54 protein-coding genes and 1 tRNA gene (1 of these 55 cut by a window edge) are annotated in these 57,061 nt (G+C 56.6%); 26 read left to right on the top strand and 29 right to left on the bottom strand.

Features of this window, described 5'->3' with window-relative positions:
• Positions 1-159: the final stretch of an argininosuccinate synthase gene (locus ACN0SC_RS13005; RefSeq protein WP_417250112.1), read on the top strand. 1,065 nt of this gene lie to the left of the window's left edge; only the last 159 of its 1,224 coding nucleotides appear in the window; its start codon lies beyond the left edge, outside the window; it ends in the stop codon at positions 157-159.
• Between the two features lie 116 nt (positions 160-275).
• Here the strand turns inward: ACN0SC_RS13005 and ACN0SC_RS13000 are convergent, their stop codons facing one another.
• Both ACN0SC_RS13000 and ACN0SC_RS12995 read right to left on the bottom strand, forming a co-directional pair.
• Positions 276-1,145 carry a ribokinase gene (locus tag ACN0SC_RS13000; protein WP_417250111.1) on the bottom strand — a complete coding sequence of 290 codons (870 nt, stop codon included), beginning with the start codon at positions 1,143-1,145 and terminating at the stop codon, positions 276-278.
• A gap of 16 nt (positions 1,146-1,161) precedes the next feature.
• Positions 1,162-3,423, bottom strand: coding sequence for an NADP-dependent malic enzyme (locus ACN0SC_RS12995; RefSeq protein ID WP_417250110.1), 2,262 nt, complete (start codon positions 3,421-3,423; stop codon positions 1,162-1,164).
• Positions 3,424-3,591: 168 nt separating this feature from the next.
• On the opposite strand from ACN0SC_RS12995, the gene mutS reads away from it, so the two are divergent.
• Positions 3,592-6,219, top strand: a complete 2,628-nt coding sequence (mutS, locus tag ACN0SC_RS12990) for a DNA mismatch repair protein MutS (RefSeq protein ID WP_417250289.1) — start codon at positions 3,592-3,594, stop codon at positions 6,217-6,219.
• Here mutS and ACN0SC_RS12985 read toward each other — a convergent pair.
• Both ACN0SC_RS12985 and hrcA read right to left on the bottom strand, forming a co-directional pair.
• Complete coding sequence (locus ACN0SC_RS12985; RefSeq protein WP_417250109.1) at positions 6,216-6,779, bottom strand: nucleotide exchange factor GrpE; 564 nt, start codon at positions 6,777-6,779, stop codon at positions 6,216-6,218. The two genes, mutS and ACN0SC_RS12985, sit on opposite strands and share 4 nt — an antisense overlap.
• A 10-nt stretch (positions 6,780-6,789) precedes the next feature.
• Positions 6,790-7,854 (bottom strand): heat-inducible transcriptional repressor HrcA, encoded by a 1,065-nt coding sequence (gene hrcA, locus ACN0SC_RS12980; protein ID WP_417250108.1) that lies wholly within the window; start codon positions 7,852-7,854, stop codon positions 6,790-6,792.
• A 118-nt stretch (positions 7,855-7,972) separates the two neighbouring features.
• Between hrcA and rph the strand changes: the two genes are divergently transcribed.
• The 3 genes from rph to hemW are packed head-to-tail and all read left to right on the top strand — an operon-like array spanning position 7,973 to position 10,468.
• Complete coding sequence (gene rph, locus ACN0SC_RS12975; RefSeq protein ID WP_417250107.1) at positions 7,973-8,686, top strand: ribonuclease PH; 714 nt, start codon at positions 7,973-7,975, stop codon at positions 8,684-8,686.
• Complete coding sequence (rdgB, locus tag ACN0SC_RS12970) at positions 8,686-9,309, top strand: RdgB/HAM1 family non-canonical purine NTP pyrophosphatase (RefSeq protein ID WP_417250106.1); 624 nt, start codon at positions 8,686-8,688, stop codon at positions 9,307-9,309. Before rph ends, rdgB begins: the two co-directional genes overlap by 1 nt.
• 4 nt (positions 9,310-9,313) lie before the next feature.
• Positions 9,314-10,468 carry a radical SAM family heme chaperone HemW gene (hemW, locus tag ACN0SC_RS12965; protein ID WP_417250105.1) on the top strand — a complete coding sequence of 385 codons (1,155 nt, stop codon included), beginning with the start codon at positions 9,314-9,316 and terminating at the stop codon, positions 10,466-10,468.
• Here the strand turns inward: hemW and ACN0SC_RS12960 are convergent.
• The 7 genes from ACN0SC_RS12960 to hemJ form a co-directional block, all read right to left on the bottom strand.
• A complete protein-coding gene (locus ACN0SC_RS12960; protein ID WP_417250104.1) occupies positions 10,465-11,382 on the bottom strand; it encodes a ParB/RepB/Spo0J family partition protein in 918 nt (305 codons plus the stop codon). The genes hemW and ACN0SC_RS12960 overlap by 4 nt on opposite strands.
• On the bottom strand, positions 11,375-12,184 hold the full coding sequence (locus tag ACN0SC_RS12955; RefSeq protein ID WP_417250103.1) for a ParA family protein: 810 nt from the start codon (positions 12,182-12,184) through the stop codon (positions 11,375-11,377). The genes ACN0SC_RS12960 and ACN0SC_RS12955 overlap by 8 nt, the downstream gene beginning before the upstream one ends.
• Entirely contained in the window at positions 12,177-12,794 is a 618-nt protein-coding gene (gene rsmG, locus ACN0SC_RS12950; protein ID WP_417250102.1) for a 16S rRNA (guanine(527)-N(7))-methyltransferase RsmG, read from the bottom strand. The genes ACN0SC_RS12955 and rsmG overlap by 8 nt, the downstream gene beginning before the upstream one ends.
• Positions 12,794-14,662, bottom strand: a complete 1,869-nt coding sequence (gene mnmG / locus ACN0SC_RS12945) for a tRNA uridine-5-carboxymethylaminomethyl(34) synthesis enzyme MnmG (RefSeq protein WP_417250101.1) — start codon at positions 14,660-14,662, stop codon at positions 12,794-12,796. Before mnmG ends, rsmG begins: the two co-directional genes overlap by 1 nt.
• A gap of 24 nt (positions 14,663-14,686) precedes the next feature.
• Positions 14,687-15,976, bottom strand: a complete 1,290-nt coding sequence (gene mnmE, locus ACN0SC_RS12940; RefSeq protein WP_417250100.1) for a tRNA uridine-5-carboxymethylaminomethyl(34) synthesis GTPase MnmE — start codon at positions 15,974-15,976, stop codon at positions 14,687-14,689.
• 27 nt (positions 15,977-16,003) lie between these two features.
• Positions 16,004-17,275, bottom strand: coding sequence for a transcription termination factor Rho (gene rho, locus ACN0SC_RS12935; RefSeq protein ID WP_417250099.1), 1,272 nt, complete (start codon positions 17,273-17,275; stop codon positions 16,004-16,006).
• Positions 17,276-17,407: 132 nt separating this feature from the next.
• Entirely contained in the window at positions 17,408-17,860 is a 453-nt protein-coding gene (gene hemJ, locus ACN0SC_RS12930) for a protoporphyrinogen oxidase HemJ (protein WP_417250098.1), read from the bottom strand.
• A gap of 394 nt (positions 17,861-18,254) precedes the next feature.
• Here hemJ and ACN0SC_RS12925 point away from each other — a divergent pair, with 394 nt between their 5' ends.
• From ACN0SC_RS12925 to dnaQ, 4 genes are read left to right on the top strand one after another with little or no spacing between them, the layout of a single operon-like run.
• Entirely contained in the window at positions 18,255-18,863 is a 609-nt protein-coding gene (locus tag ACN0SC_RS12925; protein WP_417250097.1) for a Maf family protein, read from the top strand.
• Positions 18,860-19,690: a shikimate dehydrogenase gene (locus ACN0SC_RS12920; RefSeq protein WP_417250096.1), complete on the top strand. Its 831-nt coding sequence runs from the start codon at positions 18,860-18,862 to the stop codon at positions 19,688-19,690. Before ACN0SC_RS12925 ends, ACN0SC_RS12920 begins: the two co-directional genes overlap by 4 nt.
• Positions 19,687-20,286, top strand: coding sequence for a dephospho-CoA kinase (gene coaE, locus ACN0SC_RS12915; protein ID WP_417250095.1), 600 nt, complete (start codon positions 19,687-19,689; stop codon positions 20,284-20,286). Before ACN0SC_RS12920 ends, coaE begins: the two co-directional genes overlap by 4 nt.
• Positions 20,279-21,016, top strand: coding sequence for a DNA polymerase III subunit epsilon (dnaQ, locus tag ACN0SC_RS12910; protein WP_417250094.1), 738 nt, complete (start codon positions 20,279-20,281; stop codon positions 21,014-21,016). Before coaE ends, dnaQ begins: the two co-directional genes overlap by 8 nt.
• Positions 21,017-21,022: 6 nt before the next feature.
• On the opposite strand, the gene secB is transcribed toward dnaQ, so the two are convergent.
• Together secB and ACN0SC_RS12900 are read right to left on the bottom strand one after the other, a co-directional pair.
• The gene (gene secB / locus ACN0SC_RS12905; protein ID WP_417250093.1) at positions 21,023-21,532 is read right to left on the bottom strand and encodes a protein-export chaperone SecB; all 510 of its coding nucleotides are present in this window, start codon (positions 21,530-21,532) and stop codon (positions 21,023-21,025) included.
• 57 nt (positions 21,533-21,589) lie between these two features.
• On the bottom strand, positions 21,590-22,117 hold the full coding sequence (locus tag ACN0SC_RS12900; RefSeq protein ID WP_417250092.1) for an FxsA family protein: 528 nt from the start codon (positions 22,115-22,117) through the stop codon (positions 21,590-21,592).
• A gap of 107 nt (positions 22,118-22,224) precedes the next feature.
• On the opposite strand from ACN0SC_RS12900, the gene ACN0SC_RS12895 reads away from it, so the two are divergent.
• From ACN0SC_RS12895 to ACN0SC_RS12885, 3 genes are read left to right on the top strand one after another with little or no spacing between them, the layout of a single operon-like run.
• Positions 22,225-22,887, top strand: a complete 663-nt coding sequence (locus ACN0SC_RS12895) for a Tim44/TimA family putative adaptor protein (RefSeq protein ID WP_417250091.1) — start codon at positions 22,225-22,227, stop codon at positions 22,885-22,887.
• Positions 22,884-23,927, top strand: a complete 1,044-nt coding sequence (locus ACN0SC_RS12890; protein WP_417250090.1) for a murein transglycosylase A — start codon at positions 22,884-22,886, stop codon at positions 23,925-23,927. The genes ACN0SC_RS12895 and ACN0SC_RS12890 overlap by 4 nt, the downstream gene beginning before the upstream one ends.
• Positions 23,924-24,538 (top strand): Smr/MutS family protein, encoded by a 615-nt coding sequence (locus ACN0SC_RS12885; RefSeq protein ID WP_417250089.1) that lies wholly within the window; start codon positions 23,924-23,926, stop codon positions 24,536-24,538. The genes ACN0SC_RS12890 and ACN0SC_RS12885 overlap by 4 nt, the downstream gene beginning before the upstream one ends.
• On the opposite strand, the gene ACN0SC_RS12880 is transcribed toward ACN0SC_RS12885, so the two are convergent.
• The 10 genes from ACN0SC_RS12880 to regB all read right to left on the bottom strand — a co-directional run bounded on the left by ACN0SC_RS12880 (position 24,521) and on the right by regB (position 39,389).
• On the bottom strand, positions 24,521-25,744 hold the full coding sequence (locus ACN0SC_RS12880) for an MFS transporter (RefSeq protein WP_417250088.1): 1,224 nt from the start codon (positions 25,742-25,744) through the stop codon (positions 24,521-24,523). The two genes, ACN0SC_RS12885 and ACN0SC_RS12880, sit on opposite strands and share 18 nt — an antisense overlap.
• 65 nt (positions 25,745-25,809) lie before the next feature.
• Positions 25,810-27,114, bottom strand: coding sequence for an ATP-dependent protease ATPase subunit HslU (gene hslU / locus ACN0SC_RS12875; RefSeq protein WP_417250087.1), 1,305 nt, complete (start codon positions 27,112-27,114; stop codon positions 25,810-25,812).
• Entirely contained in the window at positions 27,111-27,668 is a 558-nt protein-coding gene (gene hslV / locus ACN0SC_RS12870; RefSeq protein ID WP_417250086.1) for an ATP-dependent protease subunit HslV, read from the bottom strand. Before hslV ends, hslU begins: the two co-directional genes overlap by 4 nt.
• A gap of 123 nt (positions 27,669-27,791) precedes the next feature.
• On the bottom strand, positions 27,792-28,112 hold the full coding sequence (gene trxA / locus ACN0SC_RS12865) for a thioredoxin (RefSeq protein ID WP_417250085.1): 321 nt from the start codon (positions 28,110-28,112) through the stop codon (positions 27,792-27,794).
• A gap of 56 nt (positions 28,113-28,168) precedes the next feature.
• On the bottom strand, positions 28,169-31,576 hold the full coding sequence (gene addA, locus ACN0SC_RS12860; RefSeq protein ID WP_417250084.1) for a double-strand break repair helicase AddA: 3,408 nt from the start codon (positions 31,574-31,576) through the stop codon (positions 28,169-28,171).
• Positions 31,573-34,557: a double-strand break repair protein AddB gene (gene addB, locus ACN0SC_RS12855; protein WP_417250083.1), complete on the bottom strand. Its 2,985-nt coding sequence runs from the start codon at positions 34,555-34,557 to the stop codon at positions 31,573-31,575. The genes addA and addB overlap by 4 nt, the downstream gene beginning before the upstream one ends.
• Complete coding sequence (locus tag ACN0SC_RS12850) at positions 34,541-35,212, bottom strand: nucleotidyltransferase family protein (RefSeq protein WP_417250288.1); 672 nt, start codon at positions 35,210-35,212, stop codon at positions 34,541-34,543. Before ACN0SC_RS12850 ends, addB begins: the two co-directional genes overlap by 17 nt.
• Positions 35,212-36,234, bottom strand: coding sequence for an aminoglycoside phosphotransferase family protein (locus ACN0SC_RS12845; protein ID WP_417250082.1), 1,023 nt, complete (start codon positions 36,232-36,234; stop codon positions 35,212-35,214). The genes ACN0SC_RS12850 and ACN0SC_RS12845 overlap by 1 nt, the downstream gene beginning before the upstream one ends.
• Before the next feature lie 40 nt (positions 36,235-36,274).
• Positions 36,275-37,846 (bottom strand): PAS-domain containing protein, encoded by a 1,572-nt coding sequence (locus ACN0SC_RS12840; RefSeq protein WP_417250081.1) that lies wholly within the window; start codon positions 37,844-37,846, stop codon positions 36,275-36,277.
• Between the two features lie 145 nt (positions 37,847-37,991).
• The gene (regB, locus tag ACN0SC_RS12835) at positions 37,992-39,389 is read right to left on the bottom strand and encodes a sensor histidine kinase RegB (RefSeq protein ID WP_417250080.1); all 1,398 of its coding nucleotides are present in this window, start codon (positions 39,387-39,389) and stop codon (positions 37,992-37,994) included.
• A 93-nt stretch (positions 39,390-39,482) separates the two neighbouring features.
• Between regB and ACN0SC_RS12830 the strand changes: the two genes are divergently transcribed.
• Positions 39,483-40,109 (top strand): SCO family protein, encoded by a 627-nt coding sequence (locus ACN0SC_RS12830; protein ID WP_417250079.1) that lies wholly within the window; start codon positions 39,483-39,485, stop codon positions 40,107-40,109.
• A gap of 150 nt (positions 40,110-40,259) precedes the next feature.
• Positions 40,260-40,814 (top strand): ActR/PrrA/RegA family redox response regulator transcription factor, encoded by a 555-nt coding sequence (locus ACN0SC_RS12825; protein WP_417250078.1) that lies wholly within the window; start codon positions 40,260-40,262, stop codon positions 40,812-40,814.
• Here ACN0SC_RS12825 and ACN0SC_RS12820 read toward each other — a convergent pair.
• The gene (locus tag ACN0SC_RS12820) at positions 40,811-41,737 is read right to left on the bottom strand and encodes a LysR family transcriptional regulator (protein ID WP_417250077.1); all 927 of its coding nucleotides are present in this window, start codon (positions 41,735-41,737) and stop codon (positions 40,811-40,813) included. The two genes, ACN0SC_RS12825 and ACN0SC_RS12820, sit on opposite strands and share 4 nt — an antisense overlap.
• 111 nt (positions 41,738-41,848) lie before the next feature.
• Between ACN0SC_RS12820 and ACN0SC_RS12815 the strand changes: the two genes are divergently transcribed.
• Complete coding sequence (locus tag ACN0SC_RS12815) at positions 41,849-41,983, top strand: hypothetical protein (protein ID WP_417250076.1); 135 nt, start codon at positions 41,849-41,851, stop codon at positions 41,981-41,983.
• A 69-nt stretch (positions 41,984-42,052) separates the two neighbouring features.
• Here the strand turns inward: ACN0SC_RS12815 and ACN0SC_RS12810 are convergent, their stop codons facing one another.
• On the bottom strand, positions 42,053-42,643 hold the full coding sequence (locus ACN0SC_RS12810) for an HD domain-containing protein (protein WP_417250075.1): 591 nt from the start codon (positions 42,641-42,643) through the stop codon (positions 42,053-42,055).
• A gap of 135 nt (positions 42,644-42,778) precedes the next feature.
• Here ACN0SC_RS12810 and ahcY point away from each other — a divergent pair, with 135 nt between their 5' ends.
• Positions 42,779-44,167, top strand: a complete 1,389-nt coding sequence (gene ahcY, locus ACN0SC_RS12805; RefSeq protein WP_417250074.1) for an adenosylhomocysteinase — start codon at positions 42,779-42,781, stop codon at positions 44,165-44,167.
• A 171-nt stretch (positions 44,168-44,338) separates the two neighbouring features.
• Positions 44,339-44,680, top strand: a complete 342-nt coding sequence (locus ACN0SC_RS12800) for a DUF2853 family protein (RefSeq protein WP_417250073.1) — start codon at positions 44,339-44,341, stop codon at positions 44,678-44,680.
• 271 nt (positions 44,681-44,951) lie between these two features.
• On the opposite strand, the gene ACN0SC_RS12795 is transcribed toward ACN0SC_RS12800, so the two are convergent.
• From ACN0SC_RS12795 to ACN0SC_RS12780, 4 genes are read right to left on the bottom strand one after another with little or no spacing between them, the layout of a single operon-like run.
• Positions 44,952-45,350, bottom strand: coding sequence for a DUF1761 domain-containing protein (locus ACN0SC_RS12795; protein WP_417250072.1), 399 nt, complete (start codon positions 45,348-45,350; stop codon positions 44,952-44,954).
• Positions 45,351-45,407: 57 nt separating this feature from the next.
• Positions 45,408-45,827 carry an EVE domain-containing protein gene (locus ACN0SC_RS12790; protein WP_417250071.1) on the bottom strand — a complete coding sequence of 140 codons (420 nt, stop codon included), beginning with the start codon at positions 45,825-45,827 and terminating at the stop codon, positions 45,408-45,410.
• On the bottom strand, positions 45,827-46,099 hold the full coding sequence (locus ACN0SC_RS12785) for a YciI family protein (RefSeq protein ID WP_417250070.1): 273 nt from the start codon (positions 46,097-46,099) through the stop codon (positions 45,827-45,829). The genes ACN0SC_RS12790 and ACN0SC_RS12785 overlap by 1 nt, the downstream gene beginning before the upstream one ends.
• A 3-nt stretch (positions 46,100-46,102) precedes the next feature.
• Positions 46,103-47,074: an NAD(P)H-dependent glycerol-3-phosphate dehydrogenase gene (locus ACN0SC_RS12780; RefSeq protein WP_417250069.1), complete on the bottom strand. Its 972-nt coding sequence runs from the start codon at positions 47,072-47,074 to the stop codon at positions 46,103-46,105.
• A gap of 145 nt (positions 47,075-47,219) precedes the next feature.
• Between ACN0SC_RS12780 and ACN0SC_RS12775 the strand changes: the two genes are divergently transcribed.
• From ACN0SC_RS12775 to ACN0SC_RS12735, 9 genes are all read left to right on the top strand, one after another.
• Positions 47,220-47,849, top strand: a complete 630-nt coding sequence (locus ACN0SC_RS12775) for a uroporphyrinogen-III synthase (RefSeq protein WP_417250068.1) — start codon at positions 47,220-47,222, stop codon at positions 47,847-47,849.
• Between the two features lie 83 nt (positions 47,850-47,932).
• Entirely contained in the window at positions 47,933-49,120 is a 1,188-nt protein-coding gene (locus tag ACN0SC_RS12770; RefSeq protein ID WP_417250067.1) for a hypothetical protein, read from the top strand.
• A gap of 13 nt (positions 49,121-49,133) precedes the next feature.
• Positions 49,134-50,633: a heme biosynthesis protein HemY gene (locus ACN0SC_RS12765; protein ID WP_417250066.1), complete on the top strand. Its 1,500-nt coding sequence runs from the start codon at positions 49,134-49,136 to the stop codon at positions 50,631-50,633.
• Positions 50,634-50,711: 78 nt separating this feature from the next.
• Positions 50,712-50,787: transfer RNA gene (locus ACN0SC_RS12760), tRNA-Thr, on the top strand.
• A 132-nt stretch (positions 50,788-50,919) separates the two neighbouring features.
• On the top strand, positions 50,920-51,765 hold the full coding sequence (locus ACN0SC_RS12755; RefSeq protein WP_417250065.1) for a flagellar motor protein MotB: 846 nt from the start codon (positions 50,920-50,922) through the stop codon (positions 51,763-51,765).
• A gap of 86 nt (positions 51,766-51,851) precedes the next feature.
• Entirely contained in the window at positions 51,852-53,144 is a 1,293-nt protein-coding gene (locus tag ACN0SC_RS12750; protein ID WP_417250064.1) for a flagellar hook protein FlgE, read from the top strand.
• Between the two features lie 29 nt (positions 53,145-53,173).
• Entirely contained in the window at positions 53,174-54,634 is a 1,461-nt protein-coding gene (gene flgK / locus ACN0SC_RS12745) for a flagellar hook-associated protein FlgK (protein ID WP_417250063.1), read from the top strand.
• A complete protein-coding gene (locus ACN0SC_RS12740) occupies positions 54,634-55,641 on the top strand; it encodes a flagellin (RefSeq protein ID WP_417250062.1) in 1,008 nt (335 codons plus the stop codon). Before flgK ends, ACN0SC_RS12740 begins: the two co-directional genes overlap by 1 nt.
• Positions 55,641-56,747 (top strand): flagellar basal body P-ring protein FlgI, encoded by a 1,107-nt coding sequence (locus ACN0SC_RS12735; RefSeq protein WP_417250061.1) that lies wholly within the window; start codon positions 55,641-55,643, stop codon positions 56,745-56,747. The genes ACN0SC_RS12740 and ACN0SC_RS12735 overlap by 1 nt, the downstream gene beginning before the upstream one ends.
• Positions 56,748-57,061 lie beyond the last annotated feature (314 nt).

Here is a 57,061-nt window from a genome sequence, read left to right as displayed (position 1 = left end):
ACTGTTGGCCGTTGGTCGGATGCCTCGCTTTATTCGGAAGCGCATGTCACTTTCGAGGATGATGCAGGCGCCTATGATCAAAAGGATGCAGCGGGCTTTATCCAGCTCAACGCCCTGCGCCTCAAGCTACTGGCCGCGCGGAATCGCCGCCTGAAATAGGTGACGGCAAAGCGTCGGACATGTGTCGGACATCCGTCGGGCACATTTCGGGCAACAACCAAAACAAAAGGGCGCCCGTCGAGGCGCCCTTTTCGTTTCAATCTGCCCAGCGCCACTCAGCCAAACGCGGCAACTTCATCGGCGGTCGGGATCGCGTCGGCGGTTCCGTGTCGTGTGACCTTGAGCGCCGCGGCCTGCGCGCCCCACTCCATCGCTTCCTTGATCGACAGCCCCTTGTCGAGACCCGCCGCGACATAGCCGATGAACGTGTCGCCCGCCGCCGTTGTGTCGACAGGTGTCACTTTCGGCGAAGGCACTTCGATCACCTCGCCCGTTTCATTGGAGCGCCACATCGCGCCCTTGCTGCCGAGGGTGACGATGAGTTGCGGCACCTCGATCTTGTCCAAGGTGGTGCCAAGCGCCTCGGTCAGTTGTGCCGCTTCGACGGAATTCATCACCAGAAGCGTGACCTCGGATAGAACGGCGCGAACAGCATCGACGGAAAAAGGCGCAGCGGAGTAGATCACCCGCATTCCCTTCACCAAGGCAAAACGCGCCGCGTGGTCTTGCAGGTTCGTCTCGTTCTGGAGGAGAAGCGTATCGGTTTCGGTCGCGTGATCGATCGCGGAGGCCACCATGTCGGAATCCTGACGATGGTTGGCGGCAGGATCGAGAACGATAGAGTTCTCGCCCTGCGCATCCACATTGATGATCGCGTGCCCCGTGTCCCCGTCGAGCGCAGAGACAAAACGGCAATCGACGCCGTAGCTCTCCATTCGGTCGCGCACCCATCCATCCGCGTTACCGATGGCACCGATGTGGAATACACGCGCACCCGCTTTCGCGGCGGCAACGGATTGGTTCGTGCCCTTGCCGCCCAGACCAACCGAATGCTCCGTGGCGTGGATCGTCTCACCAGGTTCGGGCAAGCGCGGTAGTGCGTAGAAATGGTCGATGTTCACCGACCCCAGATTGTAGATCGCCATACCGCGCCCCCGATTGTTATGCCTGTCCGACCTTACATGCCGCAAGAATCGCCATGTTCAGGATATCGTTCACCGTCGAAACTGTTGAGCAGATCTGGATCGGTTTATCGACTCCTGTCAGGATCGGACCGATAACGGTCGCATCTGCCATTTCCTGCATCAGTTTCACAGAAATCGACGCCGAGTGACGCGCGGGCACAACAAGGATATTGGCGGGCGCGGTGAGGCGGCAGAACGGATAGGACGCCATGGCATCCGGATTCAGCGCCACATCGACGGTCATCTCGCCCTCGTATTCGAAATCCACCCTGCGTTCATCAAGAACTTTCGGCGCAAGATGCATCTTGGTCGCGCGCTCGGAGACAGGATAGCCGAAGGTCGAGAAGGAGGCGAAAGCCACACGCGGCTCGATCCCCAATTCCCGTGCAACTTTCGCGGCGGCTTCGGCAATATCGGCGAGATCGTGTTCGTCGGGCCATTCGTGAACCAGCGTATCGGCAATGAACACGATTCGCCCCTTATGGATCAGCGCGCTCACACCAATAGCGCCATCCTCGGCATTTGCGTCGAATACGGAATTGATACGATCAAGCACGTGGGCGGATTTACGTGTAGCGCCCGTCACCAACCCATCCGCATGACCATGCGCGAGCATCAGCGCGGAAAAGGCGTGACGGTCCCGCGCAGCAAGACGGTGGATGTCTTTCTGGTCATGACCCGAACGTTGCAGGCGCTTGTAGAGAAAACTCTTATACTCATCGAGATGCGAGGTGTTGGCGGCGTTCACGATGGTCAACTCGCCCATCGCGTCAGCGAGACCCGCCTCTTCGAGCTTGGTTCTCACGTCATCGTCACGGCCAACGACAAGCGCCTTTCCGTATCCGCCGCGCTGATAGGCCACGGCCGCACGAAGCACGCGTGGATCGTCACCTTCGGCAAAGAGCATCGTGGCCTGAGCCTGACGCGCACGCTCGTAGAGCCCTTGCAGAATTTGCGCCGTGGGATCCATCCGCGCCTGCAGGTCCTGTGTATAGCGATCCATATCGACGATTGGTCGACGCGCCACACCCGTATCCATGCCTGCTTTCGCAACAGCGGGAGGGATGGTGTAGATCAAGCGCGGGTCGAATGGTGTCGGAATGATGTAGTCCCGCCCGAAGGAAAGCGACCGCCCGTAGGCCAGCGCCACCTCGTCGGGAACATCCTGACGAGCAAGCGCGGCAAGCGCCTCGGCACAGGCGATCTTCATCTCGTCATTGATCGCACGCGCATGAACATCGAGCGCCCCACGGAACAGATAGGGGAAGCCAAGCACGTTGTTGACCTGATTGGGATAGTCCGAACGCCCCGTTGCCACGATCACATCCTCGCGGACGGCATGAGCATCCTCGGGCGTGATCTCGGGATCGGGGTTCGCCATGGCAAAGATCACCGCGTTGGGGGCCATGGAAGCCACCATCTCCTGCGTGACCGCGCCTTTTGCGGAGACACCGAGGAAAACATCGGCATCCTTCATCGCGTCGGACAGGCTGCGTGCCTCGGTCACGACGGCGTGGGCCGATTTCCACTGGTTCATGCCTTCGGTGCGACCCTGATAGATCACGCCTTTGGTGTCGCACATGATGCAGTTGTCATGCTTGGCACCCATGGCCTTGATCAGTTCAAGGCAGGCAATACCTGCAGCACCCGCACCATTGAGGACGATTTTGCAGTCCTCGATTTTCTTTCCTGAAATATGCAGCGCGTTGATCAGGCCAGCGGCACAGATCACCGCCGTGCCGTGCTGGTCATCGTGGAAGACGGGAATGTCCATCTGCTCCTTGAGCGTTTGCTCGATGATGAAACACTCGGGCGCTTTGATGTCTTCGAGGTTGATACCGCCGAAGCTCGGTCCCATCAGACGCACGGCCTGAATGATCTCTTCGGGATCTTCGGTGTCGAGTTCGATGTCGATGGAGTTCACATCGGCAAAGCGTTTGAACAGAACCGCCTTACCCTCCATCACAGGCTTGGACGCCAGCGCGCCAAGATTGCCAAGACCGAGCACAGCCGTGCCGTTCGAGATCACCGCAACAAGGTTGCCCTTATTGGTGTAGTCATAGGCGGTCTCGGGGTTCTCGGCGATGGCTTCGCAGGGCACAGCCACGCCAGGAGAATAGGCGAGCGACAGGTCGCGTTGGGTCGACATCGGAACGCTCGGCGAAATATCGAACTTTCCAGGGCGTGGTTCCATGTGAAAGCTGAGTGCTTCCTCACGGGTTTGATTGACTTTGGGCATTCGGGTGGGCCTCCTCTTTGCCAGTCCTGTCGTTTTAGCCGTGCACCCTCCGCTTCTCAACAAAGAACACGTCGCACCCTCTTTACGCCGCACCCCGCAACGTTAAGTTGGCTCGACAAGAAATCCGTGGGGGAAACCGTGTCCGATACCAAACCCAAAGTAACGCCGATGATGGCCCAGTTTCTGGAAATCAAATCCAGACATCGCGACGCGCTGCTCTTTTATCGGATGGGTGATTTTTACGAATTGTTCTTCGACGACGCGATTGCGGCATCCGAGGCGCTTGATATCGCGCTTACGAAACGCGGCAAGCATGACGGTGACGACATTCCCATGTGCGGCGTTCCTGTGCATTCCGCCGAGGGCTACCTGCTGACGCTGATCCGCAAGGGGTTCCGCGTTGCGGTGTGCGAACAATTGGAAGATCCCGCCGAGGCCAAGAAGCGTGGCGCGAAATCGGTGGTGAAGCGCGATGTTGTGCGCCTTGTGACGCCAGGCACGCTGACGGAAGAAAGCCTGCTCGACGCGCGCCGCCACAATTTCCTCGCCGCCTTCTCGGATGTGCGTGGCGAGGGTGCCTTGGCGTGGGTCGATATCTCGACGGGTGCCTTTCATGTGTTGCCTTGCCCCGCGAGCAAGCTTCTGCCTGAACTGGCGCGATTGAACCCGTCGGAACTGGTGCTGTCTGAGGCATTAGAGCTTGATGAGGGTGGTTTAGGGTCTGATTTCGACGAAATCGTCACGCGGCTTGCACCCGCATCCTTCGACTCCACCTCGGCGGCAGATCGGCTCACCTCGCTTTTCAACGTCGCATCGCTGGATGCATTCGGCAATTTTGAGCGGGCGGAAATTTCCGCGATGGGCGCGATTGTCGATTACCTCGACATCACCCAGAAAGGGAAACTGCCGATCATCAGGCCGCCCGTGAAAGAGGTGCTGCGCGGCACGATGCAGATCGACGCGGCCACGCGGCGCAATCTTGAAATCTCGCAATCCATGTCGGGCGGCAGAAACGGCTCGCTCGTTGCCGTGATGGATCGCACGGTGACTGCGGCTGGTGGTCGTCTGCTGGAGCGCCGCCTGTCCAGCCCCTCTTGCGACGTAGACGTAATCAACGAGCGTCTGGATGCGATTGCCTTCTGTCTCGACGACAGGAATGCGGCCGATGCCGTTCGCGATATTCTGCGCAATGTGCCCGACATGGAACGTGCCATGTCTCGTATCGGCCTAGAACGCGCTGGGCCGCGCGATCTTGCGGCGATCCGCAACGGGCTGGCGCAGGCGCAGGCGTTGTCAGAACTGATTTCGACCCTAACCCTGCCCAAATTGCTCTCGAATGCTGCGAATTTGCTCGAAGGGCATGATGAACTCGTGGACCGCCTTGAGGCGGCTTTGGTGGCCGAACCCCCGCTCCTTGCCCGCGATGGCGGCTACATCGCGCAGGGCTATCACGAGGAACTCGACGAGTGCCGCCAGTTACGTGACGAAGGACGCGGCGTGATTGCGCAGCTTCAGGCGCAATATTCCGAATTGTCAGGCGTGGCCTCGCTGAAGATCAAACACAACAACGTCCTTGGATACTTTATCGAGACCACGGCAACCCATGCCGACAAAATGCTGTCCCCGCCGCTGAACGAGACCTTCATCCATCGCCAGACAACGGCCAATCAGGTGCGTTTCACGACGCTCGAACTCAGTGAGCTTGAGACCAAAATTCACAACGCGGGCGGGCGGGCGCTGGAGATCGAAAAGACGCTGTTTTTGCAACTTTCGGGTCATATTCTGGATCGTCGCGGCGAGATTTCCGAGGCCGCGCGGGCGCTTGCGGAATTTGATCTTTGCACCGCACTCGGGGAGCTTTCACGGTCTGAAGGCTGGTCACGTCCCGTTGTTGATGACAGTCGGGAGTTCGTGATCCAGAAAGGCCGCCATCCCGTTGTCGAACGTGCGCTGCTGCAACAAGGCGGCGAGAACTTCGTTGCGAACGATTGTGACCTGTCGGCCGATGCCGATGCAGCCTCCATCTGGCTTCTGACGGGTCCGAACATGTCGGGTAAATCGACGTTCCTCCGCCAGAACGCCCTAATCGCGATGATTGCGCAGATGGGGTCTTACGTGCCCGCTGATTTCGCGCATATCGGGATCGTGTCCCAACTGTTTTCACGGGTCGGAGCCTCCGATGACCTTGCGCGCGGCCGCTCCACATTCATGGTGGAAATGGTCGAAACCGCCGCAATCCTTAACCAAGCGGAAGATCGGGCGCTGGTGATCCTCGATGAAATCGGGCGTGGCACATCGACCTATGACGGGCTTTCGATTGCATGGGCAACGTTGGAACATCTGCATGAAGTCAACAAATGTCGCGGGCTCTTTGCGACGCATTACCACGAGATGACCGCGCTTTCGGAACGTCTGGCGGGTGCTGAGAATGCAACCGTCACGGTTAAGGAATGGGACGGCGAGGTGATCTTCCTCCACGAAGTCACGAAGGGCAAAGCCGACCGATCCTATGGTGTGCAAGTGGCCAAGCTGGCAGGTCTTCCACCCACGGTAGTGGAACGCGCGCGCATTGTGCTTGAATCGCTTGAGAAAGGGCAATCCGAGGCAGCGACTTCACCCAAGGCCGTAATTGACGACCTGCCCCTGTTCTCGGCGACACCCGCTCCGCGCCCTGCGCCAGCGCCCACACAATCAAGCGAAGTCGAAGAAAAGCTCGCCGGGATACTTCCCGACGAGCTTACGCCACGCGATGCGTTGGATCTGCTTTACGAGCTCAAGAAGCTCGCGGACAGTTAAGCGGGTGTTGAGCTAACGCCTACCTGTGCGGGTCGCAGCAGGCGGTCGTGGATCATGAAGCCGACGTTCATCACCTGAATGATGTCGCCCGCTTTCGTGTTCGGCACGGGTGCTTCGAACATGGCTTCGTGGAATTGCGGGTCGAATGCGTCACCCACTTCAGGTGCAATGACCTCGATCCCGTGCTTGTTAAACACGGAGGTCAATTCACGCATCGTCAATTCGATCCCCTCGATCAGCGCAGCCTGAGCCTCACGCTGTTCGTCGGTGATCGCCTCAATCGCTCGCTTGAGGTTGTCGAAAACGGGCAGCATGTCGCGTGCCAGCTTCGAGCCACCGTAGTTTTCAGCCTCGCGGCGGTCACGTTCCGCACGCTTGCGCACGTTTTCGGCATCAGCCATCGCACGCATGAAGCGATCACGGAACTCGTCACGCTCGGCTTCAAGGGCGGCAATCGGGTCTTCGTCCTGCTCGTCCTCTACATCCAAAGAAACCTCTTCGGGTTCTTGGGTGAGGTCGATTTCCAGGTCTTCCGAAGTGTCTTTTTTCGGGTCGGTCATTTTATTCCTCTCACGCCTTGCTGGACAGAATGCGTCCGACAAGTTGCGCCGTGTAGTCGACAATAGGGACGATCCGCCCATAGTTGAGGCGAGTCGGCCCGATGACACCCACGGCACCGATTATCTTACGATCCGCGTTCATATATGGAGAAACCACCAAAGAGGAACCCGAAAGAGAAAAAAGTTTGTTCTCTGATCCAATAAAAATACGCACACCGTCCCCTTCGTCCGTGAGTTCGAGGAATTCGGCAATATCTCGCTTTTTTTCGAGGTCGTCGAAGAGAGAACGGATGCGATCGAGATCCTCGGCTTGATCGGCGGTTTCGATGAGGTGTGATCGTCCGCGCACGATCAGGCGTTCGTAGTTCGACCCCTCGTTCACCCAGAAGGCATCGCCGCTTTCGATGAGTTCAGCGGCCAGTGTGTCCAACTCGCGGCGTCGCGCTTTGATCTCGCGTTCCACCACGGTTTTCAGTTCGGAGAGGGTTTTTCCCTCGATCGCCGAGTTCAAGAAGTTCGCGGCCTCCCGCATAGACGACGGGGTTTGACCTGGTGGCGGGACGAAGACACGGTTTTCCACGTGTCCATCGGCAAAGACCAGAACAACCAACGCGCGTTCGGGTGAAAGAGACACGAAATCAAGGTGCTTGATGGGTGCCTCGTGTTTCGGAGCAAGCACGAGGCTCGCGCCATTCGTCACGCCAGACAGAGCGTTTCCCACGCTATCAAGCATACGGGAGACGTCCTGAGATGTTCCGTCGACGGTATCGCGCATGTGGGCACGGACATCGTCCGAGACCGTTCCGACCTCCAAGAGCCCGTCAACGAAGAGCCGCAGGCCCATCTGCGTCGGAACGCGACCAGCAGAGACATGCGGGCTGCCCAACAGGCCGAGATACTCGAGATCCTGCATCACGTTGCGAATGGTGGCCGCCGAGACCGTTTCGGACATGGTGCGTGTCACGGTGCGCGATCCAATGGGTTCGCCGCTGTCGAGATAGCCCTCGACGACGCGACGGAATACCTCACGCGATCGGTCGCTCAGTTCCGCGATCATATTGGCTTTATCTGACATACTCGTCCCAATCACTCTGGTTTACTCATTAAAAGTGATGCAGCGGGGGCGTCAATGAGGGTTGCGCCGTTTGTGTGCCCTTCGTTATGTGGGGTCGGAATTGATCAAAGGATAGACCATGCGACCTTCTGGACGAAACCTAGACGAGATGCGCGCGATTTCAATTGAAACTGGCGTTACCAAACATGCCGAAGGGTCCTGCATGATCCGCTGTGGCGATACCCATGTGCTGTGTACTGCCACGATTGAAGAGCGCGTCCCGCCCTTCATGCGCAATTCGGGTCAGGGCTGGGTGACTGCTGAATACGGAATGCTGCCGCGCTCCACCACATCGCGGATGCGTCGTGAGGCTGCCGCAGGCAAACAAGGCGGTCGCACCGTTGAAATTCAACGCCTTATCGGCCGTTCGCTGCGTGCGGGTGTGGATCGTGTGGCTCTCGGTGAACGTCAAATCACTGTGGATTGCGACGTTATTCAGGCCGATGGCGGGACACGCTGCGCGTCGATCACGGGTGGTTGGGTCGCGCTGCGCCTTGCGGTGAACAAGTTGTTGAAGGCTGGCGACATTTCGTCCGACCCGCTGATTTCCAATGTGGCGGCTGTGTCCTGCGGGATCTATGCGGGTCAGCCCGTTCTTGACCTCGACTATCCCGAAGACAGCGAAGCGGGTGTTGATGGGAATTTCATCATGCTGGCTAACGGGCAGATGGTTGAAACGCAGATGAGTGCCGAAGGTGCGACATATTCGCGTGACGAATTGAATGCGCTGCTCGACCTTGCGGACAAAGGCATCGCGGAGCTCGTGGCCGCACAGAACGCAGCGGTAGCCTAATGCGAGCGTTCGACGGCGACAAACTGGTCCTCGCAACCCACAACGCGGGGAAAGTGCGTGAGATTGGAGCGCTGCTCGCGCCATTTGGCGTGGAGGTTATTTCGGCTGGTGACCTCGGGTTCGATGAGCCCGAGGAAACCGAGTCCACTTTTTCTGGCAATGCGCGGATCAAAGCGCATTACGCCGCGAAAAAGAGTGGATTGCCCGCCCTCTCCGACGACAGCGGGATCATGGTCGACGCGCTCGACGGTGCTCCAGGTGTCTATACGGCCGATTGGGCTGAAACACCGAACGGGCGAGACTTCCCCATGGCGATGGAGAAAGTCTGGACCCTCCTCGAAGAAAGGAACGCACCCGAGCCGCGCACCGCGCGTTTCTGTGCCACTCTTTGTCTGGCGTGGCCCGACGGTCATGACGAGATTTTCGAGGGGCGCGTGGAAGGCCACCTGACGTGGCCCATGCGGGGCGCGAACGGGTTCGGTTTTGACCCTATTTTTGTTCCGACTGGTTTTGATCAGACCTTTGGTGAAATGGATCCCGAACAAAAGCACGCCATGAGCCATCGTGCCCGTGCGTTTGAATTGCTCGTCAATGGTCCCTTTGCCAACCTGAAACGGTCCTAGAGCCGTGGAAGATTGGGAATTAGGCGGGTTTGGGGTCTATTTTCACTGGCCGTTCTGTCAGTCCAAATGCCCCTATTGCGACTTCAATTCCCATGTTTCCGCATCCATTGACCAGTCACAATGGCAGACCGCCTACCTTTCCGAAATTGACCGCATTGCGTCCCTGACACAGGGTCGCGTTGTTCGTTCCATCTATTTCGGGGGCGGCACCCCTTCTCTCATGGACCCCGAGTTGGTCGGTGCGATCCTTGATCGCGTGCGGAAGAACTGGTCTCTATCCAACGATGTCGAGATCACGCTGGAAGCCAACCCGAGTTCTGTCGAGGCGGATCGCTTCGAAGGCTACTACAGTGCGGGCGTGAATCGTGTGTCTCTTGGTGTTCAGGCGCTCAACGGTGAAGACCTGCGTCGTCTAGGACGGCTTCATTCCGTCGACGAAGCACGCCGTGCGATTGCGATTGCACAAGACGTGTTCCCCCGCAGCACTTTCGACCTGATTTATGCGCGTCAGGATCAAACGTTGTCGCAATGGGAAACGGAACTGCGGGAAGCCTTAAAGATGGCGGCGGGTCATATCTCGCTCTATCAACTGACCGTCGAACAAGGCACAGCATTCGGAGATCGCTACAACGCAGGGAAACTGCGTGGCCTGCCTGATGAGGATCTCTCGGCGGATATGTATGAGCTGACCCAAGCCATTTGTGAGGCCGAGGGTCTCCCCGCCTACGAGATTTCCAATCACGCTGAACCCGACATGGAAAGCCGCCATAACCTGATTTACTGGAATTACGGTGATTACGCGGGCATCGGTCCTGGTGCGCACGGGCGTCTTACTCTGGACGGAATTAAGCACGCGACCGACACGCCTTTGCTGCCTGCCGCATGGCTTGACCGGGTCGCAAAAAGTGGAAACGGCGATCTTACCTCCACCGCCCTACCCCTCGACGATCAAACAAACGAATATCTGATGATGGGACTAAGAACGACACAAGGAATCGACCTGCGGCGCATACCTGACCATCATCAGACTCTTTTGTTAAATAAAATCAATGAATTACGTGATTTCTGCCTCATCATGAGAAGCGAAACGCACCTTCAGGTTACACCAAAGGGACGCCCGCTCCTCAACGCGATCCTTCGCGACTTGCTCGTAGATTAAGAGCGTCCGCGCGACAGAAGTCCGCAAATCTCATCAAGCTCGTCGAGAGACGAGTAATTCAGCGTCACGGTGCCACTTTCGGTCCCTTCCGTGTGCGCGATTGTGACTTTCAAGCCGACAGCGGCGCTCAAATCGCTCTCCAAAGCCCGCGTATCGGCGTCTTTTTCCGCTCCGCGTTTTGCGCGCTGCCCCGTTTGGGATTTTTTCTGCTTCGGACCCTTCGCGAGCTTTTCCGTCTCGCGAACGGACAGACCGCGGCGAATCACTTCCCGCGCCAACTCGGACGGGTTTTCAGCAGTGATAAGTGCGCGCGCATGTCCTGCGGAGAGCTTGCCCTCCTCGACAAAGGTCTGCACATCATCGGGCAGTTGCAACAAACGCATCATGTTTGCGATGTGACTGCGGCTCTTCCCGAGCGCTTCGGCGAGTTGTTCCTGCGTATGCCCGAACTTGCTCATCAACTGCGCGTAGCCAGCGGCCTCTTCAATCGAATTCAGATCGGCGCGCTGGATGTTCTCGATGATGGCGACTTCAAGGACTTCGGTATCGTCGTAATCCCGAATGATGACAGGCAGCTCATGGAGCTTTGCCATTTGCGACGCGCGCCAACGGCGCTCCCCCGCCACAATTTCGTAAGCGCCCTGCCGTCTTGGGTTCGGACGGACGATAATTGGCTGGATCAGACCCTTTTCGGAGATCGAGCTGGACAGTTCCTTGATTTTCTCCTCGTCGAACTTTCGACGTGGCTGTTCAGGATTTGGCTCGATTTTCTCGATTGGAACGACTTGATCGGCCCGCGCCTCGGCAGTCTCTGTGGGAGCCGTGGTGGCCGCGGCGGTGCCCACGTCAGCCATAAGCGAAGATAGCCCGCGACCCAGGCCACGTTTTTTGCTGGAATTGCTGTTTTCAGCCATTTTGGACCCTTTTCCTGCTCGAGAGTTCTTTTGCGAGAGCGCGATATGCGACAGCGCCCTTTGAGGTCGGATCATAGTCAATCACGGGCAAAGCGAAAGATGGTGCTTCGCTAATGCGCACATTGCGCGGAATTACGGTTTTGAAAACCAATTCGCCAAGGTTCTCCCGCGCATCCGCCTCAACCTGCTTCGACAGGTTGTTTCGCTGATCATACATCGTGAGCACAATCCCCTCGATCCGCAGATGTGGGTTGGCCGCGTGCCGCACTTCGCGAACGGTCGTGATAAGTTGCGACAGCCCTTCGAGAGCGAAGAACTCGCTCTGGAGCGGGACAAGCACGGAATCGGAAGCGACCATCGCGTTGACGGTCAGAAGGCTCAGCGACGGCGGGCAGTCAACGAGAATGAAATCAATGGCATAACTATCCAAAGCACGCTGCCGTAAAGCGTCGCGCAACAGAAAGCTTCGTTTCTCATTGGCCACCATTTCGAGATCAGCGGAACTCAGGTCTACGGTTGCGGGGATGATCCATAGCCCCTTGGTATCCGTTGTCTGGATGGTGTCGTGAATGTCGATATCGCCCAGAAGAAGATCATATGTCGTGTATTCGCGATCATCGGCGGCGATTCCCAGCCCCGTCGATGCGTTCCCTTGCGGATCGAGATCCACGACAAGGACGCGATAACCCAGTTCTACCAATGCGGCCGAGAGGTTGATCGTCGTTGTGGTTTTTCCGACCCCACCCTTTTGGTTGGCAACAGAGATGATTGTGGGCCCTGGGGGTCGTGTAGGATCAGGCACGTTCGATATCTCCGATTTCAAAAATTACGGCTTCCGCGTCAGTTACACTGGGATGTTCTTGATACTTAAAGCGCCACGATTTCTGCGATTCCGCAAGCTCATTTGCATGCCGCGCACCTTTAGGAAAAAAGGCCACGCCGTCTGAGGCGAGATGTCTGTGCGCGAAGCCGATAAGGTCGGCAAGCGATGCCAACGCGCGCGCGGAAAGTACTTGGGCATTGGCGGGATGAGCTTGCTCAACTCGTTCAGACAACACCGTGACTGGAACCTCGACCTCACGCGCAACCGTGCGGAGAAAGGTGGCCTTTCGCTGATCTGATTCAATCATTGTAAAGGTTCGTTCTGGTGTGACTTCCGCCGAGATGATGGCGCACACCATTCCAGGGAAGCCGCCACCGGTTCCGAGATCGACCCAGTGGCCCTCCCCTTTCGGCGCCAATGCGAAGAGCTGCGCAGAATCGATGAAATGCCGCTCCCACGCTGCATCCAAGGTATTCTTGGAAACGAGGTTAATGGCGGGATTCCACTTCCTCAATAACGCAAGATACGCCTCTAGGCGCTCAATTGTTTCACGTGAAACACTCAGTCCGGCTACGCTCAAGTCCTGCATTAGCTCGCTTTCGCCCGCTGCAATTGACGCATCCGCGCGAGAATCAGCGTCGCGGCGGCGGGCGTCATACCTTCGACCCTCAACGCTTGCGCGATTGTCTGGGGCCGCGCTGCCTTCAGTTTTGCCAATAGCTCGTTAGAAAGCCCCTTGAGGCCCTCGTAATCGAAATCAGACGGAATAAGCTCCGCCTCATCTCGCTTAAGCGTTTCAACATCTCGCTGCTGACGTTCGATATAGTTGGCGTAGAGCGCATCTTTCTCGATCTGCTCCCGAATTGGCTCAGGCACGGAATCGAAATCGCCATTGAGCGAAACTAGGTCAGAAAACCCTACATTGGGAAACGAAAGGACCTGAAACGCCGTGCGACGGGATCCGTCTTCGCTCACCACGATCCCCGCGGCGCGTAGTTCTTTCGGCGTGTACTCTGCTGAGTCGAGCAATGCGCGACATTTCGTGAGAGAGTCCATCTTAGTCGCGAAGGCAGTTTGCCGTGCCTCCCCTACCAGACCCAAGGAAATCCCCTTTTCCGTAAGCCTTTGATCCGCGTTATCGGCACGAAGCGACAGGCGGAACTCGGCGCGAGAGGTAAACATCCGGTAAGGTTCGGTCACGCCGCGCGTCACAAGGTCATCGATCATGACGCCGATATAGCTGTCAGTTCGGGAAAACACTTCCTGCGCCTCATCTTTAGCGCGTTTTGCAGCATTCAGCCCAGCAACCAAACCCTGCGCGGCGGCTTCTTCGTAGCCGGTTGTCCCGTTGATCTGCCCTGCAAGGAACAACCCACTCACATCACGAAGCTCAAGCGTCAGTTTAAGCGCGCGCGGATCGACGTAGTCGTATTCAATCGCATAGCCAGGCTGTTCGATTTCAACGTCTTCAAGACCGCGAATGGAGCGGACATAGGCCTCCTGTACATCGACAGGCAAAGACGTCGAAATGCCGTTCGGGTAGACCGTATCAACATCTAGTCCCTCGGGCTCCAGAAAGATCTGGTGTGAAGATTTGTCTGCGAATCGGACCACCTTATCCTCAATGGACGGGCAGTAGCGCGGACCAACACCCTCAATGTGCCCACCATACATGGCAGACTTGTCCAAATTTCCACGAATGATTTCATGGGTTTGTTCATTCGTGTGGGTAATGCCACAGGAAATTTGTTTCGCGTCGGGGGTCGTGTTGAGGAAAGAAAACAGGACAGGATCACTATCCCCTTCCTGCTCTTCAAGAATATTCCAATTGATCGTCTTACCGTTCAAACGCGGCGGCGTACCCGTTTTAAGGCGTCCCATCGGAAGACCAAATCCATAAAGACGATCCGCCAAAGCGATAGACGGTCGGTCGCCCATCCGTCCACCAGACTTCCTCTGATCGCCGATATGGATAATTCCGTTCAGAAAGGTGCCAGTGGTTAGAACAACGCTCGTGCAATTGATCTCGGACCCGTCACCAAGAACCACGCCTCTGACGCGTTCGCCGTCCATCAGCAGGTCAGTGACTTCGCTCTCGATAACTTCGAGATTAGCAGTTGCGCCAATTGCTGCCTGCATCGCGGAACGATAGAGTTTCCGATCCGCCTGCGCACGTGGTCCCTGCACGGCGGGCCCTTTGCGGCGATTCAGAAGGCGGAACTGGATACCCGCGCGATCCGCGACACGCCCCATGAGGCCATCCAGCGCATCGACTTCGCGGACAAGATGCCCCTTCCCCAAGCCACCTATGGCGGGATTGCAGGACATCACACCGATATTCTCGGTCTTCAACGTGACGAGTGCTGTTCGCACACCCACGCGCGCCGCAGCCGCCGCTGCGTCACACCCCGCGTGGCCAGCACCAACCACCACAACATCAAAATCGCGATGTTTCACGTGAAACACTCCTCGAATATTCGGTCACTTCCCGATGCAGAAACTGGAGAAAATCTCACCAAGGACGGCCTCAACATCAATCCGACCGACCAAGCAATCCAGCGCATAGATCGCCGATCTAAGCTGTTCCGCGGCAATTTCCACCCGTTCGTCGCCGAGCATTACCTCATTTACCGCTGATTCCATAGAGGCAAGTGAATCAATCATAGCAGCCCTGTGGCGCGCGTGAGTCGCCGTGGCCGCGCCCGCACTCTTCTCCGACAAAATTTTAGAAATGCGCGACACGAGGTCAGCAACGCCATGTTGGGTTTTTCCTGACACCGACGGCAGATCGGAGCGCCCCTCATCGTCCTTACCGATCAAAACAACATCATCCTCCAAAGGCGACATCATCAGGGAATCACTCTCATCGGACTTAAGGAAAACCCGCAGATCCGCATTATTCGCGCGCTCCACCGCCCTCGTAATCCCGATGGATTCTACAACGTCATCCGTATCGCGCAGCCCCGCAGTATCCAAGAAGGTAACAGGCAAGCCGTCGAGGTCCATCCGCACTTCGATTACATCGCGCGTAGTGCCCGCAACTTCGGAAGTAATCGCAGCATCCCTACCCGCCAGCGCATTCAGGAGCGTAGACTTACCTGCATTCGGAGGGCCAACGATTGCCACCTCGAACCCGTCGCGTATCCGCTCCGAAATCCGCGAACCCTCAATCTCTCGTTCAAGTTCAATCATCACCTGTCCAAGAAGGTCCAAGACCTCGGGTGAGACATCCACTGGAACTTCTTCGTCCGCGAAATCAATTGTCGCCTCAAGCAGAGCGGCCGCGCGGATCAGGGAGGTCCGCCACTCTTCCACCTTATCGCCCAGAGCGCCGGAAAAGACGCGCATGGCCTGACGACGCTGTGCTTCGGTCTCGGCTTCGATCAAATCGCCAAGGCCCTCGACCTGTGCAAGATCAAGCCGCTCATTCGCAAGCGCGCGGCGGGTGAACTCTCCCGCTTCCGCGAGGCGCAAGCCCTCCATCGTGCCCAGCTCGGACAACACTGATTTCACGATCGCTGTGGAACCGTGGACCTGAAGCTCAGCGCTTTCCTCGCCCGTAAAGGAGGCTCCCTTCGAGAAGCAAAGCACGAGGGCTTCGTCAAGCACATCACCTGATGCTGATCTCAGGGTACGAAGAGAGGCGACACGAGGCGCAGGACAACTTCCAGCGATCTTTTCGACCGCCCAAAACGCAAGCGGCCCGGAAATCCGGACCACCGCGACACCCGCTTTACCGCGGGCGGTTGCTTCTGCAAAAATCGTATCCATACATCAAGTCATTGATATCTTTAATTTTTAGGCGTTCATCGAGTCGAAGAACTCGGCATTCGACTTGGTCTGCTTCAACTTCGAGATCAGGAACTCGATCGCATCCGTTGTCCCCATCGGGTTCAGGATACGGCGCAGGACATAGGTCTTCTGTAGGTCTTTGGAATCGACCAGAAGCTCTTCTTTCCGTGTCCCGGACTTAAGAATATCCATCGCGGGGAAGACGCGTTTGTCCGCTACTTTGCGATCCAGAACGATCTCCGAGTTACCCGTACCTTTGAATTCTTCAAAGATCACTTCGTCCATCCGCGAACCCGTGTCGATCAGAGCGGTTGCGATGATGGTGAGCGAGCCGCCCTCCTCGATGTTCCGCGCAGCACCAAAGAAGCGTTTCGGGCGTTGCAGTGCGTTGGCGTCGACACCACCTGTGAGCACCTTACCAGACGACGGCACAGTGGTGTTGAACGCACGACCAAGGCGCGTAATGGAATCGAGCAGGATCACCACGTCGCGCTTGTGCTCAACGAGGCGTTTGGCCTTCTCAATGACCATCTCGGACACAGCGACGTGACGCGTTGCGGGTTCATCGAAGGTGGAGGAGACAACCTCACCCTTCACAGACCGCTGCATGTCCGTCACCTCTTCGGGACGTTCATCGATCAGCAGAACGATCAGGTAGCACTCGGGATGGTTCTTCTCGATCGAATTGGCGATATTCTGAAGCAGAACAGTCTTACCCGTCCGAGGCGGTGCAACGATGAGCGATCGTTGACCTTTACCAATCGGAGACACGAGGTCGATAATCCGCGCGGAGCGATCCTTGATCGTGGGATCTTCGATCTCCATTTTGAGACGCTCGTCGGGATAGAGCGGCGTCAGGTTGTCAAAGTTGATCTTGTGACGCGCTTTTTCGGGCTCTTCGAAGTTGATCTTCGTCACCTTCGTGATCGCAAAATAGCGCTCGGTCTCACCCGGTGCCTTGATCACACCCTCAACCGTATCGCCAGTGCGCATCCCCCAAAGGCGGATCACTTCGGGCGAGACATAGATATCATCAGGGCCTGGAAGGTAGTTTGCCTCAGGCGAACGCAGAAACCCGAACCCGTCCTGCAAGACCTCAAGAACGCCGTCGCCAGAGATTTCCCAACCCTCTTCGGCGCGTTCCTTGAGAATCTGGAACATCATATCGCCTTTGCGCATCGTCGATGCGTTCTCGATTTCAAGCTCCTCCGCCATGGACAGGAGATCCTTGGGGCTCTTGGCTTTGAGATCGGCGAGGTTCAGAGTATCTGCGGGCATAGAAAAATTCCGTATGGATCACGCCTGCGAATGCAAGCTCGTGATTTGATATGTCGGCTGGAAATCCCGTGATGACCGGACGGTCGGGACGAGACGGTGCATACGTGCCTGCTGCGTGAGAGTCAAGAAATCTCAGAACGGACGCGCGATGATCATAATCACGATGACGATCATGAGCAGGGTGGGAACCTCGTTCATCATCCGATAATGACGACCGCTACGCGTATTCCTGCCCTCCACGAAGTCCTTACGCCGCCAGCCACACCAATGGTGAAACCACGTCATACCAAGCACGCAAGCGGCCTTGACCCATGACCAGCCCGACGACCAATCAACAACACCAGGCGTGAAGACAAGCATCAATCCGAACACCCACGATGAGATGAAGGCAGGGTTCATGATCATCTTGAGAAGCTTACGTTCCATGTCCTGAAACAGAAGATCTGTTTCGCTTCTCTGTTCGACGCTTTCAACATGGCGAACGAACAATCTAGGCAAATAGAAAATCCCAGCCATCCACGCGATGATCGAAATTACATGCAGGGACTTTGTCCAAGGATAAACGCTGGCGAGGAAATCACCCATGATCTGACCTTTCTCGGTTTCACCCTTCTTAAATATAATAATAAAGAAAAGAAAAGATGATGTTTTAGTAGGGGCGGTGGATAGTGTGGATTATTGCCTTATCCCCACATTCATATTGTTCGCGCTACGAAACGGGAAAGCCGTGTTGATATGTGGATGGATCAGAAAACCCGATTGTTATCTGAGCATTAAGACCATCGCGAATAGAAACAACAGTTGATAACTGTAAAGTCGTTCTTGGATAACCTACTCTTCCACAGGTTCTAAAACTCGGCTACTCACAAGGATAACAAATCGTTAACTTGAGGGATGTAGCGGTCAGTTTTCCACCGAAGACGAAACCTCAGAGTTACCACCAAAACGCACCACGTTTGGCACAGGACTTACCCACAGGATGATCAACACCCCTTCCCGTCTCATACTCGCGTCCCAATCACCGATCCGTCGCCAGCTTCTTGAAAATGCGGGCGTGCCCGTGGACGCACTTCCCGCTCGCATAGACGAGGACGCGATCAAGGATGCAATGTTGGCGGATGGCGCCGCGCCGCGTGACATTGCTGATGCGCTTGCTGAAGGAAAAGCACGCAAGCTTTCGATGAAACACCCTGATGCGATGGTGATCGGTTGCGATCAGGCGTTGTCATTCAAGGGACGGTTGATCTCCAAAGCCGCCACGAAAGAAGAGGCCCGCGCCCTATTGGCGGAAATGCGCGGCGGACGGCATCGGTTATTGTCTGCGGCGGTGATCTATGAAGGCGGCGAGCCGAAATGGAGGCATATTGGTGAGGTGCGCCTCGAAATGAAGAACGTCAGTGATGCCTATCTCGATGCCTATATTGAAAGGAATTGGGAGAGCATTCGTGAGGCTGTCGGGTGTTACAAGCTTGAGGAAGAAGGTGTCCGCCTGTTTTCTCGCATAGATGGCGACTACTTCAATGTGCTGGGTTTGCCACTTCTTCCTCTTCTGGCATATCTAGGCGATAGAGAGGTGATACAGACATGACCAACAAAATCCCATTGGCTGGTGTGATTGGTGCCCCTATCGCGCATTCGAAATCGCCTGATCTGCACAATTACTGGCTCAAACGGTATGGCATCAAAGGTCACTATGTGCCGCTGCATATCGAGCAAGGAGATTTGGAGGGAGTGCTGCGTGCACTGCCGAAGATGGGCTTCGTAGGTGCAAACGTAACAATTCCGCACAAGGAGCGCGTTCTCGCACTCGCCGATATTGTTACCGACCGCGCGGCGCTGATCGGTGCTGCGAATACGCTGATTTTTCGCAGCGATGGAAAGTTGCACGCGGATAACACCGACGGTTTCGGATTTATCGAGAACCTGAGGGCAAACGCCGACTGGAACCCTGAAGTCGGTCCTGCTGCAGTGTTCGGAGCGGGAGGCGCAGCTCGCGCTGTTATTGCATCCCTTTTGGAAGTTGGTGTGCCAGAGATACGTCTCGCCAACCGCACCCGCACCCGCGCTGATGCTCTGAAAGAAGAATTCGGGACGAAAATCAACGTCGTTGAATGGGTGCAGGCTGGTTACATGCTGGAGGGTGCGCGTACCGTTGTGAACACGACCTCCCTTGGAATGGTCGGAAAGACAGAATTCAAAGTTCCGCTTGATGGTCTGGAAAAAGATGCCGTGGTGACTGATCTTGTCTATACGCCGTTGCGCACTGCCCTACTCAAAGCCGCAGAAAAGAAAGGATGCCAGACAGTCGACGGTCTGGGAATGCTTCTCTACCAAGCGGTCCCTGGCTTTGAGCGGTGGTATGGTCTGCGCCCTGAAGTTGATGACGCCACCCGCAATTTCGTGCTGAGCCGATGAAGCGCCCCTTTGTTCTTGGCCTCACGGGCTCTATTGCCATGGGCAAGAGCACTACAGCCAAAATGTTCGCCGAAATGGGCATTCCCGTGTGGGATGCCGATGCTGCTGTTGAACGCCTCTATGCCAAGGGGGGCTTGGCCGTCGAGCCATTGTCGAAACTGTTTCCTGAGGCGGTTTCCGCTGGAATCGTATCGAAACCTGCCCTGAAAGCAATCATCGCTGATGATTCGACAGCCCTGACCAAACTTGAGGAGGTGGTTCATCCCCTCGTTGCGCGGGATCGCGAAGAATTTCTTAGTAGAGCGAGGAGTGACATAGTTGTTGTCGATATCCCTTTGCTCTTCGAAACGGGTGGTCAAGCGCGTGTGGATGCGGTTGCAGTTGTCTCGACGGACGCAGAAACACAGCGAGTCCGCGCAATGGCAAGACCTGGCATGACAACCGACCATTTTGAAACCATTCTGGCCAAGCAATTGCCAGACGCCGAAAAACGTGCGCGCGCCGACTATATAATTCCGACAGATGACCTTGATGTGGCGCGTGCCACCACGCAGGATGTCATTGAGAAGATCAGGAGCCAACTCGCCGATGCGTGAAATCGTTATGGATACGGAAACCACAGGTTTCGAACCCGAACAGGGCGACCGATTGGTTGAGATCGGCGCGATCGAGTTGCTCAATCACATGCCGACAGGGCGCACCTATCATCAATATATCAATCCGCAACGTGACATGCCCGATGGCGCGTTCAGTATCCACGGGATTGGACCTGACCTCCTCGTTCCACCCCGCCCCGCGAAGGAAGGCGAGGTGTTGTTGAAGGACAAGCCACTGTTCAAAGAGGTGGCACAGGATTTCATCGATTTTATCGGCGACGCCAAACTCGTCATTCACAATGCCGCCTTTGACATGAAATTCCTAAATGCCGAGCTGAAGTGGCTCGGAATGCAGCAACTCCAGTGGGAGCGCGCTATTGATACGCTTGCGATTGCGCGCAAGAAATTCCCAGGTTCACCCGCATCTTTGGATGCCCTTTGCCGCCGCTTTGGAATCGACAATTCGTCACGCCAACTCCACGGTGCGCTGCTCGACTCCGAAATTCTGGCAGAGGTTTATCTCGAACTTATCGGCGGACGTCAGCCCGATCTTGTCCTTGCGCCGTCGCGTGACGAAACGAAAGATGCAGGCGGTGCAGTTGATGACAACTGGCGGCCGACAAAACGTCCTGCGCCTTTGCCACCTCGCATCACAGACGAAGAAGCCGCCGCCCATGCTGCCTTCATTGAGGGCTTGGGCGACGGCGCTTTGTGGAAAAAGTTCTCGTAAGAGAGATCAGTTGGGCTGTGTAGCCGCTTTTTGTGCCTCGGCACGACGCGCCATATCCTGACGGTAGAGCTGAACAAAATCGATGTTGTCGAGGTTGAGCGGCGGGAAGCCACCATCGCGGGTCACGTCATGCACGATGCGACGCACGAAGGGGAAGAGCATCCGCGGGCACTCGATCATCAGGAACGGGTGCATCTGCTCTTCAGGCACGTTCTCGATGTGGAATACGCCAGCGTAGTCGAGTTCGAGAATGAAAAGCGTGACGTTCCCGTCTTCCGATTTGGATTCCACCTTGATTTTGGTCGCAACTTCAAACTGGTGATCGGCTTCACGCTTTTTTGCGTCCATGGCGACCTGAACGGAAATATTCGGGCGTCCGTCAGCCTTCGCGGATTTCTGTGCAAGAATGTTCTCGAAGGACATGTCACGAATGAACTGTCCAAGGACTTGCATCTTTACGGGATTTGCCTGTGCAGCGCCATCGGCCTGCGGTGTTGTGGCAGCTTCATCAGCCATTGTTGAGTGTCCTCGAATTTGAAAATCGCGCTCTTTTAACAGGTTGCGTTTGGCGCCTCAATGCTTTGTCCAGCCGGATGTGCCAGCCGCACCACTTCCCTGATAATCATCATCCTCGCGGATCTCTTCCCATTCACCGTCGATGGTCGATCCTCGCGAGGGATTTGGTCCGTGGTCAGGATGAGCACCAAATGGATCTTGTGTGCGATATGCGCCTTGATTGACCGTAAAGCTTTGAACTTTGATCCGTTTTGACATCCACCGATAGAACGCCGTGCGTACGGGTGGGATCAGCAGGGCAAAGCCCAATGCATCGGTGAAAAAACCTGGTGTCAGAAGAAGTGCGCCCGAGAGCAGGATCATTGCCCCATGCGCGAGGGGTTCTCGCGGATCGTTCAGATTGGAAAAGGACGACCGGATCTGCGTCATAGCGAGCGCACCTTGTTGGCGCACCATCGCCGTGCCCAAAATCGCGGTTACAATGACAATCAACAGGGTAGGCCACAGGCCGATAAACCCGCCGACTTGAATGAAAAGTGCGATCTCGATGATCGGAACCGCAACGAAAAGGGCAAAAAGCCACATAGGGTAAGCACTCCTTTATCAAGCCCGCATGTGGACTTGGTCATGTCCCTACCCTACATAAGAGCGAACTGTGGTATTTTCCATGCCGCACCAGACAAGAGGTATCAATGAACCAGTCCATTCTGTCCCTGCTCGTTCTTGCCGGTATCGCAATTTTTCTGATTTTGCGTCTGCGGAATGTTCTTGGCACTCGCGACGGCTTTGAGAAGCCGCGTGTTGATGCACCAGATCAAGCTGCGACAAGCGCTCGCCGTAGCTTTGAAGTCATTGAGGGCGGCGTGGATCACGACATCGCCGACAACGTGACTGAAGGTTCGCGTGCAGCCGATGAGCTGGCGAAGATGAAACGTGTGGAGCCTAGCTTCTCCGTGACAGAATTTCTCAACGGTGCGCGTGGTGCATATGAGATGATCTTGATGGCTTTCGAGAATGATGACCTCGACAGCATTCGCGATTTCCTTGCCGATGACGTTTATGACGCCTTTGATAGTGTGGTGCAGCAGCGCCGTGAAAACGGCCTGACCGTGCATGCGCAATTCTACGGGGTTCGTGAGATCCAGATCATTGATGCCGAATTTGACGAGGCTACGCAGGAAGGCGAAATCAAGCTTCGGTTCGTGGCTGAGATCGTTTCTGCCGTGGCAAACGAAGCTGGTGAGATCGTTGAAGGGGACGCGACCGAGATCAAACGCCAGAAAGATATCTGGTCCTTTGCCCGCAAAATGGGTCAGAACGATCCCAATTGGCGGCTCGTCGCAACGGGCGCATGACGCTAGGGCGGCTCGTTTGCGCCGCCATTGCGGCTGCGGTGATCTACGCGACACCTGCCGTTTCGCAGGAGGCGCAATTGGCCGAAGTTTTTGATTTCGCTGATATCGACGGCTGGGCCGACGATGACCATGCCGCTGCGCTAGAGGTGTTTTCCCAGACCTGCAATCTGATGGACGGGCCCGAGTGGCCGCAGCTTTGCGAAATCTCCAAATCGGCGCCGAGCGCGCGGATGTTTTTCGAGCTGTTTTTCAGGCCAGTTCTGATCGATGACGGCGCCAAGCCCCTATTCACGGGTTATTTCGAACCTGAACTGGATGGGTCGCGCTACAGAACGGGACGTTTCCGCTATCCGCTCTACCGTAGGCCCCCCGAACTCAAGGTCGGCGAGGCATTCCTCCCCCGTTCCGAGATTTCGAGCGGCGCATTGGCGGGGCGCGGATTGGAGATTGCGTGGGTCGATGACCCCGTTGAATTGTTCTTCCTTCAGATTCAAGGATCTGGGCGCATACGTATGAATGACGGTTCGGTTATGCGGGTGGGCTATGCTGCGCATAACGGGCACAACTATCGCTCCATCGGTCAGGAATTGGTGCGCCGAGGCGTGTATAATCGGCATCAGGTATCTGCCGATGTGATCAAGAATTGGGTCCGCAGAAACCCCTCTGATGGCGCGGCGCTCCTCGACAGCAATCCCTCATATGTCTTCTTTCGTGAGGTAAAGGATCATGCCGCGAAGCTTGGTCCTATCGGCGCAATGAACAGACCCATCACGGCCATGCGTTCGATTGCCGTTGATCCTGCCTTCGTGCCACTCGGCGCGCCTGTCTGGGTTGATAAGGGGGGTGAGACGCCATTGCGGCGCCTTATGGTTGCGCAGGACACGGGATCTGCGATCAAGGGCGCACAGCGCGCGGATATCTTCTATGGCACGGGTGATGCGGCGGGTGCGCAGGCGGGACGGATCAAGGATGATGGTCGAATGCTCGTGCTTATGCCAATCCAACTCGCATACGGTCTTGAGGAGCGGCTTTCGGGATGACGCGGCGCAAGAAGGGGCGGATTTCGAAAGAAGATGCGGCGCTTTGGGATGCGGTGCGCAAGACTGCGACTCCGATCAATGTGTCGCGTCTGAAATCAAGTGCCATTGATGAGAGCGCCCTACCCCGCAAGGTGCCGCCCACACCCGAACCAAAACCGCGCGAATATCGAACCCCCGAATTCGAGATCGGCGCAAAACGTGCACATACGCCGATGGGCCATAACCTTTCGCAGAATGTCTCGGATCGACTGGCGGCAGCACCGCTTCAGATGGATCGCAAAAAGCATGGCAAGATGACCAAAGGCAAGTTGACACCCGAAGCGCGGATTGACCTCCACGGGAAGACACTGGCCGCCGCGCACCCTGCCCTGATCCAGTTCATCATGAGGTCATCAGATGCGGGAATGCGCCTTGTTCTTGTGATTACGGGTAAGGGAAAGCACCGCGACGAACCTGGTCCAATTCCTGTCCGCAAAGGTGTCCTAAAAAATCAGGTGCCGCATTGGCTCTATATGCCGCCCCTGCACGATGTGGTGTTGCAGGTTCGGGAAGCGCATCTCAAACACGGGGGATCGGGGGCCTATTACGTCTATCTACGGCGTCGTCGGTAGAAATTTCCGCGCACGTGTTGTGCCGACAAAAGCCAGCATGGATGTCGCGATAAAGTAGACGGCATAGATGAGCATCTGGTCGGTGAAGGGCATTCCAAAATCAATCAGGAAACCCGACACTCCTGGACCAATCGCCGATCCGAGCACCATGACGGCCGTTGCGGCGGCTTTAATCGCACCGATGTGCCGTGTGCCATAGAATTCTGCCCAAAAGGCCCCGATCACGGTGCCCTGCATTCCAATGCCAATCCCTGTCACCGTAAGACCGACTGCGGCCATCAGGAGCGTGTCGGCGTGGGAAATCAGGATGAACCCAAGCGCATAGGGAATGGGCGCAATAGGCAGAACCCGACCCGCGCCGAACCTGTCGACCGCGATGCCCGCGAGGAATGTTGCGGAGATAGAGGTGATGGTAAGCCAAGGATAAAGCGCGACATACTCCGTGAGTTGCCAGCCCTTTACCTCGGCGAGATGCACCTGTTGGAAGAACAGCGCGGTTCCCCATGCGGGTGGCCCCAGAAGCAGGGGAACAACCATCCAGAACAGCGAATGACGTAAGAGCGTGCCCCGCGTCCAGTGTTCGCCGTTCATGCCTGCCGCACTTGTGCTTTCTGCGATGGACTGCGGCGTGCGCTCCTGTCGGAGAAGCAAAAGAAGCAAAGGTATCAGAACGATGGCGAGACCCGCCGCAACCACCCAGCTTTGCCGCCACCCAAGAGTGACCATCAAACCGACAAACACGATGGGAAGCACGGCCTGCCCCACAGCAAAACCGAAGCTGGCAATGGAAAGCGCGCGTCCGCGTGTTGCCTGAAACCAGCGGGCCATAGCCACCATTGCGATCTGGCTCGTCATCCCCTGCCCCGTAAAGCGTAGGGCGAATATTACGAAGACGAGAGCGATCACATTCGGGACAGCGGCCATGGATAGGCACGCCAGAGCCAAGCCGACAAGAATAGCGGGCGCCAGAACACGCACGCGAAACCTGTCCGTCAATACGCCCGCGAACACCATCACCGCCGCCGAGGCTGTTGTGCCAAGAGAATAAATCGCCCCCCACGCACCATGGCTGAGCGAAAATTCCGCCCGAATATCGGCCGCGAAAATCGAGATAAAGAAGGTCTGCCCGTAGGACGATGTCAGGGTCAGGAGAAAGCCGACGGCCAACCATCGCGCATTATCGAGCACGAAGCGCAGATATGTCATAGCTCCTTAATGCGCATACCTGTCGCAAAAGGAAGGGCAAAGCCCCTGTGCGCCCGCAAGAAACACTAGAGCATGAAGCGGCTTACATCCGTTGCTCGCGCCATGTCGCCAACGTTCTTTTCCACAAACTCGGCATCCACAGTCACCGTATCGCCGCCGCGGTCGGGTGCCGCGAACGACAGCTCTTCGAAAACCCGCTCCATGATGGTGTGAAGCCGTCTCGCGCCAATATTTTCGATGGTCGAGTTCACCTCTTGCGACAGGCGCGCGATGGCGGAAATGCCATCTTCGGTGAAATTCACGGTGACTTCCTCGGTTTCCATCAGCGCCTTGTACTGCAGCGTGAGTGCATTATCCGTTTCAGTCAGGATGCGCACGAAATCACTCTCTTCCAAGGCGCGCAATTCAACGCGGATCGGCAGACGACCTTGCAACTCGGGCAGCAGGTCTGAGGGTTTGGCAATATGGAAAGCACCTGACGCGATGAACAGGATATGGTCGGTTTTGACGGGGCCGTATTTTGTGCTGACCGTCGTGCCCTCGATTAGGGGCAGCAGGTCGCGCTGAACACCTTCACGGCTCACATCGCCGCCACGGGCTTCCGAACGCACACAAACTTTGTCGATCTCGTCGAGAAACACGATCCCGTTCTGTTCAGCCGCCTCCAAGGCCGCGCGATTGACGGTTTCGTCATCAAGCAATTTATCGGCTTCCTCGGAGATTAGCGCGTCATAGCTTTCGGACACCGTGAGTTTCTTCTTAACCGTGCGTCCGCCGAATGCCTTTCCGAATAGGTCACCAAGGTTCATCATGCCGCCCATTTGTGGCTGGCCTGGAATGTCCATCATGCCCATTGGCGGTGTGTTGTCTTGCAAGTCCAGCTCGATAACCGTGTCATCCAGCTCACCGGAACGGAGTTTCTTACGGAACATCTCACGGGTTTGATCGCGCGCATCCGATCCCGCGATGGCTTCGATCACCCGTTCTTCGGCCGCACTATAGGCCTTCGCCTTTACGTCCTCGCGCATCTGTTCGCGGGTCTGCGAAATGGCGGCATCGACGAGATCACGGACAATCTGCTCCACATCACGGCCAACATAACCGACCTCGGTGAATTTCGTCGCCTCGACTTTGACGAACGGGGCCTTGGCGAGTTTCGCCAGACGGCGGGAAATCTCGGTCTTGCCCACGCCTGTCGGCCCGATCATCAGGATATTCTTGGGATACACTTCCTCGCGAAGATCGTCGGACAATTTCTTGCGCCGCCAACGATTGCGAAGTGCTACAGCCACGGCGCGCTTTGCGTCCGATTGGCCGATGATGAAACGGTCGAGTTCCGAGACAATATCGCGCGGGGTCAGGTCGGTCATTTGGAAATCTTCTCCACGGTCAGGTTGCCGTTTGTGTAGACACAGATATCGGATGCAATCGCCATCGCTTCGCGTGCGATGTCTTCGGCATTCTTGTCGGTCTCCATGAGACCGCGCGCGGCGGCGAGCGCAAAGTTGCCTCCCGAACCAATGGCGGCCACATCATGTTCGGGTTCCAAGACGTCACCCGCGCCCGTGATGACGAGCAAAGCGTCACCGTCGGTCACAATCAGCATCGCTTCCAGCTTTTGTAGGTACTTGTCCGTGCGCCAGTCCTTTGCCAACTCGACACTGGCACGCGCCAGTTGCCCAGGTGTGGCCTCTAGCTTCGCTTCTAGCCGCTCAAGGAGGGTGAATGCATCCGCCGTCGAACCAGCAAATCCCGCCACGACCTCATGACCACCAGGAGACAGGCGTCGCACTTTGCGTGCGGTGCCCTTGATTACGGTCTGGCCGAGGGAAACCTGACCGTCGCCCGCAATGACAACTTCGCCGCCACGTCGCACGCCGATTATGGTCGTTCCGTGCCAGCCTGGGAATTCTTCGTGTGACATGATGTGTCCTTTCCTTCCCGACCTATATGTTAGCCATGTGCGGTCTGCGCAACCTCAAGGCACCGAATCCGCATGAAAAAGGGCGCCGCAAGGGCGCCCGTTCTCTATCGCGTGGCGAGAAAATCAAACGACTTCGTCGATCCAGCTTTGCAAAGCGGATTTGGGTGCCGCGCCTGTCTTGTTCGAGACGACCTGACCGCCGTTGAACATAAACAGCGATGGGATCGCGCGAACGCCGTACTGGCCAGGTGTGCCAGGATTTTCGTCAACGTTCACTTTGACGATTTTAACTTTGCCTTCGTATTCGTCGGACAGCTCTTCGAGAGCGGGTCCGATCTGTTTACAAGGGCCACACCACTCCGCCCAGAAGTCCACGACAACGGGAACATCGGAATTGAGGACTTCGGCTTCGAAGGTGGCGTCGGAGGCAGAGACGGTTGCCATGGGAATTCTCCTGAATAATGGGCTTGGCCAAAACCTAGGTGCGGTGGGGGCCGTGGTCAAGATATAGAGGTGTCACGAAGTGCCTTCCTCACGATATCGAGAGGAATTGGCATCAACTCCGCCGTTCGGGTCCACAGTAGTGCAACCTCGATCGTGTGATTTGGATACATGCGTTCAGCGGCCTGTGCATAGGCACCAAGTTGTCGCAACAGGCCGACAGGAACGGCCGATGCTTCTTTCGGGATCACTGCATTCGTCTTGAAATCGACGATCTGTATACGCCCGTCCTCAACGATAAGCCGGTCTATGATGCCGTGGACTCCGCGCATCTCACCGCCGATTTCAAGTTCTCCCGAAAAGGGCACTTCCGAAATTGAATTCGACCCGAACACAGCCCAATCGTAAGACTTGTCGAATACAGCTCGAACTTCTTCCAACAATGCATCGACTTCGCTTTCAAGGATCGCGTCCTCTCCGTCGCCCAGCGTCAGAAGTGCGAAATCACGTTGCTCCGCTCTGGGCACATCCTGCAACGTATCCAGCAAGACGTGTATTTGACGACCGCGTCGCATGGCCGTTTCATCGTCGGTATCAACAGGTTCATCAAAAAGCGCCTTCGCCCCGCCGAGATCTGATGGCGAGAGAAAGGGGGGCTTGTCAGGATGGCGCGGTGCGGGATCTTCGATCCATGACGGAAGCGTGGCGCGCGTAGAGGTGCTCACATCAGGCGCTTCTTCCTCTCGCTCGCGCCAATCTCCTGTCTGATACCGCGTAATGATGCCGAAATCGTTGGAGATTTGCTTGGTCGGCAAAGTCTCTAATCCAGCGGAAACAAGGTCATGCCACGTGACGGCGTCCTTTGCCGCATTGTCTTTTTCACTCCGTGAACCCGCAACGATCAGCCACCGTTCTGCCCGCGTCATGGCGACGTAAAGAAGGCGGCGATCTTCCTCTTCCTCTGCGTTCTTCGCTTTCGCAATTGCCTCTGAAAGCACATCACCAGCCATCGCCGCAGGGCCGTTCGCAATGACGGCCCCGTTCGCGATCGGGAGCGCGGGCTTCTTGTGCACTTTACTGCGGTCCGCCTTCGCACATTCGGGGAGGATCACAATAGGCGCCTCCAAACCCTTGGCCCCATGCGTTGTCATCACACGGATCAGGTTTGCGCCGTCGCCAAGTTGTCGTTTTACCGTGCTTTCCTGCGCTTCGAACCATGCCAGAAATCCGGTCAAACTTGGAATATCTGCGGATTCGTAGGTTCGTGCGAGGTTAAGAAGCTGGTCGATTCCATCTTCGGCTTCCGCACCTAAGCGCGACAGAAATCGGCGACGCGCGCCGTGGCGGGTCAAAATACGATCCAGCAGCTCGTAGGGTCGCGAAAAATCGAGCTTGCTTCTAAGATCGTCCAGAATTTCCATAACCTGCGGGAACGCATCGCGATTTTCGCGTAGGCGCGACCACAGGGTGTTTGTCCCGCGCCCATGAGCAAGCGTGAAAAGCTCTTGTTCCGAGAGATTGAATATCGGTGATCTCAGGGCTTCAGCCAGCGAAAGGTCGTCGTCCTCAAGCGCAAGGAATGACAGGAGAGATATCAGGTCCCTCACCCCCAATTCGTCGGAAACGATCAGACGGTCCGCGCCCGCAACGGGTAGCCCCGCCGATTTTAGCCTGCTGAGGATGTGGCTGAAAATGCCAGTCCGGCTGCGCACCAAAATCATGATGTCTCGCGGCTCAATTGCACGAAACTGTCCGTTTTCCCCTTGAATCGAGCCGTTTTCGAGCATGTCGCTGATCTGCTCGGTGATCAGTTCCGATAGGACGGCGCGGTGATGTTTGGGGGAAACCTTGTCAACTGCATCGCTCCAATGGCTGTCTGCATCGGTTTCGGGTTCCGATGAAACAATCGGCCACAGGTCGACGCGTCCTGCACGCTCACCAAAGAACGCAATATGACGGGTTTCTCCACCTACACCCCGCCCGTTGGCCTGCTCAAAGACATGATCGACGGCTGTCAGGATTTCGGGCGCGGATCGAAACGAGTGTTCGAGGGTGAGCTGTTGCAACTCCGATCCAGTCGGGCGCAGCCGTTCATCGAAGAAGTCGCGCATACGGTCAAAACCCGTAGGATCGGCCCCTTGGAAAGAATAGATCGACTGCTTTTTGTCGCCTACCACGAAAATCGTGCGCACCACATCGTCCCGCGCGCCAGTGCCTGCTGCAAACTCTTCGGCAAGATGCCGGATGACCTCCCATTGCGTCGGGCTGGTGTCCTGCGCTTCGTCCACCAGAATGTGATCGAGTCCGCCATCGAGACGATACAGCACCCATTGCGCCATCTCCGAGCGCGACAACAGATCGCGGGTGGATCGGATCATGTCGTCGAAATCGAGATACCCCAGTTCGCGCTTTAGACGTTTGAACTGTGTGATGACACGATGGGCAAAACGATGGACGGCCAACGTCCGCTCAGCGTCTTTGAAAGACAGCGCTACAGGGAAGGCATATTCGACGCGCTTCATGAGATCCTCAAGCGGAGTAAGCGCGTCGGAATGTTCCGCAATGAACCCCTTAGTCCCGACCCCACGAGGAAGCCCGAACCGAGACAAGCGGAAATTTGGGGAGTCCTTGGATTGAACGAGAAAACGTGACGCCAGTGCGAGAATACCGTCGATGCTCGCGGGAGTGGTAGAGATTTGCGCGAGTGCTTCGGCGAATTTTACATCCGTAGATTTGTCGCTCGTGGCAAAAAGTGCGGCCATCTTTTCGAGCATTTCTTTCTCGCCACCAAGAAATACCTGCCCGACAAGGGAGGATTCCGACACGCCCTGCGGAAGCCCGTGCCACGAATAGACGTCACTTTCCGCTGGTTTTGTCTCGAAATCCTCTGCATTCGAGAGGAGGTTTTCGATGTATCCGAAAATCGTTTCGGCGCCCAGTTGTGGAACAATACCGTCGATCAGGTCAGCATCTGGTCCGCGCGCCATCTCGTCGAGAATATCTTCCAGCAGGCGCTGTTTTATCCTGTTGTCGAGTTCTTGAAACTGGGGAGATACGCCCGCCTCCAGTGGAAACCGCCGCAAGAGGCCACTACAGAAGGAGTGGATCGTCTGGATTTTTAGCCCGCCAGGCGTTTCGACGGCACTGGCAAACAGCCGCCGCGCGGCGGAAAGTGTTTCTGGCGTCAGATTAGCCTCGGGATCGAGGGCTCGCAATTCCTCCTTGAGTGCATCGTCGGGAAGCATCGCCCATCTGCCGAGGTTTTTGAGCAGCCTGTTTTGCATCTCAGCCGCAGCGGCCTTTGTGTAGGTTAGGCAAAGAATGTTCTGCGGTGGAGTTTGACGTAACAAGAGGCGTGCAACACGGTCGGTGAGAACCTTGGTCTTTCCCGATCCCGCGTTCGCTGAAAGCCACGTGGAGCGCTCAGGGTGAGCAGCTGTAATCTGGCGGGCGCTGGCGTCGGTCATGAAAGCTCCTCCTGCACAGGGTCTTCACTCGTGTCCCACTCTCCGAGGCGCGCAAGATGGTCGAAGTCACCCGCAAACCCCTCTTTCTCGGCGGCGCGTTGACCCGTGTATCCAACATGCCCCCCAATATGACGTCCAAGCAGCGCTTTCAGCCCTTCAAGAGTTTCCTGAATACGCGGGCCATCAAGCGCATCGCCGACGGACTTCAGGTCTTTATTCAGCCCCAGATAGGTGAAGCCCGACGCAACACCCTGACCAACCTTCTCAAAGGTGCCTTCGGCCAGAATCACAGCTTCATAAAGGAGCTGGAGGTTGAAGACGCCAATTTGCTTGGGCGATGGTGGCGAGCTCTTGTAGTCGTAAATGTGAAAGGTGCCGTCGTGGAGTTGGTCGATCCGGTCCGCTTTCGCGGTGAGTTCAAAGTCGAGGCTCTTGATCCGCATTCCCCCTTTAGTTTCAGGGAAAATTGCATCCGCTTCGGCTGCGCGCGCCAATTCGTCCGCAACCAGTTTTTCCGAAATTCGCGAGATATGTGAGAGCCAAATCTGCCGATGAAATGGTGGAATTCCGCCTTTGTCGAAGGCCGTCCCAGCCGCATTTAGAAGCCTTTTTTGCGCAGTTTTAGGATCTAAATCAAAAGGCAGATCCGTCAGGAAAACCTCCATCATCGTGTGAAGAACATTCCCACGATCACGGGGGTCGCCCGCGAAGTTTAGAGGGGAGAGTTTTCGCAGCCCAAGAATGCGCTGTGCATAGACTGCATAGGGATCGCGAAGGAGGCGCTCGACGGCGGTGACGGGCATTTCCTTCGGTTGCGCGTAGGAGGGCGGGATGGGGCTGGGGCGATGGGCGCGGTCGAGTTGCTCTGGCAAACGATCTGGATGATCCAACTCGGCCGCCATGCGCGTCCATCGCCTGCCGCGTTCAGACATAGCCGCACGCGCCGCACGGCTTTCGTCGCTTGCCCCGTCGAGCAGGTTCAGCACACGAACCAACCAACGCGAGGGAACGGTGTCGGCTTCGGCATCGCGCACGGATCGTGAGAGAATGACCTCGCGCGCGCAGAACGCTTGCTCGAAGTCATGAGCGGACAGGCCGACCATTTGATCAGGAGATAGAAGCCCAGCCGCCTTGCGCAATTCGCGGTTGAACCACGGATCAGCGGCGGGATGTTGCGGCCAGACACCATCGTTCAATCCTCCGAGGATCACGAGATCGGCATCCAGAGACCGCGCCTCCAAGGTGCCCCAGATCAGGACATTCGGATGGCGTGGGGTGGGATCGCGGGACAGTTCGCGCGCAAGAACTGTACGAAAGAAATCCTCAAATACCCGCGCCGACATATCGCCACCCGCGTCTGCGTCATGCACCATTCGGTCGATCAAATGCTGCATCGCGCGTCCGTCGAGACCGCTCCAAAGCGCGGATGAATCTTCCGACCAAGGGCCGCTAACAAGACCCGAAACTACCTCAATAAGCGCATTCAAGTGGAACGAGAGCGGCCTTTCGGCGTTGCTCTCCCGACCAAAGAGTACGCCCTTTACCCAGTCCACCCAGATGGCGCGCGCTGCGCATTCGCCTTCGTCACGCGGCTTACTTGCCCATGCGCTCAGAACGGCTTCATCAACAATTTCCGAGGATCGGCGGCGCAGGAACACTTCCAAGGAACGGGTCCAGAGAAGGTGCTGTCCGCGCCCTGTTTTCTCGCCAAAGGTCGCGTCAGGTTCGGAGCGCGCAACGAGTGGATGCTTGAGCACTACAAGGAGATCGGCGGCAGTAATGGATCGGCCGAACAGGCTCGCGACATGGCGGAACAAGCGGCCAGGGGGTGTTTGATTGAGCGGAACGCCAGCACTGTCTTCGGGATCAATGTTCCAGCGGTCAAGACATGCAGTCACTTGCCGTGCCAGATCGCGGTCGGGCGTTATAAGAGCAGCACGCCTGTTGGTTTCTGCGGCATCGCGCAATACCAGCGCAATCGAAATCGCCTCCGCTCTGGGGTCGGCCGCTTCTATGAGTGTCAAATCTGCGCATGCGGCGGCGATCTCTGGCAAGTTCGGCCCATCGCGCATCCATTGATCAGTCACAGGGGCGGGGCGCAGCGCCAGTGACAAAAGCGCGTTTCGTGGCGGGCTTGGTGGTGTGGTGCTGGCGAAGGGTTGCACGTCGTCTTGGGACAGTCCCAAGCGATTGGCCATCCGAATAACCCGCTCCTGAGGGTGGTCGCGTGTTTCGTCTGTGGCAATCCGATCCCAAACTTCGGCGGGCATTTCAAAGTCCACTCCAGGATAGACCACAGCCCCTTGAGGAAGCTTCGCGACGACCTCCATGAACCGCGCTGTCGTGCCGCGCGACCCTGTGGAACCGACCACCAGAACCGGGTGGGACGGCGGGGAGGTTTGCCAATTCTGTGCTTTCCGTTCAACAACGGCGCGAAGACGGGCCTCGGAGATTGGCGGGGTGGTTTCCGCATCGTCATAGAACCGTTTGACCAGCCCAATGAAGTCCAATGCCTTTTGCCAATGGTTCGAGATATCAGGGACGTTGAGGTTCTTGAGGTCTTCGTAGGACACACCCTCGTCATGCATTTCCCCCAACAAGCGTGCGAGGCTGTCGGCGAGACCATGGACCGACACCCGATCAGCAAAGTCGGGCTCGCGTTCAAGGAAGGAGGTCACAAGCTGTGCCAGTTCCAACCTGAGTTTCAACGGCGACATCGGCAGCGGAATATCGTGGTAGCGCGGATCTTTGGCGAGGTCAGTAATCAACCGTATCCGAGGCAAGAGCCGCGTGGTTCCGTCATCGAAAGCGTCTCTAAGGTTGCGCTTCATCCGTGAGGTGTTCACGTAGATTTCGGTGCGCGCGAGCAATTCGGGACCGTCGTCACCAAAATGCGCCAACAGACCGTCACGCACGGCATGTGTGTAGTTCACACCGCAGGGCAGGCCGAAAAGCCTTGGAATTTCACTTGGCGGAAACATAGGCGGCCTCCTCAAGTTCTTCTTCTGCGCGTGCGATGCCTTCAGGGCTGCCGACGTCGCACCATATGCCGTCAAAAACTGCACCATAGAGGCGTCCATCGGTGTGGATCGCATTCCACGCCTTGTTCATCGAAAAAGCGGTGTCGGGCACGCGCGTCACTGCGGATAGTTTGGTGATTTGCAGACCCGTGTAGACAAAGTCACCCCCACGCGCCAATCGCCCGTTGTCATCCAGAGCGAAATCACCTGTCCCGTTGTGACCGCGGGTGTTTTCGCTTGGGACGGTGAGCAGGAGTGCATCCATAATCGAAGGATTCCATTGCGCGCAGAGTGTTTCAACTGGAGTGCCGCCGATCCATACAGTGTCGGTGTTGAGCGTGAAGCAGGTGTCACCAGAGATCAGCCGAGCAGCGTTCTTCAGCCCTCCGCCCGTCTCTAGAAGAATAGATTCCCGCACAACCTGCACGCCATGCTCGGCCAGATGGGTTTCAAGTTCGTCGGGTAGGTAATGAGTGTTCGCGATCTTTTTGGGGACATCTGCGACAATATCCAGCGCGTAGTCCACAAGTGGGCGCTCGCGCACCTTTATCATGGGCTTTGGCATTATTGACGTGAGCGGGCCCATACGAGTGCCGCGCCCCGCGCAAAACAGCATTACAGTGTCGGGACAGTTCCGCATTTGGACTTCAGAATCTCCAGATTTTGCGCCGTTGGCGCAGGATAAACAGCGGCAACAATCGCGCGGATGTCTTTCAGGGCGGGATGTTCCAGATCTTCCATCAAATGATCCCAGACCCGAGGGATGAGGTCCACATAATGTGGCTTTTCAAAGTGGAGCGACATACGCGCGAAGTTCCTCAGGATACGCAAATTTCGCTGCGCCGAGGCGGTTGCGCAATCACGGGAAAAAGCCTCACCGTCCACGCCAGATCGTTCGATGAAACGCGCGATACAGGTGTCGCGCACCTCTTTTGACACATCTCGCCGCGCGTCCCTGACCAGCGACATCAGGTCATAGGCGGCGGGACCGCTCATCGCGTCCTGATAGTCGAGCAGGCCGACTCGGTGGATCCCATCGCGTTTGGGAAGCCAGACAAGATTCTGTGCGTGATAATCGCGCAGAATCGTGGTGCGTGCGGGAGAGAATGAGGCAATCAGGCTTTCGAGAGCATTGCTCATGTCCGCCGTGAGGGCTTCATCCGTCTCGTCGGAAATGCCGCCCACATACCAGCGCACGCTTGCCGCAGCGAGGTCGGCCATCTGTGGGTCGTAGGGCTTCACGTCAGGTAGGGGGCTACTTTGATATAGGTGGACAAGCACATCCGTGGCTTCAGCGTAAAGCACATGTTCTTGAGACGCGTCGCTGGCGCAAATCCTGTCAAAAACAGCATCGCCGAAATCCTCGATCACGAGAAATCCGAGGTCGATATCCGCTTCATATGTTTCGGGTGCAGATAGGCCCAACGATCGCAAATATGCGCCGACCTTTAGAAACGGGCGCACATCTTCGCCGAGGGCGCGGGGTGCGTCCATAACGATGGCATGCCTGTCTTTGGCTTTGTCGAATAGTCGAAAATACCGCCGCCGGGATGCATCGCCAGCAAGCGGTTCAATGTCTGCATCCCGCCATTCGGTGCGTGACAAAAAGGCGGTGAGTTGTTCGAAGCGTTCCTCCATGCGGCGAGTCTATCCCGCCTGTGACGGGATACAAGCGCGATCACATCTCGACAAACTCGGGATCGGTTGTGGCGCGGGGAACGTAATTCGATGGGGTGCGCGTTTCGGGAATAAAGCCTGCAACGGTCTGGCCTCCCGAAAGCGGCGTAATACGACAGGACAGGCGGCGACCATCCCAAAGGCGCGTGGAACCCGACCAGTTCTCGCGCGTGACTTCTCCGCCAACAATTGCCTTGATATCGCTCCAAATGGATGTCGGCGCGCATTTGGAACGCCAAATGCGGGTAGCTTCGACAATCCCCATATCCAGCGCTTCACCATCCTCATTCGTGTTCCAAAGCGCGTCATAGGCAGTATTGCTCATCACCAAGCAACCATCAGGCCCGAAGACTGCAATGGCTTCCTCAAGACTGTCGATCACCGCCTGGCCTGTTTCGATCTCGGTGCGGAAGCGGCGGGTGAGGGTCATTTCCGAGGTGATGTCTTCGAACAGGAATGCGATTGCCCCGTCGGGGTGGGGGTGGCCAGTCACGCGATAGGTCGTGTCGGATGGCAATGCCCATTGCTCTTCGAAAGTGCCGTGTTCTGCTGCGGATTCCAGTGCGGACATTTTCTGACGCCATGATTTGTAGTCTTTCGGCTCGGGCATCATGCGGCGGTCCCGCAGAGTGTCGAGAAAAAGCGTCAGGGTCGGCCGTTTTTCAAGAAACTCCTCTTCGAGTGTCGTCAGCGCTATCAGCGCGGGGTTGAAGAAGGCCAGCTTCCTGTCGTGGTCGAACACCGCCATGCCAATTGCAAGATGAGAAAAGCTCTTGGTCAGGGTTTCGGTGAAGGCGCGCAGGGCGGTTTCGGTCTGGACTGCGTCATCAGCGGGGATGGCGGAAAACAGCATCTCGCCGTCATTGTTGCTGCGGTAGACATCAAACCACAGGATTTCACCCTCCGCGCTTTCGATTCGGAGGCGGTCATGCAGGCAGGCCCCAACGGGCGGTTTGGAAAGATCGCCGAACAGGCGGCGTGGAGGCCAACGCGGGACTCCATCGCCCTCGTCGAAACTGTCAGCAATGCCGAGATAAGCGGAGTTCGCCCACGTGATCGTGCCGTCAGGTGCTTCGTGCCAGATCAGGATGGGGCCGTTTTCAGCCGTGGCGCGTAAGGTTTCAAGCTCTTGCTCCATCGCCTGAACAAAGTGGCGGTCGAACTCGCTCATGCTGTCTTCGGCATCCACGCTTTTGAGTGAAATCCGTGCAAGCCCGCGCCGCCATTCACAAATCAGGCTGGCTTGTCCGTTCTTGCTCTCGATGATCATTTTCTGCTCGTCGGCGAGATGTGCGATGCGGGTTGGGAGGTCGGGAAACTGGGTTAGAAAGGCCGAAATCAGGCGCGACCAGTCGGATGACCCGCGTGGCGTCCCCTCCAGAATGGCGCGGGCTTCGGGTGTGGCGTCGACTAGGTGTTCGTCGTCAAACAGAAACGCGGTCTCCCCATCTTCCCACTCGAGCGCAAGACGGTCGTTTTGTTCCCTTCTGGCGGATAGGGAGGCTGTTGCGTAGATCACGACAAAGGCGACGCAGAGGCTGGCAGTTGTCAAAATCGCGAGTTGCGTGAGCATTCGGGCTTCCGTATCGGCGCCACTCGGTTGAGCGCGCTTTTGAATTTTTCCGCACGCCTGGAGGTGATCGCGCGCAGCTTCACCTCCGAATTTTGTAAAGAATGGTTAATATGTCGTTAACTAGGCTGCCGTCTGCGCCGAGACCTTAGGGGGCGAGAATAGGATCGTTCTCCCCAAGGGGATCAAGCTCTTCGCCCTCGGGCACACAAATTCGATCTCGCGCCCACGTCACCTCAACAATCGCACCCGAACGACGCCCCGCACGCATATGCACGTCATGACGATCCGCGCCGTTAGCAAAAGCGATCTCGGCTCCCGTCCGCTCCAGAAGGGTCTTTGCAATGAACAGCCCCAGCCCCATCCCATCGTATTCGGGACGTTTGGCGGAAGTTCGTTCACTGCGACGGCGACGCACATAGGGATCGCCGATCCGTCCGATCACCGAGGCGGGAAAGCCTGATCCGTCGTCAATAATCCGTAGACGGATGTGCGTGCTGGTCCATGAGATATCCACCCACACCGTTGTTTGCGCGAAATCGACCGCGTTCTGGACGAGGTTGCGCAATCCGTGAATGATCTCTGGATAGCGATAGACATAGGGTTGTTCGCGATCGTCAGGAGCTTCCATCACAGCAATCACCACCTCGCGCCCGCGCTCGAGATGCGGAGCGGCGGCCTCTTCGACCACGGCCTGAAGGGGAGCTGTTCGCATGTGTTTGTCGTCTTTTCCTGCACGCCCCATTGAACGCAGAATGTCGCGGCAACGGTCCGCCTGTTCGCGGATCAGTGCGGCATCCTCGCGCAGCACCTCATTGTCAGCGAGATCGTCGACCAATTCGGAACTGACCAGTTTGATCGTGGCGAGCGGTGTGCCCAACTCATGTGCTGCGGCCGCAACGACACCACCGAGGTCTGTAAGCTTTTGTTCCCGCGTGAGTGCCATTTGGGTTGCCAGAAGAGCCTCGGACATCGAATGGGTCTCCGAAGTGACACGCCATGAAAACAGGCCGAGGAACAGCACCCCGATGATGATTGCCGCCCATTGGCCAAAGAGGAACAGATCAGGCAGGGACAGCTCGGCACCGTCCGCCAGTTGAAGCGGAATGTTGAACGTCGAAAGCAGCGTGACAAATGCAATCGCGACTGCGCCCGCCAGCACCGACGACTTGGGTCGAAGCGCCGTTGCGGCGATGGTCACGGGTGCGAGGATCAATAGCGCGAAGGGGTTGTTCAATCCGCCCGACAAGTAGAGCAACGCTGATAGCTGCGTAATATCGAACAGAAGCATCAGCGTTACGCCTTTCTCGGAAAGGCGGGTGTTCTCTGGGTAGACGAAAACGCTTACGATATTGATGATCACCGATGCGCCGATCACAAGGGCGAAGCTGCCGAGGTGAAGAGACAGGTCGAAAATCTGCTGCGCAACAAAGAGAGAGGCGAGCTGTCCTGTGATGGCAATCCAACGGAGCGCGACGAGTGTGCGAAGCCGAACCCAGTTGGAACGGCGCTCCATATCGATAAGGGACGCTGGATGTGGTGCCATTGACGTGCTCGTGACCTCGCTGCGGCATTAGTTCCCCTTGTTAATACCTCAAAGACAGTCGATCAATGCACCTGACATAACGAGGAGAAACGCATGTCCACACGCTCAACTGCAATTTCAGCCGCCGTGGTGGTTGCCGCATTTCTCGCTGGAACGGCCTATTACGTGACAAAATCCGGCGATGACGACCCGTTTGCCGAATGTCGTGCGAACGCGGTTTCTGGTGGCGCGGGGGCAATTGGCGGGCCGTTTGAGCTCGTGCGCGAGGATGGCGTGACGGTGACTGATGAAGATGTCGTCACCAAGCCAACCATTCTCTACTTCGGTTACACCTTCTGTCCTGATGTGTGTCCGCTCGACAGCATGCGTAACGCAGATGCCCAGCGTCTGCTCGAAGAGCGCGGCTACGACGCGCAAACCGCGTTCATTTCAATCGATCCTGAACGTGACGATGTTGAAACGGTCGCCGAGTTCACTGACCTTTTTCATGATGACATGATCGGGCTGACGGGTTCGGTTGAACAAGTCAAAGCGGCGTCACAGGCATATAAGACCTATTACAAAAAGCAGGACGGTGATCCCGAATACTATCTCGTCGATCACTCGACCTTCACATACCTCGTATTCCCCGAAGTGGGATTCGTGGATTTCTTCAGGCGTGAGGATTCGCCCGAAGCGATGGCGGACCGCGTGGCGTGTTTCATCGACGCGGCGTCGTGACGGGTTTGAGAAGCTCGGCGCGATTGCGCGCCGCCTTTGCCGCTGCGTTTCCTCGATATACGTTTTGACCATGCATTCGCGCTCACCTATGGTGACGTGACGCGATTTCGTGGCATTGAGTGCTGCGGATTCCACGCGGAGGGAAAGCACATGACCGCAGATACGAAAGCCCAACTCGGCGACGATCGTTCGCTTCTACTTGTCGATGACGACGAGCCGTTTTTGCGTCGTCTGGCGCGAGCAATGGAAAAGCGCGGGTTCGAGGTTGAGACAGCTGGGTCCGTTGCTGCGGGCAAGGCGATCTCCACGGCCCGCCCACCTGCCTACGCCGTTGTTGATTTGCGTTTGGAGGACGGGAACGGGCTCGACGTGGTTGAAACGCTGCGCGAGAAACGCCCCGATAGCCGCATTGTGGTCCTCACGGGATATGGCGCAATTGCGACGGCTGTGGCTGCGGTGAAAATTGGTGCTACCGACTACCTGTCGAAGCCAGCGGATGCCAATGACATCACCAATGCGTTGTTGGCGAAGGGCGATGAATTGCCGCCGCCGCCCGAGAACCCGATGAGCGCGGATCGTGTTCGTTGGGAACATATCCAGCGGGTTTATGAGCTTTGCGATCGCAATGTCTCCGAGACCGCGCGCCGCCTCAACATGCACCGCCGGACACTCCAGCGAATTCTGGCAAAACGCTCGCCGCGCTAAGTCTCTTCGCCGTCCTCAATCTCGTTGCCGATGTCTTCAACCGTGGGGATCGGTTCCGCGTTTCGCAACAGCCAGTTGCGGCAGGTTTTGACCTGCGGAGAAAGGACGCCTGGCAAGGTCACGATGTAATAGCCGATGTTTTCGGGATCGCCCTCGTAGAGTACCTTCATGCGACCCGACGCGATGTCGTCCTCGACCAGAACCCTCGACTGGATTGAGACGCCGAGGCCCGACCTCACGGCGGATAGGGTCAGGGCGTTGCTCGCCATTTCGCGGTACCCGCTTTCGTTGAAGTCGATTCCGACCCGTTTTCCCCACGCGTATTGCTCGCTCGAAAACTCCGAGAACATCCAGAACAGCTCAGCGGGGTTCTCGATGTCTTCGAACTTGTCGGCTTCCGTGTAATCAGGACTGCAAACCACCGCAAAGGGACTCATCAGGAGTGGCACCACATCAACGCCAGGCCAGTCGCCCTGACCAAAGCGGATGGAGATGTCGACACCGTCCGCGCGGAGGTTCCGCATGCCCATGGATGGTAAAACTTGCAAATGGATTTCCGGGTGTTCGGCCCAGAAGGCGCCAAGTTTAGGCATCAGCCAGACTTCTGCAAAGGTAGGTGTGGTTGCAATGTTGATCGGTCGATTTGTCTTTTCATCGGTGACGGCGCGCACGCCGCTGATGATCATGCCAAATCCTTCCGCCAAGGCATCGGCCAGTTGCTGCCCTGAGGGGGTCAGGGCCATGCCGCGCGATACGCGGTTGAGAAGTTTTTCATCAAGATGGTCCTCAAGCGCTCGCACATGTTGTGCGATTGCCGCGTGAGTCACGTTCAATTCGCGCGCGGCGGCGGTGTAACCACCCAGTCGCGCGGCGGCCTCGAATGCTCGCAGTGACGCGAGTGAGGGGATGTCTTTCCAGTCCATGGGCGCATGATAGCTGAGCTTACATCATGAAAGCTATATCAACTTCTGGGAATCGTGAGGTCGTGCCAAAAAGGGGGAGACACAGAAACACTCACGCGAATGAGGTTGATCATGACCATGTTTAAAACCCTCTTCAGGATCTCGAAGCGCAATCGCGCAGCCAACCCAATGCTGCGTGAGCAACGCCGTCTTAGTGACATGCGATTCGACCTCGAAACCCAAATGCGCCGCAAGATCAGTATCTGATCGGCGCTCTGGCTTTCAGACGAACAAGGTCCGCCTTGGCGGGCTTTTTTTGCTTTCCGTTTGATTTATCTAAAGGGCAGCCATCAGTTCGGCATGGCGACGGGTAAATGCTTCGCGCGCTTCGAGTGGTGGGCGCAAACGAATGTCGAGCGTTCCCACTAAGTCGGGGTTCATTTTCCCGAAGAACCTGTTGCTTTCTTCCTCCGAAAACCCTGCGATCTGTGTGGCTTCTAGCCACGCTGAGACCTTGTCGGCTTTCTTGATTCTGCGTTTTACCGCGAGGGGAAGCTTTGCAGGAAGGCCGAAGCGGATGTGGATCGCCGCTGTCAAACGATCGTCCAGCTCGCCGTAGGAGGGGCCGACCGCCGCCTTCACGGGGGAAATCATGTCACCGATGACATATTCGGGCGCGTCATGGAGAAGGGCGGCAAGCTGCCATTTCACAGCCTCGTTGGGATAGAGTTGGCGAAAAATCTCTTCGACAAGAACAGAATGCTCGGCCACAGAATACGCATAATCTCCCCGTGTCTGACCATTCCATCGCGCGACAAAGGCCAGACCATGCGCGATGTCCTCAATCTCGATATCCATCGGCGTAGGATCAAGAAGATCCAGCCGCCGTCCAGATAGCATCCTTTGCCATGCACGTGCCTGCGCCATGTCGCTCCCCTGAAATTTGCGACCAAGTCATATCAGGAAAAAATCCTACCTTAACCCCAAATAAATCCACTTTCGTTGTAAGGAACAATGCGGAGTGCTAAGTGCAGCGCAAAGCTATTTTCTCAGGAGCCCAAGATGGCCAACGATTACATCGTCAAAGACATCAACCTTGCGGACTTCGGTCGCAAAGAACTCGATATCGCCGAAACCGAAATGCCAGGCCTGATGGCGCTGCGTGACGAGTTTGGCGAATCCAAGCCACTCAAAGGCGCACGGATTGTCGGCTCCCTGCACATGACAATTCAGACCGCATGTCTGATCGAAACGCTTGTGGCGCTTGGCGCTGATGTTCGATGGGCCTCGTGCAATATCTTCTCCACGCAAGACCACGCCGCCGCCGCCATTGCAGCTGCGGGCATTCCTGTCTTTGCGATCAAGGGTCAGAGCCTTGAGGAACATTGGGATTACCTCGACAAGTCGTTCCAGTTCGAGGACGGTCCCAATCTGATCCTCGACGATGGTGGCGATGCGACCCTTTACGTGCTGCTCGGCGCCCGTGCGGAAGCTGGCGAGGATGTGATCCCAGTTCCTCAGTCCGAAGAGGAAGAGGTTATCAAGAAGCAGATCGCCAAGCGCATGGCGGCTTCTCCGGGTTGGTTCACCAAAACTCGCGACCAGATCCTCGGTGTTTCCGAAGAAACCACCACGGGCGTCCACCGCCTCTATGATCTGCACAAGAAGGGGCAGCTTCCTTTCCCCGCGATCAACGTCAACGACTCCGTGACCAAGTCCAAGTTCGACAACAAATACGGCTGTAAAGAGAGCCTCGTCGACGGTATCCGTCGCGCGACCGATGTGATGATGGCGGGTAAAGTTGCTGTTGTCTGCGGCTACGGTGACGTGGGCAAGGGCTCGGCCGCTTCCCTGCGCGGCGCGGGCGCACGGGTGAAAGTCACCGAGATTGATCCGATCTGTGCGCTTCAGGCTGCGATGGACGGGTTCGAGGTAGTCCGTCTTGAGGATGTTGTCGCCGACGCTGACATCTTCATCACGACCACAGGGAACAAGGATGTGATCCGCATCGAGCATATGCGCGAGATGAAGGACATGGCAATTGTTGGGAACATCGGCCACTTCGACAACGAAATTCAGGTTGCCTCCTTGCGCAACCACAAATGGACCAACATCAAAGACCAAGTGGATATGATCGAAATGCCATCGGGCAGTCGCATCATCCTTCTGTCCGAGGGCCGTTTGCTCAACCTCGGCAATGCGACGGGCCACCCGTCCTTCGTGATGTCCGCGTCCTTCACCAATCAGGTGCTGGCGCAGATGGAGCTTTGGACCAATGGCGATGCTTATAAGAACGAGGTCTACATCCTGCCCAAGCACCTCGACGAGAAGGTGGCTCGTCTCCATCTCGATCGGATTGGCGTGAAGCTTTCCGAACTGTCGAAAGAACAGGCAGACTACATCGGCGTCACTGTTGAAGGCCCTTTTAAGCCCGAGCACTACCGCTACTAGAGCGGACCTAAAAGACTAATACGTAAACGGCCGCCGCGTGCGGCCGTTTTGCGTGTCAGCGTTCACATTCGAAAAATACCTTGTTTTGGCGGGGGTAGGGGGTAGGCTACTGTCGAGCCTGACGGATTGATCAGGTGGTAATGGTAAAACCAAACCAGGTGGGAGAAACCAATGGGAAAACGTGACGACCTGATCGCGAAATATGCGGACGATCTGAAGAACAAATGCGGCATGACGCCTGACATGGACCTTCTGACAAAAGTGACCATCGGCTGTGGCCCCGCAATCTACAATGACGATGCATCCACTGTTGCTGGATCGCAGGAGTCCGAGCTGGAAACCGTCAAGGAAAACTTCCTGATGAAGAAACTGGGCCTTGCTGACAGCCCTGCTTTGATGGACGCGATTAATTCCGTGATCGAAACCTATGGTCGCTCGGAGCGCAACAAATACCGCGCCGTGGTCTACTACATGCTGGTGAAGCATTTCGGCAAAGAGTCCGTCTACGGCTAATCGCCAGATAGATTGAAACGGAACGAGCCGCCGACCTTCCGTCGCGCGGCTCTTTTCTCTACCGGCCGTCGAAAAGGTTAAGGCAGGGTTTCGATTTTGTAATCCGTTTGAATGAAAAGCGTTGCACTAACCGATTGCCCAGAATCGGGGTGCTCGCTAGGTTTTACATACGGACCAGGACGGACCGGACCTGATATACGAACACGTGCGGTGCTATGGGAGCACGTGGGGTGGTGGAGGGTCCCGGGGGTCGGGGCCCTCTTTTTCCATGTCAGAACAATCCGAGGATCAAGCCCATCACAGCGGGTCCAGTGGCGGCGTAAAGACCATCGATCAGGATAAGGGCGAGCGGCCGTTTGGCGTAGGTGTAGTTCGTCGCGATCCAGGGCGCGATTAGGAAAATACCGACACCAAAACCGGCAATCAAACCTGCGCCAGCGCCGTCAATACCTGCCATTGCAAAGACATGCCGCATCATCCCAGCAACGATGAGCAACGCGATCCCGTTGACGATGAAGGGCATCGCGGTTGGCGCTGTTTGGGGTTTACCGTCTTCATCGCAGGCGATGCCAACGGCCTTCATCCACGGCTTTGACAGGGGCGACATGTAAATCGCCGCACCCATGAAGAAGCCGCCCAGTGCAGCCAGAATAACTGAAAGTAGCCCCATCTTCCGTCCTCTCATGCGTTAGAGTAATCACACTATGCGGGCGACGGTGGTTGTTTGCTAGGGTTTTGTCTCGCCAAGTTCGCAGACAACCTTCCACTCTTCTTCGGTTACAGGCTGAACCGAGAGACGGGAATTGTTCACCAAAACCATGTCGGCGAGACGCGGGTCTTCTTTGCACATCGAAAGCGTGACGGGTTTGGTGAAAGGTCGCACAGCCTTGATATCCACGCATTCCCAACGCTCGTCATCGGTGGTGCTGTCGGGATGTGCCTCGGCGCAAACCTCAACGATTCCGACGATCTCTTTCTCAGCGCGCGAATGGTAAAAGAACCCCAGATCACCCATCTTCATCGCACGCATGTTGTTGCGTGCCTGATAGTTGCGCACGCCGTCCCACTCCTCGCCTTCGTCACCCTTGGCGACTTGCTGATCCCATGACCAGACTTCGGCTTCCGATTTGAAGAGCCAGAATGCCATCAGCCAACCACCTTTTTCCACGCTTGCACAGTGACCTTTTCGAACAAGCCAGCCTTTGCATAGGGGTCGTGTGCGGCCCAGTCTTCAGCGGCGGCCTTGTCCTTAACGTCAAGCACAACAAGAGACCCACACATCTCGCCCGCATCGTCGAGGAAAGGGCCTGCCTGTGTCACAACGCCTGTCTCGGAGATATAGGCCAGATGGGCGTCACGATTGGCTTTTCTAATTTCGAGCGCGCCAGATTTGTCTTGGCAGATCAGGGCAAAAAGCATGGGTTATTCCTTCTTTAAGGGTCGGGAGAGTAGGGCAGAGAGAGCATCGGGCACAGACATCTCGCCAGACGAAATCGCATCCACGGCCTTAGTGATCGGCAGGTCGATACCCAGAGTATCAGCCAGTTCCCGCACCGCGCGCGCCGTGGATTTTCCTTCGACCGTGATGGTCGGGTCAAACGCCTCGCCACGACCGAGGGTGAAACCGAGTTGATAGTTTCTCGATTGATCGGACGTGCAGGTCAGCGCCAGATCGCCGAAGCCTGAGAGGCCCGTCAGCGTTTCGGGCCGTGCGCCGAAATGGATGACAAGACGTTGCATTTCGGCGAAACCGCGCGTCATGAGCGCAGCCCGTGCGCTCTCGCCTAGGCCGCTACCGATACAGGCACCACAGGCAATCGCGATAACATTTTTCAACGCTCCGCCCAGTTCTGCCCCAATGACGTCGCTGCTGAGGTAGAGGCGCAACTTCGCGGTGGAAAGCGCGCGTTGGAGTTCCTGCCCTACGACTTCATCCGCGCAAGCCAATGTTGATGCAGTCGGCAATCCACGCGCGATATCGGCGGCAAAACTTGGCCCTGTCAGGACGGCGGGAATGGCGTCAGGGCAGACTTGTTCTATAACGCGCGAGGGCCCCACATGGCTCTTTAGGTCAATACCTTTACAGCAGGCGACAATCGCGCGACCAGATGTTGGTGCGTCGATCTGCTTGAGAGTGTTGCTAAGAGCTTGAGTCGGTGTCGCGACAAGGATTGGTGAAGAGGGGTATTTGTAGAGGGATTCAAGGCTAGCCGTAGCGATCAGGCCATCGGGCAACGACACATCAGGGAGCCGCGGGGTTCGTCGTGTAGCCTCAATCGCCGCCATTGCCTCCGCATCACGGCCGATCAGCGTCACGTGCTTTCCGTCCTGCGCGTAGGCGACAGCGAGAGCGGTGCCGAACGCACCTGCGCCGATGATGATCAAATCCCTCATGCCGCCCTCGATAGCCCCTGCGGTTGTGTCCATTTCCATAGGGAGGTATCACCGTGGGCATATCCTGACAATGCTGGGACCCGCTTTGCGCGCCACTCTTCTCATCACACGGCCACATGACGACGCTCGAAGACTGGCGGACGCGGTGAGTGCTGCGCGAGACAATCTGGACGTGATTATTGCTCCCGTCATGGAAATCACGTCCGTCGAGGTCGAGGATGTGCCCGCGCCACCCGAATTGGTTCTGTTGACATCGCGCCATGCGGTGAATGCCGCGGCCACGCTTTTTCCCGATGTCCCAGTGCTTTGTGTCGGAGATGCAACAGCGGAAAGCGCGCACGCAAAAGGCCTGAAAGCAACATCCGTTGCGGGGACATCGGTCGAATTGGTTGAGGACGTGTTGCGTCGGGATTGCCACACGATCCTGCATCTGCACGGTGCGCATACGCGCGGTGATGTCACGGAACGATTGCGCCGCGCTGGCCGCGCCGCCGATGAGCGTGTGGTCTACGAACAGAACGAAGTGAAATGGACGGACGATGCAAAAGAACGTATCGATCGTTCCGAGACATTGATCGTCCCGCTCTTCTCGCCACGAAATGCGGTGACCGTTGGTGCGCGGTTGCGCGGGTTTGCGCCGAAGCCCTTACATCTCGTCAGCATGTCCCGTGCAACCAACGACGCATGGAGCGGCGTGGACCCTGTGACACGAACATGCGCCGATCATCCCGATTTTGCATCCATGGTCAGAGCCATAGGGTCGCAGGTCGGCTGAACACACCTTGAGGGTGTCAGTGACTCCCTTTAGTCTTATTCTGCGCGTGCGAAAGACGTTATCGGATTCGAAAGGTTGAACTGTTGGCACAAAAGAACAAGCCCACCGAAGAGCCGCAAACTTCGCAAGAGGACGATACTGGTCCCGATCAAGAAATCGAAACCGCAGCGGCAACCGATGTGGCGGAAGAGGCGGAGGCGCCGTTATCTGACGCGCAATCCGATACCGAAAATCCGACAGACGGAGAAACCGACACGCCGCAGGACGATAGCGCGGATGATGCGGTTGGAGACGAAGACACAGCGACGGAGAGTGCGCCAGAACCAGTAGCAACACAGTCGCGAGGCGTTGTCCCGATGGTGTTTGCGGGTGTCGTGTGCGTTGCGCTCGGCTACGCGGGAGCTCAGTTTATCAAACCCTCTGGTTGGCCGTTCCCAGGATCGAACACCGATGAGATTTCGGCGCGGATCGACGCGCTGTCTTCTACCCTTGAAGAGAGTCAGTCTCGCACCGATCAGTTGGAGGCCGACCTTGCCGCCGCGCGCACGTCCCTCGCGGCGCAGATTGAAAGCGAAGTTTCGGCGATTGATCTAGACGCACAGATCGCGCCCCTGTCCGAAAAACTGACCGAATTTGCGGATCGTCTCGACACTATGGAAGCACGCCCCGTCGCGGAAGCTATCGTATCGCCAGAGGCGACGGCGGCCTACGAGCGTCAGTTGGCGGAGATGCGTGAACTGCTCGATAGTGAGATTGCACGACTAGAGGCGGCGCAAGCCGAGGCTGCTGCGCAGGAAAGTCAGGCCAAAGCAGCAACGGCCCTTGCAGCTGTCAAGACTGCCGTGGATTCTGGTGAGCCCTATGCTGCCTTGTTAAGCGAGATCGAAATTGATGTGCCTGAGGCCGTGATCGCAGCCGCTGAAACAGGTGTTGCGGGCATCGCGTCGCTGCAAGATCGTTTCCCCGACGCCGCCCGCACAGCCATGAGCGCTGCCTCGCGTGCGGCCTATGAGGCGGGCGAGGAGAGTTGGTTCAGCACGTTTACGCGAACTCAATTGGGATTGCGGTCACTGTCGCCAAAAGAGGGAAATTCGGTGGACGCCATTCTTTCCCGTGCCGAGGCAGATGTGCGCGAGGCCGATTTTTCAGGAGCGCTCGACACGCTTGCGTTGTTACCCGATGCGGCCAAGGCCGAGTTGTCGAACTGGATGTCCGATGCCGCCGCGCGCGTGGCCGTGACCAAAGCACTTGCCGAAATGACCGGTAAATAAGGAAGGCACCGACATGCTGTTGTCACTTGTCAAAATTGTATTCTTCGTCGTCCTTGTTGCCGCTTTGGCCTTTGGAGGCACTCTCCTTCTGGAAAGCGAGGGCGGGATGCGGCTTGCCTTCGCAGGCTATGAAATTTCTCTCGATCCGTTGCAGGCAGTGTTGGCCTTTCTGGTGCTTCTGGCTGTTTTGTGGCTCGCGGTGAAACTTGTCGGCCTTTTGGTGGCTTTTGTGAAATTCCTATTGGGCGATGAGACGGCAATATCCCGTTACTTCGACCGTAACCGAGAGCGGAAAGGTTACGAGGCACTGGCCGACAGTATGTTGGCGCTTGCGTCGGGCGAGGGGCGGGTTGCTCTGTCCAAAGCGTCCAAAGCCGAGAAATACCTCCGCAAACCCGAATTGACCAACTTGTTGGCCGCGCAGGCGGCCGAGATGGCGGGTGATCGCAAGAAAGCCGAGACGACCTACAAACGCCTGCTCGCGAATGATCGTACGCGGTTCGTCGGTGTGCGCGGCATTCTCAAGCAGCGTCTTGAGGCGGGCGATACAGAAACCGCGCTCAAGCTTGCCGAGAAGGCCTTTGCGCTGAAGCCCAAGAACGAAGAAACGCAGGACGTCCTTCTCAAGCTACAAGCCGAGAAAGGTGAATGGTCGGCTGCCCGTGAAACGCTGGCGGTGAAGTTGAAATACGGAGCCATTCCTCGGGACGTTCACAAGCGCCGCGATGCGGTCATGGCGCTGTCGGAGGCAAAGGGCGTGTTCGAAGAGGGCGCGACGATTGAGGCGCGTGAGGCCGCGATTGAAGCGAATAAAAAATCTCCCGACCTTATTCCCGCCGCCGTTCTCGCCGCTGATGAATACGTGGCCGACGAGAAACCCAAACAAGCCGCCCGCGTTCTCAAGAAAGCGTGGCAGGCCCAACCTCATCCAGACCTTGCCGCAGCATTCGCGCGCATCGCGCCAGACGAAACGCCTGCGCAACGCATCAAACGTTTCTCTGCACTGACGAAGGTCCATCCTGATCACGCCGAGACGCGGATGCTGTTGGCCGAGCTGCACATTGCAAACGAGGACTTCCCTGCGGCGCGTCGTGCGCTTGGTGATCTTGCTGAGATGAACCCGACTGCGCGGAGCCTTACAATTCTGGCCGCGATTGAACGTGGTGAGGGTAGCGAGGATGTGGTGGTTCGTGGCTGGTTGACCCGTGCCTTGACCGCACCGCGTGGTCCACAATGGGTGTGCGACAATTGCGGCGCGGTCCACGCTGAATGGCAACCTGTCTGCGAAAGCTGTGAGGGGTTCGACACGCTGAGTTGGAAACAGCCGAAGCGCGACGATGTTGCCATGCCTGCGGGAACCGAGATGTTGCCGATGATTGTCGGTGCGGGAGCAAAATCCGAGGATGCGGAGGACGCCCCTGCGGCGGACACGCCAGAAGCCGACGCGTCCGAGCCCGAAGTTGTGGACGTCGAAGTGGTGAAAGACGGTGATTCCGCGCAAACCGCAAAATAGGGCTACACACCCTGAAAATACGGTGATAAAGAGCCGCTCAGATCATCGCACGCCATTTGGCGACGATGGGAGAAGGTTGCCGGTGTAGCTCAGCTGGTAGAGCACGTCATTCGTAATGATGGGGTCGTAGGTTCGAGTCCTATCACCGGCACCACTTCTCGCATGATTGATCCGCCACGGAGCGTGGCTTTCTCATTTCTTTCAAAATCCATCGCATTTTAGCGGTTAAGCCCGTTTTCAGATTTATGCGCTATGGCTACCTCTGGGTGAACTATGAGGTGGTGGTATGCGCGCGAAAAACACTGCGCCGATAATCATCAAGAGAAAGAAAATTGTTGTGAGTGACGGGCATCATAGCGGTGCTTGGAAGGTGGCTTACGCCGATTTCGTCACAGCGATGATGGCTTTCTTTCTGTTGATGTGGCTGATGAATGCAACGACGGAAAAGCAACGAAAAGGCATTGCGGACTACTTCAATCCGACGATTCCCGTAAACCGCATTTCTGGCGGCGGAGACGGGAGTTTTGGCGGAGATTCCGTGTTTACTGAGGAAACGCTGTCCCAGAACGGGACAGGTGCTTCGCTGACACAGCCCGTGTCTCAGGTGTCCCATGACAACGGTTATGAAATGGACGCCGGCCAAGCGGCGATCGAAAGCAAAGGGTTTGATAACGTCCAGGAGCTGCTTTCAGCATTTAGCGGTGAGAGCATGGCCGCTGACGATGCGTTGCGCCACATTGTGACGGAGGTCACGGATGAGGGGCTGATTATCGAAATTCACGATCTAAAGAATGAGCCGCTTTTCGAGCCGCGCACCGATACGCCGACCGAAGTCACAAGGGCCATCGTATCAATTCTCGCGCGTGTCATGAAAGTGGTCGAGAACCAGATCGCGGTTTCGGGCTATGTAAGTGCGCAACCTTTGGTCGTTGCGGACAACCCCGTTTGGGATCTCTCGACGCGTCGCGCTGATCGGGTGCGGATTATGCTTGAGGATCAGGGCACGCCAAGCACACGAATCCAGCGTGTGACGGGCCATGCGGACCGTAAGCCCGCCACACGAAACCCGATCTCTTTTCGTAACAACCGCGTGGAAATCACGCTTTTGCGCAGTGCTGGCAATAGGAAATAGGTGGCATTTTATACGTTAGCCGCATGTTAAGAGAGAGCGTGCATGGTGTCGGGAACATAGGTTCAAGCATCAGAAAGGCGCCTCCGATGACCATCTCTTCCTCGCTCAATGCTGGTGTTGCGGGTTTGAATGCGAACGCAACGCGTCTCGCCACGATTTCCGACAACATCGCAAACTCCAATACCTACGGTTACAAACGGGCCTCAACGGAATTCGAGTCATTTGTAATCGGCGGGAATGCCGGTTCAGGTGTATATTCCGCGGGCGGCGTGCGCGCTTTCACCTCACGTCTGGTCGAAGAGCAGGGCGCGCTCATTTCCACGAGCAACGCAACCGACATCGCGGTTTCCGGACGCGGCATGCTGCCGGTGACGACCGAAGTGTCGTTGGAAAATACGACCGGTGACCAACCCATGATGATGACCACGACCGGGTCGTTCCACACGGACGCAAACGGAATTCTCAAGACAGATTCGGGCCTCGTCTTGCTTGGTTGGCCAGCGGACGCGGACGGTACCGTGCCGACATTCCCGCGCGACACGATGTCGGGTCTTGAGCCTGTCGTGATCAACGCGAACCAGACCGCAGGTGATCCTACGACTCAAATGAACCTTGGCGTGAACCTGCCAGCGGAGGACGCGACCGAACCGCTCCCGCTCTCAGTTGAGTATTTCGGCAACCTCGGAACCAGTGAATCGCTCGACATGGTATTCACGCCCGAAGCTGCACCGAATACTTGGACGATGACAATCCGTGATTCCGCACTCAGTGGTCAGATCATTGGCGAATACACGTTGGAATTCGACGACTCCCGCGGTTCCGGCGGCACGCTTTCTTCTGTAACACCGACCGTCAACAGTCCCGCCAGTGCAACTTATTCGTCCTCCACTGGCGTGCTGGCGCTAACCGTTGCGGGCGGCTCGCTCGATATGACCATCGGTCGAATTGGCGACACCAACGGCCTGACCCAGCTTTCCGACAGTTTCGCGCCGACGCAAATTAATAAGGACGGTTCGCCCGTTGGTAACCTTACATCTGTAGATATCGACGACAACGGTTACATCACAGCGACCTATGACACGGGGTTTACTCGCCGCATCTACCAGATCCCGCTTGTTGACGTACCGAACCAGAACGGCCTCATTTCCTTAAACAACCAGACCTATCAGGTTTCTCCCAGCTCGGGCTCATTCTTCCTTTGGGACGCAGGTGACGGACCAACCGGCTCTATCGCGGGCTACGCGAGGGAAGGCTCAACGACCGATGTCGCGGGCGAATTGACCGACTTGATCCAAACACAACGCGCGTATTCGTCAAACGCGAAGGTCATTCAAACGGTCGACGAGATGCTGCAGGAAACAACGAATATCAAACGCTAATGCGATGATTTGACCCAAGTGAGCATACCATGAGCATTTCCAACGCCCTGTCCAACGCCCTGTCTGGCCTCACCGCGTCATCGCGAGCGGCCGACATCGTTGCATCCAATGTCGCAAACGCGATGACGGATGGCTACGGTCGAAGGGAAGTCGAACTAAGCGCTGACTCTCTAGGGATGACGAGCGGTGGTGTGCAGGTGATTGGCATCAACCGTGCTACTGATCCAATTGTCACAGGTGAGCGTAGGATCGCGGATGGTTTGGTTTCACTGGAAAACACTCGCATCGATTTTCTCGAAACCGTTTCGAACGCTTTGGGGGGGGCGGATGAAGAGACGTCGATCACGGGGCTTTCTATCGGTTTGGAAACCGCTCTGATCGAAGCCGCAAACAATCCAGAATCGGATGCCCATCTCAACAACGTCTACCAAACGGCGCAGTCTCTCACGGATCGAATCAACAGTGCCGCCGATGCAATATCCAACGCGCGTATGGCCGCAGATCAGGAAATTGGGCGAACGGTCGAAGCCTTGCAAAGCGACCTCAACCGTGTGGTCGAACTCAATGTGAAGATCAACGAGCGCGTCGCAGCAGGATACGATGCATCAGCGTTACTTGACCAACGACAGGTCACTATAGACAGAATTTCGTCCGTCATTCCCGTGAAAGAGATTAATCGGCAAAACGGCATGGTGTCGCTTTATACTCCTGGAGGGGCGGTCCTTCTTGAATCAAAAGCGGCCAGCATTGAATTCACGCCCGTTCCTACGATCACACCTGACATGAACGTGGGTTCTGGCGTCTTGTCTGGCCTGACAATCAATGGACAGCCTGTGAGCACTGATGCCGGTAATGGCGCGATTGCCGGAGGAAAATTGGCGGGACTGTTTGAAGTTCGAGACGAGTTGGCACCGAACGCGCAAGAAAAACTCGATGCTTTCGTTCGCGATCTGATGACCCGCTTCGAGATCCCTAGTGTTGATCCGACTTTGTCTTTGGGCGATGCGGGCCTCTTCACAGACGGTGGCGCAGCATTCGACGTCGCCGCCGAAGTGGGTCTTGCCAATCGCCTGAAACTGAATGCTGCCGTCGATCCTTCGCAAGGTGGCGAGATCTGTAGATTTCGCGACGGCATCGGTGCGATCAGCGAGGGAAACGCGGGAGATGCCTCAATTCTGAACAACATGATTGGCGCTCTACAAGAACGGGTTAAGACCGCGTCGGGAGGGTTCACGTCGATGCCCAGATCCCTGTTTGACCTGTCATCGGATCTCTATTCTCTAAACGAGAGTAATCGGTTGGCAATTGACGACGAGTTGGCATTCGCGATGGCGCAACAGACGTCGTTAAAAACAATTGAAGCCGAACAAGGTGTCGATACCGACCGCGAGATGCAGGATCTTTTGCTTATTGAACAAACCTACGCGGCCAACGCAAAGGTGATTGCCACAGTCGACAAGTTGCTCGACCAACTGATGAGTATGACCTGATGAGCAGTTATTCCTACGGTGATTTGGCATCCACGCTTAATCGGGTACGCCTTGTCGAACAGACGAAAGTCAATCTCGACAAATTCAGTCTCGAGGTCGCGAGTGGACTCAAATCAAATATCAGTCGCGAAGTTAGCGGTAATTTCACGCCGCTCGCCTCAATGGAACGCAGCTTGCGTTCCCTCGAAAGCTACCAGCGAGGGATCGGCGATGCCGAGCTTTTCACAAGCTCGATGCAGACAGTGCTTCAACATGTGTCTGATCAAGTCGATGCCACTGCCGCGCCATTGCTCGGTGCCACATCTGCAACCAACACACAGACGCTTCAAATTGCCAGTGAGACGGCACGCGCCGCATTGGATTCCGCTATGTCCGCGTTGAATACGCGTGTTGGAGGGCGGGCGTTATTTAGCGGCCTAGCTACGCAGGAAACACCTCTGGCTTCGGCGGACACATTGATCGCCGAGGTGAAATCAACCTTGGTTGGTCTGACAACGGCGGACGATATCAAGGTCGCAGTTGACGCTTATTTCGCTATCGGAACGGGTGATTTCGAGATGAGTATCTACCAAGGTTCCAATCAGCCGATGCATGGTTTTCTCCTCAATGAACACGAGCGCGCCAATGTCGAAGTGACGGCTGCAGACGCCGAAATTCGCGATGTCTTGAAAGGGTTGGTCCTTGGATCGCTCGTGTCCGAAGGTGAACTCGGCGGCGATGTCCAGGAACAGGCAAACTTGCTGAAAATTGCAGGCGAACAAATGTATTCCGCGGGCGTAGGCGTTGATCACCTGCGCGCGACCATAGGCGCTGAACAGGCGAAGATCGAAGCAGCTTCCACACGAAACACGGCCGAACGTGTCGCGACCGAACAGGCAATATCGGAAATCGTCTCCGCGGATATCTACGCTTCCGCAGCCAAACTATCGGAGGCCGAGGGCCAGCTCGAACTTATGTACACAATAACCGCGCGCCTTTCGCGCCTCAAACTGTCGGATTATCTCTAATGAAGCGATTTTTCGGAGCTCTATTGATCGGTCTAGTGTCGTTGGCGGAAATCGCAGAAGCGAATACCATCCGGATCAAGGATCTCGTAGAATTTGATGGTGTGCGAGGCAACGATCTCGTTGGATATGGGCTTGTGGTTGGTCTTGATGGCACGGGTGACGGCATCCGAAACTCGCCTTTCACCGAGGAAATTATGTCGAACATCCTTGAGCGTCTGGGCGTAAACGTAACAGGAGAGCAGTTTCGACCAAAGAATGTGGCCGCTGTTTTCGTAACAGGTGTTTTGCCTCCTTTTTCGCGCGCAGGGTCCAAAATTGATGTGACTGTTTCGGCAATTGGTGATGCGAAGAGCCTTCTGGGCGGGACGCTTGTGATGACACCTTTGACCGCACCTGATGGAGAAATTTATGCGGTGGCACAGGGCACGATCATCGCGGGAGGTATCTCTGCGAGTGGTGATGGTGCCGAAGTGGTGCAAGGTGTTCCTACTGCGGGCGTGATCCCATCAGGAGCACGGGTCGAGCGTGAAGTCGACTTCAACTTCTCGAAATTGCAATCCATTCGCCTTGCCCTGCGTGAGCCTGACTTCACTACGGCGCAGCGGGTGGAGGATGCTATCAATCGAAAGTTTGGCCGAGGCGTATCTCGAATGCTCGACGCGGGTACTGTGTTGCTCGATATAAAATCCACTCGCACAGCTTCGCCTGCACATGCGCTTGGGATTGTGGAAAACTTGACCGTGACGCCAGAGCGAAAAGCGCGTGTTGTAGTTGATCAACGGTCTGGAACAGTCGTGCTTGGCGAAGACGTGCGGATATCCCGCGTCGCTGTCAGTCAGGGTAACCTGACCCTTCGGATTGAAGAGAAACCCATGGTGGTTCAGCCCAACCCCTTTGCAGAGGGTCAAACCGTGATCGTACCCCGTACGCGTGCAGGGATCGAAGAAGAGCCTGGAATTGGGTTGGCCGAGGTCGATGGAGGTACTTCACTGTCCGAGGTTATTTCTGGCCTCAATGCACTGGGCGTTTCGCCGCGGGACATGATCGACATTCTCAAGAGCATCAAGGCCGCAGGGGCGCTGCACGCCGAGTTCGTCGTGCGCTAGCCCGAAGAGAGGCGCGGCGTGCAGTGTTGGGAGATTGCGATCGTTCACACGGCGTCATTCGTGGTTGGGAATGGGCGCGGTTCATCAAAATGGCGGGCGATTGCCGTGATGAAAGGGTTCTATCGCAAAAGTTTCATTATGATTTGTTCGAGAAATGACACGCCCGATACACGGAGCGGTTCCTTGGGAAGTCGCTATTTCGAATTTTGCGAGATGACAACGAAAGCCTTATGGCACAGAGGTGGTCGCGTAAATTCGGACCATTGTTTAAGGTGGATCGCATAACGAACGAGACGATCCATAATGAGCAAAAG

This window comes from Celeribacter sp., from assembly GCF_048261515.1.
GTDB lineage: Bacteria > Pseudomonadota > Alphaproteobacteria > Rhodobacterales > Rhodobacteraceae > Celeribacter.
Note: the sequence above shows the minus strand (reverse complement) of the source record. Positions and strands in the feature narration are given on the sequence as shown.

Bases quoted from the DNA above. Each gene is read 5' to 3' on its own strand.
- ACN0SC_RS12840 (WP_417250081.1), bottom strand. From the start codon at position 37,846: ATGCTCACGCAACTCGCGATTTTGACAACTGCCAGCCTCTGCGTCGCC.
- rph (WP_417250107.1), top strand. From the start codon at position 7,973: ATGCGACCTTCTGGACGAAACCTAGACGAGATGCGCGCGATTTCAATT.
- ACN0SC_RS12740 (WP_417250062.1), top strand. From the start codon at position 54,634: ATGAGCAGTTATTCCTACGGTGATTTGGCATCCACGCTTAATCGGGTA.
- coaE (WP_417250095.1), top strand. From the start codon at position 19,687: ATGAAGCGCCCCTTTGTTCTTGGCCTCACGGGCTCTATTGCCATGGGC.
- ACN0SC_RS12795 (WP_417250072.1), bottom strand. From the start codon at position 45,350: ATGGGGCTACTTTCAGTTATTCTGGCTGCACTGGGCGGCTTCTTCATG.
- ACN0SC_RS12810 (WP_417250075.1), bottom strand. From the start codon at position 42,643: ATGGCGCAGGCACGTGCATGGCAAAGGATGCTATCTGGACGGCGGCTG.
- addB (WP_417250083.1), bottom strand. From the start codon at position 34,557: ATGTTTCCGCCAAGTGAAATTCCAAGGCTTTTCGGCCTGCCCTGCGGT.
- rsmG (WP_417250102.1), bottom strand. From the start codon at position 12,794: ATGCAGGACTTGAGCGTAGCCGGACTGAGTGTTTCACGTGAAACAATT.
- ACN0SC_RS12750 (WP_417250064.1), top strand. From the start codon at position 51,852: ATGACCATCTCTTCCTCGCTCAATGCTGGTGTTGCGGGTTTGAATGCG.
- ACN0SC_RS12780 (WP_417250069.1), bottom strand. From the start codon at position 47,074: ATGAGGGATTTGATCATCATCGGCGCAGGTGCGTTCGGCACCGCTCTC.
- flgK (WP_417250063.1), top strand. From the start codon at position 53,174: ATGAGCATTTCCAACGCCCTGTCCAACGCCCTGTCTGGCCTCACCGCG.
- ACN0SC_RS12900 (WP_417250092.1), bottom strand. From the start codon at position 22,117: ATGTGGCTTTTTGCCCTTTTCGTTGCGGTTCCGATCATCGAGATCGCA.
- ACN0SC_RS12765 (WP_417250066.1), top strand. From the start codon at position 49,134: ATGCTGTTGTCACTTGTCAAAATTGTATTCTTCGTCGTCCTTGTTGCC.
- regB (WP_417250080.1), bottom strand. From the start codon at position 39,389: ATGGCACCACATCCAGCGTCCCTTATCGATATGGAGCGCCGTTCCAAC.
- ACN0SC_RS12885 (WP_417250089.1), top strand. From the start codon at position 23,924: ATGACGCGGCGCAAGAAGGGGCGGATTTCGAAAGAAGATGCGGCGCTT.
- mutS (WP_417250289.1), top strand. From the start codon at position 3,592: ATGATGGCCCAGTTTCTGGAAATCAAATCCAGACATCGCGACGCGCTG.
- addA (WP_417250084.1), bottom strand. From the start codon at position 31,576: ATGACCGACGCCAGCGCCCGCCAGATTACAGCTGCTCACCCTGAGCGC.
- rdgB (WP_417250106.1), top strand. From the start codon at position 8,686: ATGCGAGCGTTCGACGGCGACAAACTGGTCCTCGCAACCCACAACGCG.
- ACN0SC_RS12820 (WP_417250077.1), bottom strand. From the start codon at position 41,737: ATGGACTGGAAAGACATCCCCTCACTCGCGTCACTGCGAGCATTCGAG.
- ACN0SC_RS12735 (WP_417250061.1), top strand. From the start codon at position 55,641: ATGAAGCGATTTTTCGGAGCTCTATTGATCGGTCTAGTGTCGTTGGCG.
- hslV (WP_417250086.1), bottom strand. From the start codon at position 27,668: ATGTCACACGAAGAATTCCCAGGCTGGCACGGAACGACCATAATCGGC.
- ACN0SC_RS12985 (WP_417250109.1), bottom strand. From the start codon at position 6,779: ATGACCGACCCGAAAAAAGACACTTCGGAAGACCTGGAAATCGACCTC.
- secB (WP_417250093.1), bottom strand. From the start codon at position 21,532: ATGGCTGATGAAGCTGCCACAACACCGCAGGCCGATGGCGCTGCACAG.
- mnmE (WP_417250100.1), bottom strand. From the start codon at position 15,976: ATGGATACGATTTTTGCAGAAGCAACCGCCCGCGGTAAAGCGGGTGTC.
- ACN0SC_RS12830 (WP_417250079.1), top strand. From the start codon at position 39,483: ATGTCCACACGCTCAACTGCAATTTCAGCCGCCGTGGTGGTTGCCGCA.
- ACN0SC_RS12790 (WP_417250071.1), bottom strand. From the start codon at position 45,827: ATGGCATTCTGGCTCTTCAAATCGGAAGCCGAAGTCTGGTCATGGGAT.
- ACN0SC_RS12925 (WP_417250097.1), top strand. From the start codon at position 18,255: ATGATCAACACCCCTTCCCGTCTCATACTCGCGTCCCAATCACCGATC.
- dnaQ (WP_417250094.1), top strand. From the start codon at position 20,279: ATGCGTGAAATCGTTATGGATACGGAAACCACAGGTTTCGAACCCGAA.
- ACN0SC_RS12785 (WP_417250070.1), bottom strand. From the start codon at position 46,099: ATGCTTTTTGCCCTGATCTGCCAAGACAAATCTGGCGCGCTCGAAATT.
- ACN0SC_RS12960 (WP_417250104.1), bottom strand. From the start codon at position 11,382: ATGGCTGAAAACAGCAATTCCAGCAAAAAACGTGGCCTGGGTCGCGGG.
- ACN0SC_RS12920 (WP_417250096.1), top strand. From the start codon at position 18,860: ATGACCAACAAAATCCCATTGGCTGGTGTGATTGGTGCCCCTATCGCG.
- hslU (WP_417250087.1), bottom strand. From the start codon at position 27,114: ATGACCGACCTGACCCCGCGCGATATTGTCTCGGAACTCGACCGTTTC.
- ACN0SC_RS12880 (WP_417250088.1), bottom strand. From the start codon at position 25,744: ATGACATATCTGCGCTTCGTGCTCGATAATGCGCGATGGTTGGCCGTC.
- ACN0SC_RS12825 (WP_417250078.1), top strand. From the start codon at position 40,260: ATGACCGCAGATACGAAAGCCCAACTCGGCGACGATCGTTCGCTTCTA.
- ahcY (WP_417250074.1), top strand. From the start codon at position 42,779: ATGGCCAACGATTACATCGTCAAAGACATCAACCTTGCGGACTTCGGT.
- ACN0SC_RS12850 (WP_417250288.1), bottom strand. From the start codon at position 35,212: ATGCTGTTTTGCGCGGGGCGCGGCACTCGTATGGGCCCGCTCACGTCA.
- ACN0SC_RS12755 (WP_417250065.1), top strand. From the start codon at position 50,920: ATGCGCGCGAAAAACACTGCGCCGATAATCATCAAGAGAAAGAAAATT.
- ACN0SC_RS12815 (WP_417250076.1), top strand. From the start codon at position 41,849: ATGACCATGTTTAAAACCCTCTTCAGGATCTCGAAGCGCAATCGCGCA.
- ACN0SC_RS12890 (WP_417250090.1), top strand. From the start codon at position 22,884: ATGACGCTAGGGCGGCTCGTTTGCGCCGCCATTGCGGCTGCGGTGATC.
- hrcA (WP_417250108.1), bottom strand. From the start codon at position 7,854: ATGTCAGATAAAGCCAATATGATCGCGGAACTGAGCGACCGATCGCGT.
- trxA (WP_417250085.1), bottom strand. From the start codon at position 28,112: ATGGCAACCGTCTCTGCCTCCGACGCCACCTTCGAAGCCGAAGTCCTC.
- rho (WP_417250099.1), bottom strand. From the start codon at position 17,275: ATGCCCGCAGATACTCTGAACCTCGCCGATCTCAAAGCCAAGAGCCCC.
- ACN0SC_RS12895 (WP_417250091.1), top strand. From the start codon at position 22,225: ATGAACCAGTCCATTCTGTCCCTGCTCGTTCTTGCCGGTATCGCAATT.
- hemJ (WP_417250098.1), bottom strand. From the start codon at position 17,860: ATGGGTGATTTCCTCGCCAGCGTTTATCCTTGGACAAAGTCCCTGCAT.
- ACN0SC_RS12845 (WP_417250082.1), bottom strand. From the start codon at position 36,234: ATGGAGGAACGCTTCGAACAACTCACCGCCTTTTTGTCACGCACCGAA.
- ACN0SC_RS12800 (WP_417250073.1), top strand. From the start codon at position 44,339: ATGGGAAAACGTGACGACCTGATCGCGAAATATGCGGACGATCTGAAG.
- ACN0SC_RS13000 (WP_417250111.1), bottom strand. From the start codon at position 1,145: ATGGCGATCTACAATCTGGGGTCGGTGAACATCGACCATTTCTACGCA.
- ACN0SC_RS12995 (WP_417250110.1), bottom strand. From the start codon at position 3,423: ATGCCCAAAGTCAATCAAACCCGTGAGGAAGCACTCAGCTTTCACATG.